This window comes from Seohaeicola sp. 4SK31 (assembly GCF_028802875.1).
In the GTDB taxonomy this organism is placed as follows: Bacteria; Pseudomonadota; Alphaproteobacteria; order Rhodobacterales; family Rhodobacteraceae; genus Seohaeicola.
The window spans coordinates 1-55,120 of record NZ_JARAMP010000014.1; the positions used below are offsets into that span (position 1 = coordinate 1).

General features: G+C 65.3%; 51 protein-coding genes and 2 tRNA genes (1 of these 53 cut by a window edge). 31 read left to right on the forward strand and 22 right to left on the reverse strand.

Annotated elements, in window-relative coordinates; translation table 11 throughout:
- Positions 1-3 precede the first annotated feature (3 nt).
- Complete coding sequence (locus PVW27_RS12730; protein ID WP_274558264.1) at positions 4-960, reverse strand: hypothetical protein; 957 nt, start codon at positions 958-960, stop codon at positions 4-6.
- Between the two features lie 179 nt (positions 961-1,139).
- Between PVW27_RS12730 and PVW27_RS12735 the strand changes: the two genes are divergently transcribed.
- Positions 1,140-2,111: a glycosyltransferase gene (locus PVW27_RS12735; RefSeq protein ID WP_274558266.1), complete on the forward strand. Its 972-nt coding sequence runs from the start codon at positions 1,140-1,142 to the stop codon at positions 2,109-2,111.
- 6 nt (positions 2,112-2,117) lie between these two features.
- Here the strand turns inward: PVW27_RS12735 and PVW27_RS12740 are convergent, their stop codons facing one another.
- Positions 2,118-2,771: an ABC transporter ATP-binding protein gene (locus PVW27_RS12740; protein WP_274558268.1), complete on the reverse strand. Its 654-nt coding sequence runs from the start codon at positions 2,769-2,771 to the stop codon at positions 2,118-2,120.
- 21 nt (positions 2,772-2,792) lie between these two features.
- Positions 2,793-3,977: a sugar transporter gene (locus PVW27_RS12745; RefSeq protein ID WP_274558269.1), complete on the reverse strand. Its 1,185-nt coding sequence runs from the start codon at positions 3,975-3,977 to the stop codon at positions 2,793-2,795.
- Positions 3,978-4,093: 116 nt separating this feature from the next.
- Between PVW27_RS12745 and PVW27_RS12750 the strand changes: the two genes are divergently transcribed.
- The 3 genes from PVW27_RS12750 to PVW27_RS12760 all read left to right on the forward strand — a co-directional run bounded on the left by PVW27_RS12750 (position 4,094) and on the right by PVW27_RS12760 (position 6,878).
- Positions 4,094-4,912 (forward strand): ABC transporter permease, encoded by an 819-nt coding sequence (locus PVW27_RS12750; protein ID WP_274558271.1) that lies wholly within the window; start codon positions 4,094-4,096, stop codon positions 4,910-4,912.
- 18 nt (positions 4,913-4,930) lie between these two features.
- Positions 4,931-5,773, forward strand: coding sequence for an NAD-dependent epimerase/dehydratase family protein (locus tag PVW27_RS12755; protein ID WP_274558273.1), 843 nt, complete (start codon positions 4,931-4,933; stop codon positions 5,771-5,773).
- A gap of 61 nt (positions 5,774-5,834) precedes the next feature.
- Positions 5,835-6,878, forward strand: coding sequence for a pyridoxal-phosphate dependent enzyme (locus tag PVW27_RS12760; RefSeq protein WP_274558274.1), 1,044 nt, complete (start codon positions 5,835-5,837; stop codon positions 6,876-6,878).
- A gap of 7 nt (positions 6,879-6,885) precedes the next feature.
- Here PVW27_RS12760 and PVW27_RS12765 read toward each other — a convergent pair whose 3' ends face one another.
- The 3 genes from PVW27_RS12765 to PVW27_RS12775 form a co-directional block, all read right to left on the reverse strand.
- Positions 6,886-7,623: an MgtC/SapB family protein gene (locus tag PVW27_RS12765; RefSeq protein WP_274558276.1), complete on the reverse strand. Its 738-nt coding sequence runs from the start codon at positions 7,621-7,623 to the stop codon at positions 6,886-6,888.
- Positions 7,624-7,688: 65 nt separating this feature from the next.
- On the reverse strand, positions 7,689-8,594 hold the full coding sequence (locus tag PVW27_RS12770) for an AEC family transporter (protein WP_274558278.1): 906 nt from the start codon (positions 8,592-8,594) through the stop codon (positions 7,689-7,691).
- Positions 8,595-8,714: 120 nt separating this feature from the next.
- Complete coding sequence (locus PVW27_RS12775; protein ID WP_274558280.1) at positions 8,715-9,122, reverse strand: Rrf2 family transcriptional regulator; 408 nt, start codon at positions 9,120-9,122, stop codon at positions 8,715-8,717.
- A gap of 118 nt (positions 9,123-9,240) precedes the next feature.
- Here PVW27_RS12775 and PVW27_RS12780 point away from each other — a divergent pair, with 118 nt between their 5' ends.
- The 5 genes from PVW27_RS12780 to PVW27_RS12800 all read left to right on the forward strand — a co-directional run bounded on the left by PVW27_RS12780 (position 9,241) and on the right by PVW27_RS12800 (position 12,864).
- Positions 9,241-10,440: an NnrS family protein gene (locus PVW27_RS12780; protein WP_274558281.1), complete on the forward strand. Its 1,200-nt coding sequence runs from the start codon at positions 9,241-9,243 to the stop codon at positions 10,438-10,440.
- Positions 10,441-10,443: 3 nt separating this feature from the next.
- On the forward strand, positions 10,444-11,097 hold the full coding sequence (locus tag PVW27_RS12785; RefSeq protein WP_274558283.1) for an NnrU family protein: 654 nt from the start codon (positions 10,444-10,446) through the stop codon (positions 11,095-11,097).
- Between the two features lie 74 nt (positions 11,098-11,171).
- The gene (locus PVW27_RS12790) at positions 11,172-11,513 is read left to right on the forward strand and encodes an ArsR/SmtB family transcription factor (protein ID WP_274558285.1); all 342 of its coding nucleotides are present in this window, start codon (positions 11,172-11,174) and stop codon (positions 11,511-11,513) included.
- Positions 11,514-11,521: 8 nt separating this feature from the next.
- A complete protein-coding gene (locus PVW27_RS12795; protein ID WP_432762080.1) occupies positions 11,522-11,992 on the forward strand; it encodes an SRPBCC family protein in 471 nt (156 codons plus the stop codon).
- Positions 11,989-12,864 (forward strand): SRPBCC domain-containing protein, encoded by an 876-nt coding sequence (locus PVW27_RS12800; RefSeq protein WP_274558288.1) that lies wholly within the window; start codon positions 11,989-11,991, stop codon positions 12,862-12,864. Before PVW27_RS12795 ends, PVW27_RS12800 begins: the two co-directional genes overlap by 4 nt.
- 29 nt (positions 12,865-12,893) lie before the next feature.
- Here the strand turns inward: PVW27_RS12800 and PVW27_RS12805 are convergent, their stop codons facing one another.
- Together PVW27_RS12805 and PVW27_RS12810 are read right to left on the reverse strand one after the other, a co-directional pair.
- Positions 12,894-14,705 (reverse strand): ATP-binding protein, encoded by a 1,812-nt coding sequence (locus PVW27_RS12805; RefSeq protein ID WP_274558290.1) that lies wholly within the window; start codon positions 14,703-14,705, stop codon positions 12,894-12,896.
- A gap of 265 nt (positions 14,706-14,970) precedes the next feature.
- Positions 14,971-15,044, reverse strand: a tRNA-Cys gene (locus tag PVW27_RS12810).
- A gap of 169 nt (positions 15,045-15,213) precedes the next feature.
- On the opposite strand from PVW27_RS12810, the gene PVW27_RS12815 reads away from it, so the two are divergent.
- The 3 genes from PVW27_RS12815 to PVW27_RS12825 all read left to right on the forward strand — a co-directional run bounded on the left by PVW27_RS12815 (position 15,214) and on the right by PVW27_RS12825 (position 18,353).
- The gene (locus PVW27_RS12815; protein WP_274558292.1) at positions 15,214-15,867 is read left to right on the forward strand and encodes a protein-L-isoaspartate O-methyltransferase family protein; all 654 of its coding nucleotides are present in this window, start codon (positions 15,214-15,216) and stop codon (positions 15,865-15,867) included.
- Positions 15,868-15,931: 64 nt separating this feature from the next.
- A complete protein-coding gene (locus tag PVW27_RS12820) occupies positions 15,932-17,386 on the forward strand; it encodes a TolC family outer membrane protein (RefSeq protein WP_274558294.1) in 1,455 nt (484 codons plus the stop codon).
- A 73-nt stretch (positions 17,387-17,459) separates the two neighbouring features.
- Complete coding sequence (locus PVW27_RS12825) at positions 17,460-18,353, forward strand: hypothetical protein (RefSeq protein ID WP_274558296.1); 894 nt, start codon at positions 17,460-17,462, stop codon at positions 18,351-18,353.
- 121 nt (positions 18,354-18,474) lie between these two features.
- Here the strand turns inward: PVW27_RS12825 and PVW27_RS12830 are convergent, their stop codons facing one another.
- On the reverse strand, positions 18,475-18,795 hold the full coding sequence (locus tag PVW27_RS12830; RefSeq protein ID WP_274558297.1) for a DUF6280 family protein: 321 nt from the start codon (positions 18,793-18,795) through the stop codon (positions 18,475-18,477).
- Positions 18,796-19,006: 211 nt separating this feature from the next.
- Here PVW27_RS12830 and efp point away from each other — a divergent pair, with 211 nt between their 5' ends.
- On the forward strand, positions 19,007-19,570 hold the full coding sequence (efp, locus tag PVW27_RS12835; RefSeq protein WP_274558300.1) for an elongation factor P: 564 nt from the start codon (positions 19,007-19,009) through the stop codon (positions 19,568-19,570).
- Between the two features lie 124 nt (positions 19,571-19,694).
- Here the strand turns inward: efp and ygfZ are convergent, their stop codons facing one another.
- Together ygfZ and PVW27_RS12845 are read right to left on the reverse strand one after the other, a co-directional pair.
- Entirely contained in the window at positions 19,695-20,429 is a 735-nt protein-coding gene (ygfZ, locus tag PVW27_RS12840; protein ID WP_274558302.1) for a CAF17-like 4Fe-4S cluster assembly/insertion protein YgfZ, read from the reverse strand.
- A gap of 81 nt (positions 20,430-20,510) precedes the next feature.
- Complete coding sequence (locus PVW27_RS12845; protein ID WP_274558303.1) at positions 20,511-21,185, reverse strand: fused DSP-PTPase phosphatase/NAD kinase-like protein; 675 nt, start codon at positions 21,183-21,185, stop codon at positions 20,511-20,513.
- A gap of 141 nt (positions 21,186-21,326) precedes the next feature.
- On the opposite strand from PVW27_RS12845, the gene PVW27_RS12850 reads away from it, so the two are divergent.
- The gene (locus tag PVW27_RS12850; RefSeq protein ID WP_274558304.1) at positions 21,327-22,523 is read left to right on the forward strand and encodes a pyridoxal-phosphate-dependent aminotransferase family protein; all 1,197 of its coding nucleotides are present in this window, start codon (positions 21,327-21,329) and stop codon (positions 22,521-22,523) included.
- A 25-nt stretch (positions 22,524-22,548) separates the two neighbouring features.
- Here PVW27_RS12850 and PVW27_RS12855 read toward each other — a convergent pair whose 3' ends face one another.
- Positions 22,549-23,658, reverse strand: coding sequence for a pyridoxal phosphate-dependent aminotransferase (locus PVW27_RS12855; RefSeq protein WP_274558305.1), 1,110 nt, complete (start codon positions 23,656-23,658; stop codon positions 22,549-22,551).
- A gap of 147 nt (positions 23,659-23,805) precedes the next feature.
- On the opposite strand from PVW27_RS12855, the gene PVW27_RS12860 reads away from it, so the two are divergent.
- Entirely contained in the window at positions 23,806-24,591 is a 786-nt protein-coding gene (locus PVW27_RS12860; RefSeq protein WP_274558306.1) for a crotonase/enoyl-CoA hydratase family protein, read from the forward strand.
- 84 nt (positions 24,592-24,675) lie between these two features.
- On the opposite strand, the gene PVW27_RS12865 is transcribed toward PVW27_RS12860, so the two are convergent.
- Positions 24,676-27,627, reverse strand: a complete 2,952-nt coding sequence (locus tag PVW27_RS12865) for a valine--tRNA ligase (RefSeq protein WP_274558308.1) — start codon at positions 27,625-27,627, stop codon at positions 24,676-24,678.
- A gap of 88 nt (positions 27,628-27,715) precedes the next feature.
- The gene (locus PVW27_RS12870; RefSeq protein ID WP_274558458.1) at positions 27,716-28,147 is read right to left on the reverse strand and encodes an Lrp/AsnC family transcriptional regulator; all 432 of its coding nucleotides are present in this window, start codon (positions 28,145-28,147) and stop codon (positions 27,716-27,718) included.
- Between the two features lie 111 nt (positions 28,148-28,258).
- On the opposite strand from PVW27_RS12870, the gene PVW27_RS12875 reads away from it, so the two are divergent.
- Together PVW27_RS12875 and PVW27_RS12880 are read left to right on the forward strand one after the other, a co-directional pair.
- The gene (locus tag PVW27_RS12875; protein ID WP_274558310.1) at positions 28,259-29,386 is read left to right on the forward strand and encodes a type III PLP-dependent enzyme; all 1,128 of its coding nucleotides are present in this window, start codon (positions 28,259-28,261) and stop codon (positions 29,384-29,386) included.
- Positions 29,387-29,546: 160 nt separating this feature from the next.
- Entirely contained in the window at positions 29,547-31,859 is a 2,313-nt protein-coding gene (locus tag PVW27_RS12880) for a xanthine dehydrogenase family protein molybdopterin-binding subunit (RefSeq protein WP_274558312.1), read from the forward strand.
- Positions 31,860-31,877: 18 nt separating this feature from the next.
- Here the strand turns inward: PVW27_RS12880 and PVW27_RS12885 are convergent, their stop codons facing one another.
- Complete coding sequence (locus PVW27_RS12885; protein ID WP_274558313.1) at positions 31,878-32,672, reverse strand: inositol monophosphatase family protein; 795 nt, start codon at positions 32,670-32,672, stop codon at positions 31,878-31,880.
- Positions 32,673-32,876: 204 nt separating this feature from the next.
- Between PVW27_RS12885 and PVW27_RS12890 the strand changes: the two genes are divergently transcribed.
- Positions 32,877-33,470 (forward strand): NAD(P)H-dependent oxidoreductase, encoded by a 594-nt coding sequence (locus PVW27_RS12890; RefSeq protein ID WP_274558315.1) that lies wholly within the window; start codon positions 32,877-32,879, stop codon positions 33,468-33,470.
- A gap of 96 nt (positions 33,471-33,566) precedes the next feature.
- Here the strand turns inward: PVW27_RS12890 and PVW27_RS12895 are convergent, their stop codons facing one another.
- On the reverse strand, positions 33,567-34,472 hold the full coding sequence (locus PVW27_RS12895) for a LysR family transcriptional regulator (protein WP_274558317.1): 906 nt from the start codon (positions 34,470-34,472) through the stop codon (positions 33,567-33,569).
- A 95-nt stretch (positions 34,473-34,567) separates the two neighbouring features.
- Here PVW27_RS12895 and metF point away from each other — a divergent pair, with 95 nt between their 5' ends.
- Both metF and PVW27_RS12905 read left to right on the forward strand, forming a co-directional pair.
- Positions 34,568-35,434 carry a methylenetetrahydrofolate reductase [NAD(P)H] gene (metF, locus tag PVW27_RS12900; protein WP_274558319.1) on the forward strand — a complete coding sequence of 289 codons (867 nt, stop codon included), beginning with the start codon at positions 34,568-34,570 and terminating at the stop codon, positions 35,432-35,434.
- Positions 35,435-35,494: 60 nt separating this feature from the next.
- Positions 35,495-35,989 carry a PaaI family thioesterase gene (locus tag PVW27_RS12905; RefSeq protein WP_274558321.1) on the forward strand — a complete coding sequence of 165 codons (495 nt, stop codon included), beginning with the start codon at positions 35,495-35,497 and terminating at the stop codon, positions 35,987-35,989.
- Here the strand turns inward: PVW27_RS12905 and PVW27_RS12910 are convergent.
- Together PVW27_RS12910 and PVW27_RS12915 are read right to left on the reverse strand one after the other, a co-directional pair.
- Positions 35,986-36,363, reverse strand: a complete 378-nt coding sequence (locus PVW27_RS12910; protein ID WP_274558323.1) for a GFA family protein — start codon at positions 36,361-36,363, stop codon at positions 35,986-35,988. The two genes, PVW27_RS12905 and PVW27_RS12910, sit on opposite strands and share 4 nt — an antisense overlap.
- Positions 36,360-37,160: a rhomboid family intramembrane serine protease gene (locus PVW27_RS12915; RefSeq protein ID WP_274558325.1), complete on the reverse strand. Its 801-nt coding sequence runs from the start codon at positions 37,158-37,160 to the stop codon at positions 36,360-36,362. The genes PVW27_RS12910 and PVW27_RS12915 overlap by 4 nt, the downstream gene beginning before the upstream one ends.
- A 142-nt stretch (positions 37,161-37,302) precedes the next feature.
- On the opposite strand from PVW27_RS12915, the gene PVW27_RS12920 reads away from it, so the two are divergent.
- Positions 37,303-37,388, forward strand: a tRNA-Leu gene (locus PVW27_RS12920).
- 13 nt (positions 37,389-37,401) lie between these two features.
- Here PVW27_RS12920 and PVW27_RS12925 read toward each other — a convergent pair.
- Positions 37,402-38,184, reverse strand: a complete 783-nt coding sequence (locus PVW27_RS12925; RefSeq protein ID WP_274558326.1) for a ZIP family metal transporter — start codon at positions 38,182-38,184, stop codon at positions 37,402-37,404.
- A 220-nt stretch (positions 38,185-38,404) separates the two neighbouring features.
- On the opposite strand from PVW27_RS12925, the gene PVW27_RS12930 reads away from it, so the two are divergent.
- The 7 genes from PVW27_RS12930 (at position 38,405) to PVW27_RS12960 (ending at position 48,539) form a co-directional block, all read left to right on the forward strand.
- Entirely contained in the window at positions 38,405-39,199 is a 795-nt protein-coding gene (locus tag PVW27_RS12930; RefSeq protein WP_274558328.1) for a UDP-2,3-diacylglucosamine diphosphatase, read from the forward strand.
- A complete protein-coding gene (locus PVW27_RS12935; protein WP_274558330.1) occupies positions 39,196-40,332 on the forward strand; it encodes a ceramide glucosyltransferase in 1,137 nt (378 codons plus the stop codon). The genes PVW27_RS12930 and PVW27_RS12935 overlap by 4 nt, the downstream gene beginning before the upstream one ends.
- 4 nt (positions 40,333-40,336) lie before the next feature.
- Positions 40,337-40,909: a DedA family protein gene (locus PVW27_RS12940; protein WP_274558331.1), complete on the forward strand. Its 573-nt coding sequence runs from the start codon at positions 40,337-40,339 to the stop codon at positions 40,907-40,909.
- A complete protein-coding gene (locus PVW27_RS12945; protein WP_274558332.1) occupies positions 40,906-41,583 on the forward strand; it encodes a glycosyltransferase family 2 protein in 678 nt (225 codons plus the stop codon). Before PVW27_RS12940 ends, PVW27_RS12945 begins: the two co-directional genes overlap by 4 nt.
- Positions 41,584-41,724: 141 nt before the next feature.
- The gene (locus PVW27_RS12950; RefSeq protein WP_274558333.1) at positions 41,725-44,199 is read left to right on the forward strand and encodes a Lon protease family protein; all 2,475 of its coding nucleotides are present in this window, start codon (positions 41,725-41,727) and stop codon (positions 44,197-44,199) included.
- A gap of 183 nt (positions 44,200-44,382) precedes the next feature.
- Positions 44,383-45,348, forward strand: a complete 966-nt coding sequence (locus PVW27_RS12955) for an efflux RND transporter periplasmic adaptor subunit (protein ID WP_274558335.1) — start codon at positions 44,383-44,385, stop codon at positions 45,346-45,348.
- Positions 45,345-48,539, forward strand: coding sequence for an efflux RND transporter permease subunit (locus PVW27_RS12960; RefSeq protein WP_274558337.1), 3,195 nt, complete (start codon positions 45,345-45,347; stop codon positions 48,537-48,539). The genes PVW27_RS12955 and PVW27_RS12960 overlap by 4 nt, the downstream gene beginning before the upstream one ends.
- 86 nt (positions 48,540-48,625) lie before the next feature.
- On the opposite strand, the gene metG is transcribed toward PVW27_RS12960, so the two are convergent.
- From metG to PVW27_RS12975, 3 genes are all read right to left on the reverse strand, one after another.
- Positions 48,626-50,347 (reverse strand): methionine--tRNA ligase, encoded by a 1,722-nt coding sequence (gene metG, locus PVW27_RS12965; protein WP_274558339.1) that lies wholly within the window; start codon positions 50,345-50,347, stop codon positions 48,626-48,628.
- Between the two features lie 72 nt (positions 50,348-50,419).
- The gene (locus tag PVW27_RS12970) at positions 50,420-51,643 is read right to left on the reverse strand and encodes an MFS transporter (RefSeq protein WP_274558341.1); all 1,224 of its coding nucleotides are present in this window, start codon (positions 51,641-51,643) and stop codon (positions 50,420-50,422) included.
- A 128-nt stretch (positions 51,644-51,771) separates the two neighbouring features.
- On the reverse strand, positions 51,772-52,404 hold the full coding sequence (locus PVW27_RS12975; RefSeq protein WP_274558343.1) for an ImuA family protein: 633 nt from the start codon (positions 52,402-52,404) through the stop codon (positions 51,772-51,774).
- A 109-nt stretch (positions 52,405-52,513) separates the two neighbouring features.
- Here PVW27_RS12975 and PVW27_RS12980 point away from each other — a divergent pair, with 109 nt between their 5' ends.
- The 3 genes in view from PVW27_RS12980 to PVW27_RS12990 are tightly spaced (at most 51 nt apart) and all read left to right on the forward strand, a layout consistent with a single transcriptional unit that may run on beyond the window.
- Complete coding sequence (locus PVW27_RS12980; RefSeq protein WP_274558345.1) at positions 52,514-53,560, forward strand: aldo/keto reductase; 1,047 nt, start codon at positions 52,514-52,516, stop codon at positions 53,558-53,560.
- 51 nt (positions 53,561-53,611) lie between these two features.
- Complete coding sequence (locus PVW27_RS12985) at positions 53,612-54,466, forward strand: metalloregulator ArsR/SmtB family transcription factor (RefSeq protein ID WP_274558347.1); 855 nt, start codon at positions 53,612-53,614, stop codon at positions 54,464-54,466.
- Positions 54,463-55,120, forward strand: partial view of an ArsJ-associated glyceraldehyde-3-phosphate dehydrogenase gene (locus PVW27_RS12990; RefSeq protein ID WP_274558349.1) — the 5' portion only. Its footprint extends 353 nt past the window's final position; only the first 658 of its 1,011 coding nucleotides appear in the window; its start codon is at positions 54,463-54,465; its stop codon lies beyond the right edge, outside the window. The genes PVW27_RS12985 and PVW27_RS12990 overlap by 4 nt, the downstream gene beginning before the upstream one ends.

Below are 55,120 nucleotides of genomic sequence, written 5' to 3' on the forward strand. Positions count from 1 at the left end.
GCTTCATTGTAGGCTGGCCAGTTCCTGGTCTTGTAGGTCGGGGGTATGTGTCTGCTCATGCATCCCAGCTACCACGCTGGATTCACGAGATGAATCCCTCACAGGATTTGTGCAACAGAGCCCTATGAAGCGGCCGACCAACAGCTTGCTTACGGATTCCGCGCCAAATCGGGGGGCGGGTGTGTTGGCACCTGTGCGGGCATCCTTGATCATCACATCTTGCAGGTCCGGGCTGTCCTTGATCGCGTTCAGGAAGCGGTCGGAGCTGTAGAGGGCGCGGAATTCGGCAGAGCGTGAGACGCAGCGTTTGAGGGTTTTGGACAGTCTCATCTCGCCGCGCCGGATGACGGTCGGGCGCACATCGGTGAGGCGGTAGCGGCGCCAGTACTTGCGGAAGCGGGGGGCTTGCAGCACGGAGCCGGCCATGGCGATGGTGAAGGAGCCGAGGTGATACTCGATCTCGAAATTCTCGGTCGCGCCCAGCACCTCGGTCTCGGAGGTGATGAGGTCGGTGAGGAACTGGTCCAGCCCGCGCGTGGCATAGAACACGCTGTCGTTCAGCATCAGGAGGCGGGGGCAGGTCGCCTCCCACCGCCGGGCGAAGAGGTGCAGGAAGCCGGTCTTGTAGCTGCCGAAGTCGCGGCCGAAATTGGGGCGTTCGATATAGCAGTCGATCAGCCCTTCGACAGCGCCGGGGTCCTTGAGCTTGAGGGTGTTGACCGCCAGCACATAGAGGCCCTGCGCCTTGGCCGCTTGCAGCAGGCGGATCAGATCGGGGCGCAGCTGGCCCTTCTGATAGAGCGCGAGCAGCAGGATCGGCTGTCCGGCATAGGGGGATTCGCAATGGATTTTCGGCGTCTTGCCGAGGGATCTGAAGCGCTGATATTCGGATTGTGCCCCGACGATCACGCGCGCCATCGGATAGAGCAGCACGTTGTAGATCTGGGAAATCAGCTTCATGTCTTTTGCCACCGAGTCTTGTGGCGAAGAACATGCCACTCATTAACCAACGCCTTGGGTTTAGCAGCCGTCGCGGCATCGCGCCAGAGCGTGATTTGCGCTTTGCCCCCTGTTTGACGTCGATGTGATGCGCTAGAGGTCGGGGAGTTTTGGGTGACAAGTGATGGTGTTGCAGTGACATGCGGGACGCGGGCGATCTTGCAGGCGTGATGGTCGGGGCTCCATCCGGGCCCGGTCCGACGGTGCTGCTGGCGACGCTGAACGGGGCTGGCAGCTTGCAGGCGCAGTTGGACAGCTATCTGGTGCAGACGGTGCCGATTAGGCGGCTGATGGTGAGCGATGACGGCTCGTCCGATGGCACGCTGGAGATTCTGGCGCGGTTCGCGGCGGCGCATCCGGCGATTGCGGTGCAGGTGATGACCGGGCCGGGCCGGGGGGCGGCGCAGAACTTCCTGCATCTGTTGCGCGCCTTGCCCGAGGATGCGGGGCCGGTGCTGTTTTCGGATCAGGATGACGTCTGGCTGCCCGGGAAGGTGGCGCATGGGCTGCGCGCATTGGCGGCGCATCCGGGGGATGTGCCGGTTCTGGTGGGCGCGCGCAGTTACGTGTGCGACAGCGATCTGGGGCGGCGGCGGTTGTCGGCGCGTCCCACGCGGCCCCCGTCGTTCCGGCATGCGCTGGTGCAGAGTTTTGCCGGGGGCAACACGATGATCTGCAACGCGGCGGCGGCGGGTTTGCTGCGCGCGGCGGCGCAAGAGGCGGGGCGCGTGGTCATGCATGACTGGTGGGCCTATCAGATCGTGTCGGGCGTGGGCGGTGTGGTGGTGTTCGATCCGGTGCCGCAGGTTCTGTATCGGCAGCATGCGGGCAACCGGATCGGGGCGAATCTGGGTTGGGCTGCGGGCTGGCGGCGGTTGGGATGGCTGATGCGGGGCCGGTTCCGGCGGTGGAATGCGATCAATCTGAGGGCGTTGCGGGCCTCGGCCCACAGGCTGACGCCGGAAAACCGCGAGGTCCTGGCCGGGTTCGAGAATTTGCGGCGGTCCGGGTTGATCGGCCGGGTGATCCTGTTGCGCCGGCTTGGGTTGGTCCGGCGGGGGATGCTGGGGAGGCTGTCGCTGTGGGTGGCGGTGATCCTTGGGCGGGTCTGAGGGCGTTCAGCGCATCAGGGCTTCGTGCCGTTTGATCGCATCCTCGACATCATCGAAAACCTCGATCCCGCCATCGTGCAGGACAAGGCCCGCATCGCAGAAGTTGCGGATATCGGCCATGGAATGGCTGACCATGATGGCGCTGGACTGGGCCATGCGGGTGCGGAACACCTCGCTGCTTTTGCGGCGGAAGCGGGCGTCGCCGGTCGCGGTCGCCTCGTCGATCAGATAGGTGTCGAACTTGATCCCCATCGAGATGCCGAAGGCGAGGCGGGATTTCATGCCGGCGGAATAGGTGCGCACGGGCATGTTGAAATGTTCGCCGATCTCGGCAAAATCCTCGACAAAGGCGGTGAGTTCGTCGGTGTCCACGCCATAGACGCGGGCGACGAAGCGGGTGTTCTGCGCGCCGGTCATGTCGCCGTGGAAGCTGCCCGCGAAGCCCACGGTGAAGCTGATCGAGCCATCGCTGATGATCTGGCCGGTGTCGGGGCGCATGGTGCCCGCGACGATGCTGAGCAAGGTGGACTTGCCCGCGCCGTTGCGCCCCAGCAGGGCCAGCGATTTGCCCGAAGGCAGGGTCAGGTTCAGGTTGCGGATCACCGGGCGGTAATCGCCCCTGATCCAGAAACCTTTCGAGATATTGTCGAACCTGATCATCCGCGGCGTCCGTTGTCCCGGTCAGCCCCGGTCGCGCAGGCTGTAGTAGACCAGCGCCAGCACGGACCAGAACAGGATCAGGAAGAAGGCGGTGATCCCGATGAGGATGAAACGTTCGGGATAGGCCGCGCGCTGGGCGAGGGTGGGCTGGATGAAGCTGGCCAGATAGAGGCTTTGGCGCGAGGCGTTGGAGCGTGCGGCGTCCAGCGCCATCAAGGCGGCCTGATAGGTCGTCTCGGCGAAGCCCTGATCGACGAGCAACCCTTCATATTGGGCGATCAGGCGGGGATAGTCGGTCTGGTCCACGGTGACGTTCTGTTCCGCGAAGATGCGGCGCTCTTCGTCGATGCGGTTGCGGACCACGTCGATCAGGCGCTGGGCCTGACGCACGCGCGGGTCTTGCGCATCTGAGGTTTGCAGCAGCAGGTCGTTGTCGATCAGCGCCTCGGCCAATTGCTGTTGCAGGGTATTGAGCACCCCCATGCGGCCCTGAATGTCGGCCTGCGGATCGACGATCCGGGTGCGGACACGGAATTCGGCCACGGCCTCGCGCGCGGCGCGCAGGCGGGTGAGGGCGGCCTGAAGATCGGCCTCGGCGTTGCGGGTGGTGTCGCGCCGGGCGGTTTCGTTCAGGCGGTTGATCATCTCTTCGCTCTCGGCCACGATCAGCCGCGCGATCTCCTGCGCGCTTTCGGGGTCGCGGGCGCGCACTTCGACCAGCATCAGGCCGGAGGATTTGTCATAGGTCAGCTTGACCATGCGGCCCCAGAACCAGACCAGATCCTCGATCGTGGCACCGGGCCAGAGCGTGTAGAGCGGATCGGCGGGCCAGTCCGCGGCATAATGGGCCAGCAGGCCGAAGCGCGCCTCGATCCGTTCGACGATCTCCTGACTCTGGACATATTCGAAGAGAAGATCGGCATGGCCCGGCGCGCTGCCGGCGAAGACCTGCGCCAGACCGCCCATGAGGTCGCTGGCAGAGCCGGTTTCTTCCTGACGGATCGTGAAGCCGGTCACCGAGGCATATTGATCGCGGGCCAGACCGAACAGATAAAGGGCGGTCAGCAGCAGGGGCAGCAGGATCAGGATGATAATGCTGAGGATGAGGCCACGGTGCCTGTGGCGCAACCGCGCCGGACCTGCGACGGGCGTCGAGACAAGGGCCGCTGTGGCGGTGTCCGCTGGCGCCGGGGTGGTCTGGTTCATGGCGATCCCTGAAACTGGGGCAAACTGGCAAACTCTACTGCGTTGGATGTATCAACTAATGCCGCTAAGCCCAAGACCTCATTGCGCCGTGACCGGAGTTGGGCAATAGAGAAGGGATGTCCGTTACGAGTGACCCTGTGCCCGTGCCCCCTGAACCGCGTTCCGCCCCGCCACGGGGAGAGGCGTTCCGCGTTGTCGTGGCGTTGATGCTGCGTGAGATGTCCACCCGCTACGGGCGCACGCCGGGGGGCTATGTCTGGGCGGTGGCCGAGCCTTTGGGGATGATCATCGTCCTTGGCATGGCTTTCGAGCTTCTGGCGAATGCGCCGTCGCTTGGCACCTCGTTCCTGTTGTTCAAGGCGACGGGGTTCATGATCCTTCAGGTCTTTACCGTGCTGGGCGGGCAGGTGGGCAATGCGCTGACCTTTTCCGCGCCGCTGTTGCGCTATCCGCGCGTCACATGGGTCGATGCCATCGCGGCTCGTTTCCTGCTGAACTATCTGGTGGTGGTCGTGGTGACGGTGCTGATCCTGTGGGGGATCGTGATCTACGACTCGCTCAGGCTGGTGCCTGACTGGGGGGCGATCCTTCTGGCGATGGGGCTTGCGGCGGGGCTTGGGCTGGGGGTCGGGTGCCTGAACTGCTATCTTTTCATGCGATTTCCCGTGTGGAACCAGTTGTGGCGTATTCTGACGCAGCCCTTGTTCCTGATCTCGGGGGTGATTTTCCTGTATGAGGATATGCCCGCCTTTGCGCAGGATATCATCTGGTACAATCCGCTGATGCATCTGACCGGGCTGATGCGGGAGGGGTTCTATCCGCTGTATCGGCCCACCTATATCTCGCTGGGATATGTCGCGCTGTGCGTGATGGCACCGATGGTGCTGGGTCTGTTGCTGTTGCGGCGGTTTCACCGCGTGCTGCTGAACCGATAGGCCGGGTGGGCGGCGTTCATGGCAGAGCAAAGCGGTCCCGTGCGGGTGTTGGTGCTGGGGGCCAGCGGGCGGCTGGGCAGGATGCTGCGGCGGCACTGGGGCGCGGGGCTTGCGCCGGTCTGGCAGGTGCGTCGTCCCGTGGCCGGTCCTGATGAGATGCGGTTCGATCCTGTGACCGAGCGGGCTGCTTTGGGGCGGGTTGATGTGGTTTTGTCTGTGGCCGGAGCGGTTGCGGGAGATGCGGCGGCACTTCGGGCTCATACGGATCTGGCACTGGCGGCGCTGCGTCTGGGGGCGGATCACGGCGCGCGGCGGGTGTTTCTGTCATCGAGTGCGGCGGTTTACGGGCTGGGCGGAGCCGGTCTGGCCGAGGATGATCCGCTTTGGCCGGTGACGCCCTATGCCATGGCCAAGTACGCGATGGAGGAGGCGGCGCTGGATCGGTCGCGCGTTTCCGACGTGCCGGTGACGGTGTTGCGGATCGGCAATGTCGCAGGGGCGGATGCGCTGTTGGGCCGGTCGGAGGCCGGGCCTGTTGTGCTGGATCGGTTCGCCGATGGGCAGGGGCCGCGACGGTCCTATATCGGGCCGCGCGCCTTTGCGGATGTGATGGCGGGGCTGGTGCGGGCGGCGGCTGCGGGGCTGGATGTGCCCGAATGTCTGAACATCGCTTTGCCGGGGGCTGTCGCGATGGCGGATCTGTTGCAGGCGGCGGGGGTGGGCTTTGCCTGGCGGCCCGCGCCGGACAGCGCGCTGCCGCTGGTGGAGCTGGATGTGACGCGGCTGATGCGGATGATGCCGCTTGATCCGGCGCGGGCCGAGGGGATCGTGGCGGATTGGCGGCGGTCTGTGGCTGTTTAACCCTCTCGAATTCCGGGTGATCCGCGCCTAGGCTGCGCGTGACATGAGGAAAGGACAGCCGATGGTGCAGATCTTGGACAACCCCTGGCGGGGGCGGGGTTTGGGGGCCGATCTGGAGATGCCCTGTGACGATGCGGCCGCTGTGACGGCGCTGCTGGCGCAATGCCCGGCGCATCAGGCCACACCGCTGCGCGATCTGCCGGATCTGGCGGCGCGGGCTGGCGTGGCGCGGCTTTGGGTCAAGGATGAGCGCGGCCGGATGGGTCTGGGCAGCTTCAAGGCGCTGGGCGCGGCCCATGCCATCGCGCGCGAGGCGGCGGCGGTGCAGCAGGGGGATTGGGCGGCGGCGTTGTCGGGCCGGGTCTATGTCACGGCCAGTGCGGGCAATCATGGGCTGTCCGTCGCGGCGGGGGCGCGGTTGTTCGGGGCGCGGGCGGTGATCTATCTGGCGCGGACCGTGCCGGACAGTTTTGCGGCGCGGCTGGCGGCCAAGGGGGCCGAGGTGCGGCGCGAGGGCGACACCTATGAGGCCAGCATGGTGGCGGCCGACGCCGCTGCGCGTGCGGAGGGTTGGACGCTGCTGTCGGACAGCACATGGCCGGGTTACACCGCGTTGCCGCTGTTGGTGATGGAGGGGTATCTGCAACTGGCGGCGGAAGCTGCGGATCAGATCGACGCCGCCCCAAGTCACATCCTGTTGCAGGCGGGGGTCGGCGGATTGGCGGCGGCGGTGGCCGCCCATGCGCGGCGCGTCTGGGGGGATGATCCCTGCATCATCGTGGTCGAGCCTGCGGCGGCGCCTGCCTTGATCGAGAGTATCCGCGCGGGGCGGGTGGTGGAGACGGCCGGGCCTGCGTCCTGCATGGGGCGGCTGGATTGCAAGACGCCGTCGATGATCGCCCTGCACGGGCTGGCGCGGGATGCGGATCGGTTCGTGACGATCACCGAGGCCGAGTCTCTGGGCGGCGTGGCGGCGCTGGCCGAGCATGGTCTGGACAGCACCCCGTCCGGTGCGGCGGGACTGGCGGCGCTGTTGGCGGGGCTTGATCTGCCGCGGGAGGCGCGGGTTCTGGCCATCCTGAGTGAAGGGCCGGAGGTGGGCTAGCCGGGGGTCAGCCGCCGCCCAGAGCCTCGTTCTCGAGCGGGGTGATTGCGAAGGCGGCGATCTGGGGATCGGTCTGCAAGGCTCTGGCCAGTGCGGCGCCGTCGAGGGTGGCGCGCAGGGAGGAGGCTTTGAGCATGAAGTGTCGCAGCCCGGTGGTGCGGTCCTGCCGCTGCGAGATCGGCCCGGCCTTCAGGTTCAGCGCCGCCAGAGCGGATTCAAGGCCAGCCGCGTCATAGCTGCTGTCGGCGGGTACGGTCACTTCGAGGCGCACGGCCGGGTGGCGCAGGGAGATGCGTTGCAGGATCCGCAGGAGGATCAGCACGATCAGGGCCGCCGCCGTGCCTATGGTGCCCAGTTCCAGCAGGCCGGTGCCGAAGACGATCCCGAGGGCTGCGGTCAGCCAGAGCGAGGCCGCCGTGGTCAGGCCGTGGACCGAGGCCCCCTCGCGGAAGATGACGCCGGCGCCCAGAAAGCCGATGCCGGTCAGGATGGCATGGGGCATCCGGGCCAGATCCGAGATCACCTGCGTGTCGGCGGACAGGGCCGAGGTCCATTCCGCCATGCGCAGGCCCAGCAGGGTCATCAGGGCCGCTGCAAAGCAGAGCAGCGTATGGGTGCGCAGCCCGGCGGGCTTGCCCTGAAACTCGCGCTCGACGCCGATCAGGGCGCCCGCGATCAGGCTGCACAGGAGGGGCAGCATCATGTCGGTGTCGCGCAGCGCATCCATCAGGCTGTCAGGGGTCATCGGGGTCCATCCTTTTCGGGGCGGTTACCAACACGCGGGCGGTCGTTTCGGTTCCGCCGCGCCGGTCAGGTGCCGAAGATCCACAGGACCAGCGGAATGGTGGCGATGGCGGCAAGGGTCTGCGAGGTGACGATTCCGGCCATCAGGGTGCCGTCGCCGTTCAACTGGCGGGTCAGCACATAGGAGGTGGGGGCGGTGGGAATGGCTGAGAAAACTATGAGGACCAGCGCCTCGGTCCCGGTCAGGCCGAAGGCACGGGCGATGAGCGCGGCGAGCAGGGGCATGAGCAGCAGGCGCAGGCCTGCGGTCGTGGCAAGGGTCAGGCCGTCGCGGCGCAGGGCGGCGGGTTGCAGCGCGGCGCCCACGCAGAGCAGGCCGAGCGGCAGGCTGGCTTGGGCCACAAGGTCAAGGAAGCGCCCTGTGCCGAAGGGCAGGCCCCATCCGGTGAGCGCCATTGCGATGCCGCCCAGACAGGCGAGGATCAGCGGGTTGCGCGCCATGGTGCGCAGCATTGAAAGGGGGGTGCGGGCCTGTCCTGCCTCGGTCAGGGCCATGATCGACAGGACGTTGACCAAGGGCACGGCGATGGCCAGGTAAAGTGCGGCCCGTTCGATGCCGGCGGGGCCTGACAGTGTCGCGAGGATGGCCAGCCCCAGATAGGTGTTGAAGCGCACGGTGCCTTGGAGCACCGGGCCGAAGCGGGCGGCGGGGGCGGGACGGGCGCGTCTTGTCAAGGAAAGGGCCAGTGCCGCGATCAGGATGATGACGACGGCCGCCCCACCCAGGCGCAACACCTGCGGGTCGCGGACGGGCGCATCGGCCAGACTGCCGAGCAGGAGGGCGGGGAAGAGCAGGAAATAGTTGATCCGTTCGGCGGCGGGCCAGAAGCCCGGATCGGGAAAGCCGCGCCGGACAAGGACATAGCCCAGGCAGATCAGGGCAAAGAGGGGCCAGATGGTGAAGAATAGCACTGTGCTGCCCCCTTGGCCCGTTCCCGCGCGGCCTGTTGAGTCGCGCGCCTGTCGCTGTGCCGCCCGTTAAAGACCGAAGGGCGGGCCGGGGCAAGGCGCTGTGCGGCAACCCTGCGGGGATCACGCAGGGTGATAGGCGCAATCGGCCAGGGTGCTGGTGTTGAGGTCCGCGATGAAGGCGGCCTCGGCGCGGGAGAGGCGGGATTTGAGGCGGCAGTGTGGGGTCAGGGTGCAGGCGCCGCCGCTTGCCGCGAAACATTCGACAAGCGCCTGATCGGCTTCGAGGAGGGCCACCACATCGCCAAGGCGGATGGTATCGGCCGGGCGGGCCAGCATCGCGCCGCCACCGCCGCCGCGCCTTGTGATCAGGAGACCGGCGGCCGCCAGGGTGGACATGACCTTGGCCAGATGGTTGCGCGAGACGCCGAATTCCCTCGCCAGATCCGCCGTCGAGAAGGCGCGATCCGGCGCGCTGGCCATCCGCATCAAGGCGCGCAGACCGAAATCGGTGAAGGAGGTGAGGCGCATGGTCGCTCCGCTGATTTGGTAATTGCAATGCGTATTAGCCGGGTTTATTGCGTAAATCAAATACCAATTCACCAAGGCCGGGTGCAGGACGCGCCCTTTGACAGAAAGGCCCGATCCCATGACGACCACAGCGGCACAGATGCGCGCCTGGCAGGGGCCTGCCCTGCTGACCTATGGGTTCCGGCCCTTTTTCTTTGGAGCCGGGCTTTGGGCGGTGCTGGCGATGGGGCTGTGGATTCCGATGCTGAGCGGGCATCTGGCCCTGCCCACGGCATTTGATCCGGTGAGCTGGCATGCGCATGCCTTTCTATTCGGCTATCTGGGGGCGGTCATTGCCGGGTTTCTTTTGACGGCGGTGCCCAACTGGACAGGGCGTCTGCCCATCGTGGGCTGGCCGCTGGGCGGGCTGGCGGTGTTGTGGCTGCTGGGGCGGCTGGCTGTCAGTGTCTCGGAGGGGGTGTCGCCGCTGCTGGTGGCGCTGGCCGATCTGGCCTTTCCGGTGGCGCTGGCTCTGGTGCTGGCGCGCGAGATCATCGCGGGGCGGAACTGGCGCAATCTGATCGTGCTGGCGATGCTGACGGTGTTCACGCTGGGCAATGCGGTGTTTCACTGGGAGGCGGCGCAGGGCGGGATGCCGGCGCAGGGTATGGGTCTGCGGATTGCGCTGGGGGCGGCGATCATGATGATCGGGGTGATCGGCGGGCGGGTGGTGCCGTCCTTTACGCGCAACTGGCTGGTCAAGCGCGGGGCGGGGCGTCTGCCTGCGCCGCCGATGCAGCGGTTCGACAAGCTGGCCCTGCTGGTGCTGTTGGGGGCGCTGATCCTGTGGGTGCTTTGGCCTGCGGCGCGGATCACCGGTGTGGCGCTGAGCGTCGCGGGGCTGGTGCATCTGCTGCGGATGGCGCGCTGGGCGGGGGACAGGACCGGGGCCGAGCCTTTGGTCTGGGTGCTGCATGCGGGGTATGCTTTCGTGCCGCTGGGGGCGCTGGGGCTGGGCGCGGCGCTGCTGTGGCCGGGTGTGGTGGGGCTGGCAGCGGCGCAGCATCTGTGGATGGCGGGGGCGGTCGGGGTGATGACGCTGGCGGTTATGACGCGGGCCACGCTGGGCCATTCCGGGCAGGTGCTGACGGCAGGGCGCGGGACGCAGGCGATCTATGCCTTGATGATCCTGTCCGTTCTGGCGCGGCTGGCGGCGGGGCTGGTGCCGGGGCAGGCGGGTGCCTTGCACATGCTGGCCGGGGCCGGGTGGCTGGGCGCGTTCGGCCTGTTCGCGGTGATCTATGGCGGGCTGCATCTGCGGCCTCTGGCGCGGGGTTGAGCGATGGGCTGGGGCGAGTATGGCGCGGCCTTTGCCGTCTTTCTGCTGTCGCATGCCGTGCCGGTGCGCCCGCCGGTGAAGCCGTGGCTGGTGGCGCGGTTGGGGCCGCAGGGATTCACGCTGGCCTATTCGGTGCTGTCTCTGGCGGTGCTGGTCTGGCTGATCGGGGCGGCGGGGCGGGCGCCCCATGTGCCGCTGTGGGGCTGGGCGCCGTGGCAGGCCTATGTGCCGCTGGTGGCGATGCTGCCGGTCTGCCTGATCATTGCCTTGGCCATCAGGCGACCCAACCCGTTTTCCTTTGGCGGGGCGGAGAACGGGCGGTTCGATCCGGCGCGGGCCGGGATTGTCGGCTGGATGCGGCATCCGCTGCTGGTGGCGCTGGCGATCTGGGCGGGGGCGCATCTGGTGCCGAATGGGGATCTGGCGCATGTGATCCTGTTCGGGGTCTTTGCGGGCTTTGCCCTGTTGGGGCAGCGGTTGATCGACCGGCGTCGTCAGCGCGAGATGGGCGGGCAATGGGCGGCGTTGCGGGCGGGGCTGCGGCCCGGGCCGGTGTGGGAGCGGTCTGTGATCTGGCGCGGCGCGGCGGGGATTGCCCTTTATCTTGTAGCTCTGGCATTGCACCCGGTGGTGATCGGGGTGTCGCCCTTGCCGTGAGGGGCGGTGGCAAAACTTAGCCGATTGACAAAGTATCTGTTGCGCGCGGCGCGGATTGCGTCATAGTTAGTCACATGGCTAAGCATGATCCTGACCTCTCACTCTTGTTCCACGCGCTGGCGGACCCGACACGCCGGGCGATCCTGACGCGTCTGGCGGAGGGGCCTGCGCCGGTTTCGGCCTTGGCGGAACCCACCGGGCTGCGGTTGCCGACCGTGATGCGGCATCTGGCCGTTCTGGAGGAGGCGGGGCTGATCGCCACGGCCAAGGACGGGCGCGTGCGGACCTGCGCTATCGTGCCCGAGGCTTTGGTGCCGATGCGCACATGGCTGGACGCGCAGCGTGCCATCTGGGAGGCGCGGCTGGACCGGCTGGACGCCTATGTGATGCAACTTGTGAAGGAGGGCGAGACATGACGCCGGAGCTGACACTGGACCCCGAGACCGACCTGAGTTTTACCCGGACGCTGGCGGCCCCGCGCCATCTGATCTGGGCGTGCTGGACCATGCCCGCGCATATCCCGCATTTCTTCATTCCTGCGCCGCACAAGGTGACGGCAGTGGATATCGACCTGCGCGTCGGTGGGCGGTTCAACACGACATTCGATGTGGACGGCCATGTGATGGACAACCGCGGCGTCTATCTGGAGGTGGTGCCGCAGGAAAAGCTGGTCTTTACCGATGCCTATACCGAAGGCTGGAAGCCCGCGCCCGATCCGTTCATGACCGCGATCCTGCTGCTGGCGGATGCGCCGGGTGGTGGCACACTTTACACAGCGATTGCGCGGCATCGCCATCCCGACAGCCGCAAATCCCACGAGGATATGGGCTTTTTCGATGGCTGGGGCACGGTCGCCACGCAGTTGGACGCCTATGCCAAAGGGCTGATGGCATGAGCGGGCGCTTTGCGACGCTGACCTTTGCGCGCGAGGTGGCAGTGCCTGCGGCGACGCTTTGGCAGGCATGGAGCGCGCCTGCGGCCCGCGCGATCTGGGCGGCCCCGGCGCCCTCGGTCCGCGTGGAATTCCTTGAGGCCGACACGCGGGTGGGCGGGCGCGAGGTGTCGCTGTGCAAGGTGGCTGGGCAGCCCGACATCCGCTGTGAGATTGGCTGGCTGGAAGTCGCCGCGCCGCATCTGAGCGTGAATTCGGAAGTGATCCTGTGCGAGGGCGTGACGCAATCGGCGGCGCTGGTGACGGCCGAGATCAGCGCGGCGGGAGAGGGCAGCCGGATCAACGTGACCGTGCAGCTTGCGTCCCTGGCAGAGGATATGGCCGACGGCTACCGGCAGGGTTTCGATGCCGGGCTGGACAATCTGGCCGGGGTGGCCGCGCGGACGATGCTGCTGCGCCGCGTGATCAAGGCACCGCGCAAGCTGGTCTGGGGGGCGTGGATGAACCCCGAGACGCTGCCGCTGTGGTGGGGGCCGGAGGGGTTTTCCTGTCGGACCAAACGGATCGACCTGCGCGCGGGCGGGGCTTGGGTCTTTGACATGATAGGCCCGGATGGGACGGTTTATCCGAACCATCACATCTATGGCGCGGTGCGTCCCGAAGAGTGGATCAGCTATGCGCTGCATTGGGGCGAGGACGGGCCGAAACATGCGGATGCCTGGGCGCGGTTCACCGAGCGCGACGGGGAAACCGAGGTGCTTCTGGCCATGGTGTTCAGCACGCAGGCGGAGTTCAAGCAGGCCAAGGGGTTCGGCGCGGTCGAACTGGGTTTGCAGACGCTGGGCAAGCTGGCGCGGTTCGTGGGAGCGGACTGACGGGCGGTCTTGCCGCTTGATCGCGGTCGCTATGCGGCGGGTTGCAGGATCGTGAGCAGGATCTTTTCCAGATCGTGACGCAGGATGGGTTTGGACAGGTAGCCGTCGAACCCCAGCGTGGCATAGGAACGGACGTCCTGTTCCATCACATTGGCCGTGGTCGCGATGGCGAGCGGGCGGGGGTGCGCGTCGGCGCGCTCGGTCTGGCGCAGACCCCGGAGTGTTTCGATCCCGTCCATGCCGGGCATCGAGATATCGACCAGATAGGCATCGAATGGCTGGGTGCCTGCGATGCGGATCGCCTCGGGCCCGTCCTCGGCCAGGACGGGTTGCACGCCGAAGGATTTGAGCAGGGCTTCCAGCACCATGCGATTGATCGGATCGTCATCCACACAGAGGATTGCCAAACGTGCGTCACGGCCGGGCAGATCGACAGGCGCGGCGGGCAGATCCTTGTCCTGTTCCAGCCGTGTCTCGGGGAGGGGGAGGATCAGGGTGATGGCGGTACCCTGACCCGGCTGGCTGCTGACGCGGATCTCGCCCTGCATCGCATCGACCAGCATCCGCACGATGCTCATCCCCAGACCCGTGCCGCCGTAATGGCGCGTCGTCTCGACCGAGGCTTGCTGGAACGGCACGAAGAGCGAGGCGACCTGTTCGTCGGTCATGCCGATTCCGCTGTCGCTGATCGTGATCTCGACCCCTTCTTGCGGCAGATGGGTCAAACTGACCTCGATCTTGCCGGAATGGGTGAATTTCAGCGCATTGCTGAGCAGGTTGTGGAAGATCTGGTTCAGCCGGGTGGGATCACCGATGACGGCCGGAAAGGGATCGGGCGAGATATGCAGGTCCAGCCCGACATCCTTGCTGCGGGCGATGCGGCGATATTGCGTGGTGGCCGCGCGCAGCACGTCGCTGATGTCGAGGGGCATTGCCTCAAGCTGGACATGGCCGGCCTCGGCCTTGGAGAAATCGAGCACCTCGTTGACGATCGAAAGCAGCAGGTTGCCCGAGCTTTGCAATTCTTTCAGCAGTTCTGCCCCCTCGCCCTTGGGCAGGTGCGGCTTGAGCAGTTCGGACAGGCCCAGAATTCCGTTCAGCGGGGTGCGGATCTCGTGGTTGATCTGCGCGAATGCGCGGGTGCGTTGCTGCGACAGGGTTTCCGTCATGCGCCGGGCCTGTTTGAGTTGCCCGATCAGCCATGCGTCGCGATCGAGGATCAGGACAAAGCCCCAGTGCATCGAGGAGACGCCCAGCATGAAGGCGATCACGGCCGTGCTCATCATCGCCAGCGCGCCATCCTGCACGATCGTCACGAGTACCAGTCGCAGCAGGTAGCACAGCCCGATCAGCACGAAGGGCAGGGAGGCCAGAAAGGCCAGCAGACGCAGCCTTGCATGGGCCAGCCGCATGAGATCCCAGACGGCAAAGATGCAGAAGGCGATGTTCACCAGCGAAGAGCTGATCATCAGCAGGGCGATGTCATGGGTGGCGAGGGCCAGCACGGTCTGCGCCAGACAGAGCCCCGCGGAAATCAGCACGAGAATCCGCCAGTCCAGCGCCTTGCGCGCATCCTGCCGGAAGGCCAGATAGGCCGAGAGAATCCCGAAATGCGCCCCGCCCACGATCAGCGTGGCGCTGAGCACGAATGTATCGGTGCCGCTGAGCAGCACGCCCAGAACCGCCGCCAGCAGGCATAGCGTGCTGGTGCCGTAAAGCAGCGTCCGGCGCCGGAATTGTGCGGGTGTCGTGCGCCACAGATAGATCAGCAGGATAAGCGAGATCAGCGTCAAGGCCGCCGCGACCCCGACAAGCAGGCTGATATCCACAGTTGTGCCCATGCGCGCGAATATTCCCTCGAGTCTGTATGAGTAGCGCCACTCCGAGGGCCAGCTCAACCAATATAGGCCAAACGAACAAGTCGAAAAAATGTTTAGGCGGGATCACGCGCGCCTTTTTCGATATGTGGCAGGATTGTTGCGGCCCTGCTGCGTTGCCACAGTTTCGGCAAGACATCATGGCCCGTCCCGTGCGCAGACCTGTGGCCTTGTGCCAGATGCGCGAGGGGGCTTGCGGCCCGAACATCATGGGGAAAAGGGATGTTTCTGGAGGCGGGTACCGGAATCGAACCGGTCTACACGGATTTGCAATCCGCTGCGTAACCTCTCCGCCAACCCGCCGCCGAGATGCGCCTGCTCGTAACGGATAACGCGGTGCGCTGCAAGACCTCTGGTTGGGTGAAGATGCAACGGGGCTGCGGCAGATCGGACAGGCTGCCGCATTCCCGTTGCCCAGCCTACGCTGATGTGACAAAAGACTGGCAAGAGACTGAACAGAAGAGTTTAGCTGATGACCGACTATGCCGCGCGCCGCACCACGATGGTGGATACGCAGATCCGCCCCTCGGATGTGACGAAATTTCCGATCATCGAGGCAATGCTGTCGATCCCGCGTGAGGAATTCGTGCCTGCCAGCCTGCGTGAGGCGGCTTATGTGGGCGAGAACCTTGACCTGGGACGGGGCCGGCTGATGCTGGAGCCACGCACGCTGGCCAAGATGCTGGATGCGCTGGACGTGCAGCGCAACGAGCTGGTTCTGGATATCGGTTGCGGGCTTGGCTATTCGGCGGCGGTGATCGCGCGTCTGGCCGAGGCGGTGGTCGGTGTCGAGAGCGACGCTGATCTGGCGGATGAGGCGCAGGCGATCCTGTCCCGCGAGGGGGCCGACAATGTGATCCTGCATCAGGGCCCGTTGCATGAGGGCGCGCCCCAGCACGGACCCTATGACGCGATCATGATTCAGGGTGCCGTGGCGGATCTGCCGACCGGGTTGCTGGAACAATTGAAAGAGGGCGGGCGGATCGCCTGTCTGTTCATGGAGGGTGCGCTGGGTGTGGTCCGCATCGGCTATAAGCTGGATGGCGGGATCAGCTGGCGCTTTGCCTTCAATGCCAGCGCCCCCGTGCTGGCCGGTTTTGAAAGACGGATGGCGTTCAGTCTGTGACGGAATGAGCGCGCTGGGACGTAGAGAATAGCAATTCGAATTGCAGACAAAGCGGGACAGAGCGATGAGCAGGATCAAGAGCACAGGCAAGACGGCGGGCGGGACCCCCAAACAGGCGCGGGGTTCGCGCTTTGTGGCGGGCATGATTGCCGGTCTGCTGGTCCTGGGTGCCCCTGCGGCGGCGCTGGCAGATACGCTGGCCGATGCGCTGGCGGGGGCCTACAACAATTCAGGTCTGCTGGAACAGAACCGGGCCTTGCTGCGGGCGGCGGATGAGGATGTGGGCGTTGCCCTGTCGGCGCTGCGCCCGATCATCGGCTGGTCGGCGGATGTGACCTATAGCGATAGCGATGCGCGGTCGTCGCTGACAGGGATTCGCAGCACCGACGATACCAGCGGGTCGCTGGGGCTGTCGGCGGACATCCTGCTGTTCGATGGTGGCCGGTCGCGCATGGGCGTGGACATTGCCAAGGAGTCCGTGCTGGCGACGCGACAGGCCCTGATCGGGGTGGAGCAGAACATCCTGTTGCAGGCCGTGCAGGCCTTCATGGATGTGCGCTCGAATACCGAGATCGTGGCGCTGCGGCGCAACAACGTGCGCGTGATCACGCAGGAATTGCGTGCGGCGCAGGACCGTTTCGAGGTGGGCGAGGTCACGCGCACCGATGTGGCGCTGGCCGAGGCGCGTCTGGCCGGGGCCAATGCGCTTCTGGCGCAGGCAGAAGGCGATCTGGCCGAGGCGCGGGCCTTCTATCGTTTTGCCGTGGGCCGTGATGCCAATGCGCTGGCCGTGCCACCGGCGCTGCCGGCGCGTCCGGCATCGCTTGCGGCGGCGCAGGCGGCTGCGATGCGCAGTCACCCGGATATTCTGCGCGCCCAGCACGAGGTGACCGTTTCGGACCTGCGGGTTCTGATCGCGAAGTCTGCGGCGATTCCACAGGTGCGGCTGCAGTCGCGCTATGGCCTGACCGAAAGCCTGGACAGCAGCGATTACAACCGCGGCGGCAGTGTCGGCATCGGTGTGACCGGCCCGATCTATCAGGGTGGCCGGAACTCGGCGCTGGAGCGGCAGGCGATCAACCGTGGCACCGCCGCGCGCTCGGCGCTGTTCGAGACAACGCAGCGGATTGCCCAGAATGTCAGCACGGCTTTTGCCCGTGTCGATGTGGCACGCGCGGCGATCGAAGCCAGCGACCGCCAGATTCGCGCCGCCCGCACCGCCTTTGAAGGGGTGCGCGAGGAAGCCACGCTGGGCGCGCGGACCACGCTGGATGTGCTGAACGCCGAGCAGGAATTGCTGGATGCGCAGGCTAACCGGATCACGGCGGCCTCGAACCAGTATGTCGCCTCTTATGCGCTGCTGGCGTCGATGGGGCAGTTGACGGCACAGAACCTGCGGTTGCAGGTGCAGATCTATGACCCAAGCTCGTATTACAATCAGGTGCAGTCCGCCCCCAGTTCGATCAGTCGGCAGGGGCGTCAGCTGGATCAGGTATTGAAGTCATTGGGAAGAGAGTAAAATACACTCTATCTGTTGTGTGGATGCCTGTCAGAGGATACACTTCCTTTCGAGGCGAGAGTGGTAAATCGACATGAACGATCCTGTGACCAATGTGGCAATCGAGGACGTCCTGTCCTCTATCCGGCGTCTTGTATCTGAAGATGCACGGGTGCAGCCTTTGGCATGGCGTCCCGATCAGCGCGAGAATGACGAGGCCGAGGAGGCGGAATCCGCTGCTGAACCCATGGCGGGGCGACTGGTCCTGACGCCTGCGCTGCGTGTGACCGGCGCTGAGGAGGTGGCTGCGGAGCCGTCTGTGGCAGAGGCCGATCCCCTGACGCTGGACAATCCGCAAGACCCGGTAGACGAAGGCGCGCAAGACAGTGCCGTCAGCGATGAGGCGGCACAGGCCGCGGCATGGGTGGAAGAGATCCGGGATGCCGTGGCAGATGCGGCGATGTCAGACTCCGCGCCGGAGATCCCCGCTACAGAGGATACGGAAGATCTGGGTGGTGCGCCCTATGTCTTGGGCGACACCGTGACCGAGGCATTGCCTTGGGAGGACCATCATGATGACGTGCCGCAGGGGACTGATGCCATCGACAGTGACGCTCTGACAGATGCGGATGATGTGCATCTCGCGGATGATGTGCAGGCGGTCGCCATGCCGGAGGTGGACGCGCCGCAGGATGAGGCGCGGGACAGCGGCTTTGTCTTTGCCTCGACCCGTGACGGGATGATGCGCGGTGACGCGGCCGGGGCTGCCGATCCGGGGCAGGCCGCCGCGGTGGACGATCTGGACGACCGAGACCTGTTCCTGCGCGAAGACGAGGCCCTGCTGGACGAGCACATGTTGCGCGAACTGGTGGCCGAGATCGTGCGTCAGGAGTTGCAGGGTGCATTGGGCGAGCGGATTACCCGCAACGTCCGCAAACTGGTGCGCCGCGAAATCCACCGCGCCTTGACCAGCCACGAGCTGGAGTGAGGCGTCGCGGTCATTCCGCGTCGTTGCCTGGCAGACACTCTGACATGACCTGAAACGAAAAATGCGCCCGCTTGGGGCGCATTTGTCGTTTTGGCACCCGCCCGATGGCGGGGCCGAAAGATCAGGCGGCTTCGGCCTGCTGTGCGGCGTTGCGACGCTCGCTTTCCTCGCGCGACAGCGCGACTGAGGTGCGCACACCCTTGGCCACGAATTCCATCAGGCCGCTGACGACACGCTCGTTCGGGTCGATGCCGGCGCAGGACAGAACCTCGCGCCCATCGCGGGAGCGTGCCCACCGTGCAATCTGCTCGGGGCCGTTGCCGTATTTCTTGTCATCTGCAATCGCGTCATCCAGTGCGGCCAGTACAACGGCTGCAAACAGTTTACGTGCACGATTGCCCTGCTCATTATTGAAGGCTGTGCCGTCAACGAAATCCTTCATGATTCGTCCTTTGTTATTGCTCTTGCGTTTTTGGCGTGGCGCTCCTTATGACGGATCGGATCCGATTCGGATAGGCCGTTAAAACATGGCTGTCATGCGTTGGCTGCATGCCTTGTGTGCGAGGGGCCACTATTTCGTCTGCTTGCCACGCGGGTGTCGGCCATATATAGGTGCCGCCAACTTATCATCAACCTTTTGATCAGGTTTACTCATGCCCAAAATCAACGGAAACGAAATCCGCCCCGGCAATGTGCTGGAGCATAACGGCGGTCTCTGGGCTGCTGTGAAGGTCGATCATGTGAAGCCCGGCAAGGGCGGTGCCTTCGCGCAGGTCGAGATGCGCAACCTGCGTAACGGATCGAAGCTGAACGAGCGCTTCCGCAGTGCCGACAAGGTCGAGCGGGTGCGTCTGGACCAAAAGGACCAGCAGTTCCTGTATGAGCAGGACGGTATGCTTGTGTTCATGGATTCAGAGACTTACGAGCAGATCGAACTGCCCGTGGACATTCTGGGAGAGCGCCGCCCCTTCCTGCAGGACGGGATGATGGTGCATATCGAATATTATGACCAGGAGGCGCTGAACGCGACGCTGCCGCAGAAAGTCACCTGCAAGGTTGTCGAGACAGAGCCGGTCGTGAAGGGCCAGACGGCGGCCAACAGCTTCAAGCCCGCGATCCTGGACAATGGCGTGCGTATCCTTGTGCCGCCCTTCGTGGGGCCGGATGAAAGCGTCATCGTGAACACAGAACTGATGGAATATGTCGAACGCGCCTGAGGCGTGATCGGTTGATCGGAATGACAAACCGCCCCAAGCCGGGGCGGTTTTCTTTTGGGCGGTCGTCAGGTGAATGACGTGGCGTCATGCATTTGTTGCAAAGCTGTGCCTGTCTGGACGGGGCTTAGCCGTCGGCCAGCGTCACTTGGGCCGCGCCCGCCTGCATCGGGCCTGTGGCGCGGTCCAGCCGCAGATAGGCGATGGCGAAGCCGCCCGACCGGGTATGGAGCGTCCCGGCCGCTTTGCCACCGGCCGTGATCTCGGCTCCCGGCGCGGCGTCCCCTGTTATGGCCACCCGCACGAGCCCCTTGCGCAGTTCGGTCTTGTGCTTCATCCGGGCGGTCACTTCCTGCCCGACATAGCAGCCCTTGCGGAAATCGACGCCGTGCAGGCGCTCGAAACCGGCCTCGAGGATATAGGTGTCCGGTGTCAGTTCGATCCCGGTTTCAGGGATGCAATGCGCCACGCGGATGGCGTCCCAATCGGTGCCGTCATCGCCGCCCTGATCGTCATAGAGCCGCCAGCCAAGATCGGGATGGCGCGGATCGGGCAGGGCGCCTGTCGGTGCCGGGCCGGTGCCGCGCGCGAGCTTGAGGTCGGTCTCGGTGATCTGCACATTGGAGCGGAGTTTATACATCGTCAGGCGCTGCACCAGCGCAGGGCCGATGCTGTCATCCACATCCAGCAGGATGGCATCGCCCTGCGCCGTCAGGAAGAAATCCGCGATGTATTTGCCCTGCGGTGTCAGCATGGCGGTGTAGACCAGTCCGCGGTCGATGCCCGAGATGTCATTCGTCGTCAGCCCTTGCAGGAAGTGGCGGGCGTCAGGGCCGGTCAGACGGTAGATGCGTCGTGTCATGGAAGATGGTCCAGTCTGTTGGGGCAGGGCCCGGCATTCACCTTCAGGATATGGGCTGCGCCGGGCGGCTGCAACAGGGGGTCAGGCGCGGCTGGCGTCGAAGGCCGCTTGCAGGGCCGCTGCATCATATTCGCGGTCGATCCAGTCCTCGAATCCGATGGGGCTTGCGGCGTTGCGCGCGGCGTAGTGGTCCAGCATCAGGTCCAGCACGCCGGTCTTGGTAAAGCGCAGGTGGATATAGCGCAGCGACAGCATCTTGCGCGCGGCGTGCAGATCCTTGCCCTCGATCACCATGAGATAGATGGCGCTGGCCAGCCCGGCGCGGTCGGCCCCCGATTTGCAATGCATCAGGAAGGGTTTGTCGATGCTGCGGAAGGCCGCGATCAGGGTCTGCACGGCTTCGCGCGTGGGGGCGCTGCGCGAATGCAGCGGGGCGCTGATCATGGTCATGCCGAGGGCATCAAGGCTTTCACGTTCGAAATGGAAGGCCCATTTCTCGGATGAGGCGCGCAGGTAGAGGACCGTCTTGATACCCATGGCGCGATAGCGTTTCAGCCGCCAGTGGCCCGGCTGGTTCGAGCGGTACACGCCCGGCGCGATCTGGTCAAAGTTGCTCCAGACATGGCGCAGGATGGCGTGGTCCATGAATTGATAGGCCCAGAATGCCCGCCGCCGCTGGCCGGGATCGGACAGATCACCCTCCGAGGGAAGCCGCGCGGGGCGGTCCCTCTGCAACAATCGGGAAAGCGGGTTCATCTGCGTCCTGTGGTCACTTGCGCTGCATCCTCATGTAAAGGCTTGACCCCGCGCTGGCAAGTTTGCCGCCGGGGCATGCGGGTGATTGACGCCGCACGGCAAGGGGATAGTGTCGCGCGGTCACGTCATCGGAGAAGTCATATGAGCCTTGCCCACGGTCGCCCCTATCTGGCCATCCCCGGTCCCTCGGTCATGCCCGAGGAGGTGCTGCGCGCGATGCACCGTTCCGCGCCGAACATCTATGAGGGCGATCTGGTGGCGCTGACGGACAGCCTGATCCCCGATCTGCGCCGTGTGGCGCGCACCGAACATGCGGCTACCTTCTATATCGGCAATGGCCATGCGGCCTGGGAGGCGGCTTTGGCCAATGTGGTGGCCCCCGGCGACCGGGTGCTGGTGCCCGCCACGGGGCGGTTCGGGCATGGCTGGGGCGATATGGCGGCCGGTCTGGGCTGCGATGTGCAGGTGATCGACTTCGGAAAACGCGCGCCCTTTGATCTGGACCGGGTCGAGGCGGCGCTGCGCGCGGACCGGGAGCACCGGATCAAGGCGGTTCTGGCCAGTCATGTGGACACGTCGAGTTCGGTGTTGAACGACATTGCAGGGCTGCGCGCGGCGCTGGATGCGGCAGGGCATCCGGCGCTGCTGATGGCGGATTGCATCGCGTCTTTGGGGTGCGACCGGTTCGAGATGGATGCCTGGGGCGTCGATGTGATGGTGGCGGCCAGCCAGAAGGGGCTGATGGTGCCGCCGGGACTGGGGTTCGTGTTCTTCGGCCCGCGCGCAGCAGAGGCGCGGAGCCGGATGGAGCGGGTCAGCCGCTATTGGGATTGGGTGCCGCGCGCGAATCCTGAGTATTTCTTTCAATATTCGGGCGGCACCGCGCCGACACATCATCTTTATGGTCTGCGTGCGGCGCTTGATATGATCCACGCGGAAGGGATCGAGGCAATTTGGGCGCGGCATGATGTGCTGGCCCGCGCGATCTGGGCCGCCTGCGAGGTCTGGGGGCAGGGTGGTCCGCTGGAGTTGAACATCGCCGATGCCGCGCATCGCAGCCGGGCTGTGACGGCGCTGCGGATCGGAGCGCCCTATGGCACGGACCTGCGCAAATGGACCGAGCATCAGGCGGGGGTGACGCTGGGCATTGGTCTGGGCATGGCGGAACCCGGTGATCCCGAGTGGCACGGGTTTTTCCGAATCGGCCATATGGGGCATGTGAATGCCCATATGGTGATGGGCGCGCTGGGAGCGATGCAGGCCGGGTTCATGGCGCTGGATATCCCGCATGGGTCCGGCGCGCTGGAGGCGGCGGCGGGCGTGATGGCGCGGGGGTAAGGGCCCCCCTCGCGTCCGGCGCGGTTCAGGCGGCGCGGGCGGCCTGCAGGGCGTCAGGCAGGGCGGCGGCCAGCAGGTCCAGATCGGCCGGTGTGCCGCAGCTGATGCGGATGCAGCGGTTCTGTGGGGCCACGAAGGGCATGCGCACGAAGATGCCGCGCGCGACCAGCGCGTCGCGGACGCGGGCGGCCAGCGCACCATCGCCGCCGCAATCGACGGTCACGAAATTGGTGGCGGATGGCAGCGGCGTCAGGCCGTTGTCGCGGGCGATGGCGGCGATGCGGTCGCGGGCGGTGGCCACCTCGGCGCGGACATGGGTCATCCAGTCCTGATCGCTGAGGGCGGCCAGCGCGCCTGCGAGGGCTGCGCGGTTCATGCCGAAATGGTTGCGCACCTTGTTGAACGCGTCGATCAACGGCGCGGCCCCGATGGCATAGCCCACGCGGGCACCGGCCATGCCATAGCCCTTGGAAAAGGTGCGCATCCGGATCACGCGGGGATCATCGGCGGCGATGGGGGCGGCTGTGTCTGTGGGGGCGAGGTCGATATACGCCTCGTCCAGCACCAGCAGCGTGCCGGCGGGCAGCGCGTCGAGGGCTTTGGCGATGGCGTCACCCGTGTGATGGCTGCCCATCGGGTTGTCGGGATTGGCGAGGTAGACGAGTTTGGCGTTGACCTCGGCCGCCTTGGCCATCAGGGCGGCGGGGTCCTCATGGTCACCCTTGTAGGGCACCTTGTGCAGCGTGCCGCCGAAGCCCGCGACGTGGTAGTTGAAGGTGGGATAGGCCCCGTCCGAGGTGACCACCGCATCGCCCGGTGCCACCAACAGGCGCACGAGATAGCCCAGCATCCCGTCGATCCCTTCGCCGATCATGATATTGGCGGGGGCGCAGCCGTGATGGGCGGCAAGGGCGTGGCGCAGGTCATGGGCCTCGGGGTCGCCATACATCCAGATCTCGCCGGCTGCGGCCTGCATCGCGGCAATGGCGCTGGGCGAGGGGCCGAAGACGCTTTCGTTCGCGCCCAGACGGGCGGCGAAGGGGCGGTTCATCGAGCGCTCCTGCGCTTCGGGCCCGACGAAGGGCACGGTGGCGGGAAGGCTGGCGGCAAGCGGTGTCAATCTGGGTCCGATCATGGCGCCAGATAACCCAAGGGCCGGGGTTTCGGCAAGTGTGCGTGATCTGTCCTCGCACCCCGGCAGGGGATACTCTGCCCCAACGTCGTGCTGGATCGGGGCGCGGTTTGTGGCAAGACTGGCGGGGACATCCAAGGAGGAGCCCGCATGAGCCGCGTATCTGTCGAGATCAAGGACCATATCGCCCATGTCACCCTGACGCGGGGCGACAAGATGAATGCCGTGGACCCGGCCATGGCCGAGGCTGTGGTCGAGGCGGGCACGGGGCTGATCGACAATGCCGATATCCGCGCCGTGGTGCTGTCGGGTGAGGGGCGGGCGTTCTGTGCGGGCCTCGACGTGGCGAGTTTCGCAGCCTTTGCCGCGCAGGACCCGGAGGCGCGGATCATGCCGCGCTCGCATGGCGATGCGAACCTGATGCAGCAGGTGGCGCTGGTCTGGCGCGCGGTGCCGGTGCCGGTGATCGCGGCGCTGCACGGGGTGGCCTTTGGCGCGGGGTTTCAGATGGCGCTGGGGGCGGATGTGCGGATCGCGGCCCCTGATACCAAGGTTGCCATCATGGAGATGAAATGGGGGCTGGTACCGGATATGGGCGGGATGGTCCTCTTGCCGCAACTGACGCGGACGGACGTGATCCGGCGCATGACCTATACCGCCGAACCCATTGATGCGGCGCAGGCTTTGGGCTGGGGGCTGGTGACGGAACTGGCCGATGATCCGCTTGCGGCGGCGCGGGCCATGGCGGCTGTGATCGCGGGCAAAAGCCCCAGTGCGATGCGCGCGGCCAAGCGGTTGATCGGGCTGGCGGAACAGGCGGATGCGAAAACCGTGCTCTGGCATGAGAGCCGCGAGCAGGTGGACCTGATCGGCAAGCCGCATCAGATGGAAGTGATTGCAGCAAACATGCAGGGCCGCGCGCCGAAATTCGGCTGAGGCCTTGCGCGGCTGCGGCGCGCTTTGAGTATTTAAGGCAAGATGAAATGAAAGGGGGGCGCTTGGCCCCCCTTTGCTATTGTGTCAGTCGAGTTCGGCCAGTTGGGACAGCGCCGTTTTCAGGGTCGCTTCTTCCTCAAGACGCAGGGCGAGGTTGTCGCGGGTCTCCGCTACCACCTCTTCGGGTGCGGAGGTGGCGAAGTTGGGGTTGTTGAGGCGCCCTTTCAGCCCGCCGATTTCCTTGGCGAGTTTTTCAAGGGTCTTTTCGAGGCGTGATTTTTCTTCCGCCACGTCGATGATATCGGCAAGAGGCAGGCCGAAAATCCCGCCCTCAACGGGAATCGTGACGGTGCCTTTGGGGAAGGAGGGCACTTCGGTCAGGCTGTCGATGCGGGCGAGTTTGCGGATGAGCGCCTCGTTGCGCGCCCATGCCTCGCGGCCCGGCGCGTCCAGTTCGCGCAGCACCATCGGCACTTGCAGACCTGCGGGCACGCGCATCTGGGCGCGGGCTGAGCGGACGGCGTCGATCAGGCCAATGACCCATGTCATTTCGCGGTCTGCGGCGGGATCGGCGAGGTCCGTGGCGCTGTAAGCGGGCCAGTCTGCATGCACCAGCATCTTGGCGCGGGTGCCGGTCTGGGACCAGAGTTCTTCGGTGATGAAGGGCATGATCGGATGCAGCATGATCAGGCATTGATCCAGCACCCATGCCATGACTTTCTGCGTTTCCGCGCGGGTTTCGGCGTCGCCATCCATCAAGAGGGGCTTGGAGAATTCCACATACCAGTCGCAGACCTTGCCCCAGACGAAGGCATAAAGAGCGTTGGCGGCGTCGTTGAAGCGGTAGGCGTCAAGGGCGGCGTCCACCTCGGCGCGGACGCGGGCGGTCTCGCCGATGATCCAGCGGTTGACGGTGGCTGTGGCTGCGGGCGGCGTGGCCTGGGTCGCGTGCCCCTCCCAGACGCCGTTCATTTCGGCGAAGCGGCAGGCGTTCCAGATCTTCGTGCCGAAGTTGCGATAGCCCTTGATCCGCTCGGTCGAGAGTTTCAGCACGCCCCCCAGCGCGGCCATCTGCACCATGGTGAAGCGCAGCGCATCGGCGCCGAATTCATCGACGATCTGCAAGGGATCAATGACATTGCCGCGCGTCTTGGACATTTTCTGTCCCTTCTCGTCGCGGACAAGTTGGTGCAGGTAGACGGTGTGGAAGGGCACTTCGTCCACGACGGCCAGTTGCATCATCATCATGCGGGCGACCCAGAAGAACAGGATATCCTGCCCGGTGATCAGCACATCGGTCGGGAAATAGCGCGCCATCTCCTGGGTTTGCTCGGGCCAGCCCAGCGTGCCGATGGGCCAGAGGCCCGACGAGAACCATGTGTCCAGAACATCGGGGTCGCGAGTGAGGGTCTTGCCCGGGGCCATGGCCTGCGCCTCAGCCTCGGATGCGGCGCAGTATTCGCGGCCCTCATCGTCAAACCACACCGGGATCTGGTGACCCCACCAGAGTTGGCGCGAGATGCACCATGGCTCGATATTCTCGAGCCAGTGGTAATAGACCTTTTCGCCACTTTCGGGGATGATCTTCGTGCGGCCTGTGCGGACGGCATCCAGCGCGGGGCCAACCACCTTGGCGGCGTCCACGAACCATTGGTCGGTCAGCATCGGCTCGATCACCACGCCGGAGCGGTCGCCGAAGGGCTGCATGATTTTCTTGGATTCCACCAACGGGACAAGCTGTGCGGCCTCGGTGCGCATTTCGCCGCCCTCGGAGGGTTCCAGCGGAGCCTTGAGCGCCGCCTTGCCCAGACGGGGATCGGTGGCTTCGGTCATGACGGCCAGACCTTCGGCGGTGATCTCGGCCACCACGCGTTTGCGCGCCTCGAACCGGTCGAGCCCGCGCAGGTGGTCGGGGACGAGGTTGAGGGTGTCCACCTCGGCCTCGGTAAAGGCCGCGCCATTCGCGATGGCCTGGGCACGGGCTGCGGCATCGCTGTAGGGGGCGCCATCGGCGCGCATCTGGCCGCGCGTGTCCATCAGGCGATACATGGGGATGCCGCCGCGCTTGGCCACCTGATAGTCGTTGAAGTCATGCGCGCCTGTGATCTTGACCGCGCCCGAGCCGAAATTGCGGTCGGGATATTCGTCGGTGATGATCGGGATCAGGCGGCGATGTTCCTTGGGACCCACGGGGATTTCGCAGAGTTTTCCGACGATTGGCGCGTAACGCTCATCTTCCGGATGAACCGCCACGGCCCCGTCGCCCAGCATGGTTTCGGGGCGGGTGGTGGCGATGGAGATGTAGTCGCGATCTTCGGTGAACAGGACGTTGCCGTCCTCGTCACGCTCGACATAGGTGTAGGTTTCGCCGCCCGCCAGCGGGTATTTGAAGTGCCACATATGGCCGTCTGTCTCGAGGTTCTCGACCTCCAGATCGGAGATGGCGGTTTCAAAATGCGGGTCCCAGTTGACCAGTCGCTTGCCGCGATAGATCAGCCCCTTTTTATACATGTCCACGAAGACCTTGATCACGGCGTCGTGGAAGTTCGGCCCATCGGTGCCGCCCGAAGGGTCACCCGGCGCGCCGGTCATGGTGAAGGCCAGCCGGTCCCAATCCATCGAGGTGCCGAGGCGCTTGTCCTGCATCACGATGGTGCCGCCGTATTGGGCTTTCCACTCCCAGACTTTCTCGAGGAATTTCTCGCGCCCCAGTTCGCGCCGGCCCGGTTGTTTGGTCTGGGCCAGCAGTTTTTCCACCTGCAACTGCGTGGCGATGCCGGCGTGATCCAGACCCGGCTGCCAGAGGGTATCGACGCCCTGCATGCGTTTCCAGCGGATCAGCACATCCATCAGCGTGTGGTTGAAGGCATGGCCGACATGCAGCGATCCGGTGACATTGGGGGGCGGCAGCATGATGCAGAAGGTATCCGCGCCGGGCTTGGCGTTGGCGCCTGCGCGGAAGCATCCTGCCGCCTCCCATGCTGCGGAAAGCCGTGCTTCGGCGGTGGCTGCGTCGAAGGTTTTGTCCATGGCCATGATGCGTGATCCTGCTTGATCGTCTGAAAATCCGGGGTTCCAGACCCTCTAGCGAATTGATGCGCCAAGGGGAAGGGCTGCGGTAGCCTTAGCCGCGGTCCAGCTTGGTGGACAGGTGGATCAGGCTTTCCGAAGAGCGTACGCCCTTGGCCTCGATGATGCGGTCGAGCGTGTCGTCCAGTTCCTCGGTCGTGCGGGCGGTGACCTCGACGATGAGGTCGAAACGGCCCGAGGTGGTGTTCACGCGGGTGACCTGCGGCAGTGATTTGAGGCGGCCGAGCACCGTGGGGGCAGAGCGCGGTTCGATCTGCAGCAGGGCGGTGGCGCGCAGGGGGGCGCGGACGGATTGGCCAAGGCGCAGGGCATAGCCCGCGATGACGCCCGATTGTTCCAGCCTGTCGAGGCGCGCCTGAGCCGTGCTGCGGGCAAGGTTGAGACGGCGGGCGAGGGTGGCCACGGGCAGGCGCGCGTTTTCGGCCAGAAGGGCCAGCAGGGCGCGGTCTGTATCGTCTAATTGTATGCTCATGCTGGCAATATGACGAAAAAGTAATGCGAATTGCAAGATGTGACGGAGTGAATCGACGGGATGCGGGCGCAGACTTGGGCAAAAGACGAGCAGCGAGGCACAGTCATGAAATCCGATTCTATCTGGTCCACCCCGGACGAGCATGTGCGCAAGGTCTTGCCCGATGCGGCGCAGTTGTATGTCTGCCCGGCGGAAGTGCAGCGCATGGCGCGGCGGTTTCAGGCGGGATTTCCGGGCCTTGTGACCTATGCGGTCAAGGCGAACCCTGCGCCTGTGGTGCTGGAGAATCTGGTGGCGGCGGGGCTGCGGGCGTTCGACGTGGCCTCGATCCCCGAGATGCAGGCGGTGCGGGCTGTCTGCCCGGAGGCTGTCTTGCATTACAACAACCCCGTGCGGTCGCGGGCCGAAGTGGCGCAGGCGGTGCAGATGGGTATCGCCTCGGCCTCGGTCGATTGCGTGGGGGAGTTGGACAAGCTGGCCGTATTGCCGCGCGGGACGGAAGTGGCGGTGCGGCTGGCGCTGCCGATCAAGGGCGCGGCCTATGATTTCGGGGCCAAGTTCGGGGCGGGACCGGATGCGGCGGTGGCTTTGCTGCGGCAGGTGGCGACGATGGGCTTTGTGCCCGCGATGACGTTCCATCCGGGCACGCAATGCGGCGATGCGGGCATATGGGCCGCCTATATCCGCGCCTGTGCCGAAGTGGCGGGGCGTGCGGGTGTCACACTGGGGCGGCTGAACGTGGGCGGGGGCTTTGCCGCACATCGCGGCGTGGCGCCGGATCTGGAGGGCGTTTTCGCGCGGGTCGGGGCCGAGGTGCGCACGGCCTTTGGCGCGGATGCGCCCGCGCTGGTCTGCGAGCCGGGGCGCGCCATGGTGGCCGAGGCGTGCCAGTTGGCGACGCGGGTCAAGAGCCTGCGCGGAGAGGCGGTCTATCTGAACGATGGGGTCTATGGGGCCTTGGCGGAATGGCGCGATATCGCCGCTCATGACCGGATCCGTGTAGTGACAGCGGATGGCGCGCCGCGCGCGGGGGCAATGTCGCCGCGGGTCGTCTATGGTCCCACCTGCGACAGCATCGACCGGCTGCCCGATCCCGTGCTGCTGCCCGTCGATCTGGCGGAAGAGGATTATATGATCTTCGCCGGAATGGGCGCCTATTCCAATGCCATCGCCACGCGGTTCAACGGCTATGGTCCCGAGGCGATGATCACGGTCGCCGGGTTTTCTGGCTGATGGTCTTTTGAGTATTTGATGCAAGATGAAGCGGGGGGCGGGCCGTCCCTTTCATCTTGCTGAAAATACTCAACTGCGCAGCACCTGCCAGGGGCGCGTCCTCTGGACACTGGCGCGGGGTCCGCTAGGTTCGTGCACAGCCAATGCAGGGACAGAGCCAATGGAAAAGTTCGGAAAAAGCCAGCCGGTGAAACGGGTTGAGGATGTGCGGTTTCTGACGGGGGAGGGGCGGTATATCGACGATATCGCGCCTGAGGATGCGTTGCAGGCGTTCGTGTTCCGCTCTCCGGTGGCGCATGCGGTGATCACGCGGCTGGATCTTGAGGCGGCGCGGGCGGCGGATGGCGTGCATCTGGTGCTGACGTCGGATGATCTGCTGGCGGCGGGGATCACCAAGGGGTTGGTCGCGACGGTGCTGACCAATCGGGACGGGACAAAGGCGGCGGCGCCCAAGCGGCCCATTCTGGCCGAGGGGCGGTTGCGCTTTGTTGGTGAGCCGATCGCGCTGATCGTGGCGGAGACGGCGGCGCAGGCGCGGGACGCGGCGGAGCTGATCGCGTTGGATTATGACGAGTTGCCTGCAAAGCTGGATCTGAGGCCGGGTGGCGAGGCGCTGCATGATGACGCCCCCGACAACCGTGCCTTTGACTGGTCCAAGGGCGACGAGGCGGCCTGTGAGGCGGCCTTTGCCAAGGCGGATCGCGTGGTGCGGCTGGAGGTCGAGGATAACCGGATCATCGTCAACGCGATGGAGCCGCGAGGCTGTTTCGCGGAGTGGCAGGACGGGCGGCTGCATCTGGCCGTCAACGGGCAGGGCGTTTGGGTGATCAAGCGGCATCTGTCGGAAATCCTTGGGCTTTCCCCGGACCAAGTGCGGGTGACCAACCCCGATGTGGGCGGCGGGTTCGGAATGAAATCCATGAGCTACCCTGAGTCCTTTGCCGTGGCCCATGCGGCGCGGGTGCTGGATCGTCCGGTGCGCTGGATGTCGGAGCGGACGGAAGCCATGCTGACCGATAACGCGGGGCGCGATCTGGTGCATGAGGTGGCCTTGGCCTTTGATGCGGACCAGCGGATACTGGCTTACCGCGTCGAGACACGCTGCAACCTTGGGGCCTATAACAGCCAGTTCGGGCAGCCGATCCAGACAGATCTGTTTTCCAAGGTGCTGATGGGGGTCTATGATGTGCAGACCACTTATCTGCATGTGGAGGGCTATTACACCAATACCACGCAGGTCGACGCCTATCGCGGTGCCGGACGGCCCGAGGCGATCTATGTGCTGGAGCGGGCCATGGATATGGCGGCACGGGAATTGGGTGTGGATGGCTGGGAGTTGCGGCGGCGCAATTTCATTGCACCCGACAAGTTCCCCTATGTCAGTGCCACGGGCGAAACCTATGACGTGGGCGATTTCCCCCGCGTGCTGGCCCATGCCGCGCGGACGGCCGACCGGGCAGGCTTTGCCGCGCGCAAGGCTGAGAGTTCCAGGCAGGGCAAGCTGCGCGGGATGGGGTTGTGCTATTACATCGAAAGTATCCTTGGCGATCCGTCCGAGGGGGCGAAGGTCGCGTTCGCGCCCGACGATCAGGGGCGGATGACGGCCACGATCTATGTCGGCACCCAAAGCAACGGGCAGGGGCATGAGACGGTTTACGCGCAGTTCCTGTCGGATCAGACGGGCATTCCTGCCGACCTGATCCGCGTGGTACAGGGCGATAGCGACCTGATCGCGCAGGGGGGCGGGACGGGCGGGTCCCGGTCCGTCACCACGCAGGCCAATGCGACGCTGGCGATGGTGGATGTGATGATGGCGGCGCTGCGGCCCTATCTGGCCGAGAAGATGGGCGTTGAGCCTGATGTGATCGGTTTTGACGACGAACGCTTCCGTGCGCCGGGGTCGAACCTGACGCCGACTGTGCTGGAGGTGGCCGAGATGGCCGCTGCGGATGGCCGCACGGATCTTCTGGTGCATGAGGCGCGGGCGACCTTGCCGGGGCGGTCCTATCCCAATGGCGCGCATGTGGCCGAGGTCGAGGTGGACCCGGAGACCGGCGTGGTGACGGTGGATCGCTATTCCGTGGTCGATGATTTCGGCAATCTGATCAACCCGGTGCTGGCCGAGGGGCAGGTGCATGGCGGCGTGGCCCAAGGGATCGGGCAGGCGCTGTGCGAGCATGTGGTCTATGATGCGGACGGGCAGTTGCTGACGGCCACCTTCATGGATTACGCGATGCCGCGCGCGACGGACCTGCCGATGTTCGTGTTCGAGACAGAGCCTGTGCCATCCACCGCCAACCCGATGGGGATGAAGGGCTGCGGCGAGGCGGGCACGGTGGGCGCGATGGCGGCCACGGCGAATGCGGTGCTGGATGCGCTGTGGGATGCGGGCGTGCGGCGGGCGGATATGCCCTTCACGCCGCATCGCGTGTGGATGATGCTGAATGAGCAGGGCCGCATGGCGGCGGAGTGATCCGCCGCTTCAGAGATTTTAGCTGCGGGCGCGGATGATGCCTGCGAAATGGTCGAAGAGCGATCCGTTGGCGGCGACGATGTCGCCATGGCTCAGCGGCTCGTGGCCGTCGCGGATGGGACCGACCAGCGCGCCGGCCTCGGTCGCGATCAGCATGCCTGCGGCCAGATCCCAGACCTGCAGCTCACGTTCCCAGAAGCCGTCATAGCGGCCTGCGGCGACATAGGCGAGGTCGAGCGAGGCTGCGCCCCAGCGCCGGACGCCCGCGCATTCGGGCATGAGGCGGGCCAGATCCTGCAATGTGGCGGGCAGGGTGCGTTTCCCGGCAAAGGGGATGCCGGTGGCGAAGACCGCCTCGATCATCTTGGAGCGCCCCGAGACGCGCAGGCGCTTGGAATCGTTCATCCATGCGCCGCTGCCTTTTTCGGCATAGAACATCTCGTCCTTGGCGGCGTCGAAGACGACGGCCGAGACGATCTGGCCTTTGTGTTCCAGCGCGATGGAAATCGCCCAATGCGGCAGGCCGTGGAGGAAGTTGGTGGTGCCGTCGAGCGGATCGACGATCCAGCGGCGGGTCGGGTCCTGGCCTGCAATCTCGCCACCTTCTTCGGCGATCCAGCCATAGGTGGGACGCGCGCCCAGCAGTTCTTCTTTCAGGATCTTTTCGGCGGCCAGATCGGCGCGGGTGACGAAATCGCCCGCCCCTTTCATCGAGACCTGGAGGTTCTCGACCTCGCGGAAATCCTTGACCAGCGACCGGCCCGCCTTGCGTGCGGCCTTGATCATGATGTTGAGATTTGCGCTGCCTTGCATGGTCCGGCTCCTGTTTGTCAGGGCGCGCGTATACGCGCTGGGGGGCTGCTTGCCAAGGGCAGAACGCGCGCGCGATCCGGCTTGCGGAATTGCGCACAGGGCCTGCGTTGCCGCGCACAGGACGTTTGCCATGGGGCTGTCTATATCAGCGGTCGAGCGCCGATCCCTGTGGCGCGCATCATCAACCCTCAAGGAGAGGCCCCCATGACCCAAGCTCGTATCGCCATCGTTTTCTATTCCACCTATGGCACCAACCATCAGGTTGCCCTTGCCGCTGCCGAAGCGGCCAAAGCGGCGGGCGCTGATGTGCGGCTGCGCCGGATCGCCGAGACGGCCCCCGCCGATGTGGTGGCAGGCCAAGAGGCGTGGAAGGCACAACTGGACAAGGTGCAGGACATTCCCGAGGTCAGCCATGACGATATGGAATGGGCGAACGGCTATTTCTTCATCTCGCCGACCCGTTATGGCGCTGTTGCCAGCCAGATGCGCGCTTTCATCGACACGCTGGGCGGGCTTTGGTTTGCGGGCAAGCTGGCCAACAAGACCTTTACGGCGGCGACATCCGCGCAGAACACCCATGGCGGGCAGGAAAGCACCATTCTGGGGCTGTACACGACCGCGATGCATTGGGGGGCGGTGATCGTGGCTCCCGGTTTCACCGATGCGGCTGTGTCCGAGGCGGGCGGCAACCCCTATGGTTTCTCGACCAATGCGGGGGCTTTGGACGACAAGGGCCGCGCGGCCGTCGCGCATCAGGCCAAGCGTCTGGTGGAGATGACCGCCAAGCTGGCGGCGTGATCCGGTTTGCATGATCGGGGCGGGGCTGGCGCGATGCGCTGGCCCCGTTTTGTTTGGGTTTAAGAATTTGCTCTTCCGCGCGACGGCGTGCCGGGCTTAAGCCGCCTGCAAGCGCCGCGCTTCCTCGCCTGCCAGTTTGATGAGGCCGGTCATATAGGGTTTCTCCAGATCCTCGGTCCGAACGGCAGCGTAGAGCCGGCGGGTGATGCCCTGTTCGGTCAGGGGGCGGGTGATGTAATCCGAGGAATACTTGACCTCACGCACCACCCAGTCAGGCAGAACGGCTACGCCGCGGTTCGACGCGACCAGAAGCAGGATCACAGCGGTCAGTTCGGCCTGCCGGATCTGGGCGGGTTCGACCTTGGCGGGGGTCAGAAGCTGGCTGAAGATGTCCAGCCGCGACCGTTCCACCGGATAGGTGATGAGGGTCTGGCCGCGAAAATCCTCGGCCTCGATCCACGGTTTCTGGGCCAAAGGATGCTGGCTGGAGGCCACGAAAACGGGGGCGTAGTCGAATAGCGGCTCGAAGGAGATGCCGGGCAGATCCTCGGGGTCCGACGAGACGACCAGATCGACCTCTTCCTTCATCAGGGCGGGCAGGGCGTCGAAGGCGAGGCCGGGGCGGATATCCACATCCACATCGCCCCATGTCTTGCGGAAGGCTTCCAGCACCGGGAAAAGCCATTCGAAACAGGCGTGGCATTCGATGGCGATATGCAACCGACCCGACTTGCCTTCGCGCAGACCGCTGAATTCCGCTTCCAAAGCAGACACTTCGGGCAGGATGCGCTCGGCCGCGCGCAGCAGGCGCATGCCTGCGGCGGAGAGCTTCAACGGCTTGGAGCGGCGCACGAAGAGTTCGACCCCCGCCTGATCCTCAAGCCCCTTGATCTGATGGCTGAGGGCGGATTGGGTCATGTTCAGAAGGTCGGCGGCGCGGCCCAGACCGCCCGCTTCATGGATGGCCTTGATCGTGCGCAAATGACGGAACTCGATGTGCATTATGCGGTCTTCCTCATGATGACCTTGAGAATTATGAAGTTGTCTCACATAGTGGCGTTTGCGACAAGAGGACAACCTAGAACAGGAATCGTCATATGAAAACGCCCGCTGTCTCGTTTGAATTCTTCCCGCCGCAGAATCTGGAGGCGTCGTTCCGCCTGTGGGATACGGTGCAGGTTCTGGCGCCGCTGGCCCCGCGTTTCGTGTCGGTGACCTATGGGGCCGGTGGCACGACGCGCGACCTGACGCGCGATGCCGTGGCGACCTTGCACAAGGCAAGCGGGCTGAACGTGGCGGCGCATTTGACCTGCGTGAACGCGAGCCGCGAAGAAACGCTGGCGATTGCCGACAGTTTCGCTGCCGCCGGTGTGAAAGAGATCGTGGCGCTGCGCGGCGATGCGCCCAAGGGCAGCGACGGCTTTCGCGCGCATCCCGAAGGGTTTGCGTCGAGCGTCGAGTTGATCGCGGCGCTGGCCGAGACCGGCAAGTTCACCATCCGTGTGGGGGCCTATCCCGAAAAGCACCCCGAGGCGCGCGACACCGCCGCTGATGTCGATTTCCTCAAGCGCAAGCTGGATGCGGGGGCAAGCGAGGCGTTGACGCAGTTCTTCTTCGAGGCGGAGACATTCTTCCGTTTCCGCGATGCCTGCGCCAAGGCAGGGATCACGGCCCCGATCATTCCGGGTATCCTTCCCATCGAAAACTGGGTCGGTGCGCGCAAGTTTGCCCTGCGCTGCGGCACATCGGTGCCCGCATGGCTGGATGAGGCCTTTGACAAGGCGATCCGTGACGGGCGGCAGGACCTGCTGGCCACGGCGCTGTGCACCGAGCTGTGCAGCGAGTTGATCGAAGGTGGCGTGGATGCGCTGCATTTCTATACGCTGAACCGCCCCGAGCTGACCCGCGATGTCTGCCATGCGCTGGGCGTGACCCCGAAGGTGCAGCTGGAAAACGTTGCGTAACAGGGTCTTGCCGGTTCCGCCCTTGCGCGCCAATCTGGTCGCGCAACTGGGAGAGCCGTCATGATCAATCGTCGCATCGCCACCCGTCCGGAAGAGCTGGCCAGCCCCGAGGAGATGCTCTCGCGTTCGGGGCTGGAGTTCATGCAGGACATGCTTGCCGGGCAATTGGCAGGACCGCCCATCGGGGCCACGCTGAACTATTGGCCCGACAGCGTGGCGGATGGCGAGGTCGTCTTTGTCGGCGCGCCGCTGTTTGAACATACCAACCCGATGGGCACGGTGCATGGTGGCTGGTATGGCACGGTGCTGGACAGTTGCATGGCCTGCGCCGTGATGACCAAGGTGCCCAAGGGCTCGGTCTATACCACGCTGGAATACAAGGTGAGCATCCTGCGCTCGATCCCCATCGGGATGCAGGTGCGTGCCACGGGACGGGTGCAGCATGCGGGCCGCTCCACCGGGGTGGCCGAGGGCGAGATCCGGGGGATCGAGGATGGCAAGCTCTATGCCACCGGCACCACGACCTGCATCATCATGAAGATGACCCCGTCTTAAGCTGGTTTGCGGTCGGAGGGGTGATTGACCCCGTCCACCCATGGCACAGGGTCCAGATCACGCGGGTTCACGCCCTCAAGACAGGCGGCGTTCACGCCGAATTGGTTGGGGTTCGACCGGCGCTGGTGATGGGTATAGATGCCGCAGGTCTTGCAGAACCAGTGTTTCGCCGCCCCCGTGCCCCATCGATAGAGCGTCAGGTTGTCCGCCCCTTTCAGAATCGTGATTCCGTCCAGCGGCGCAGAGACCGCGATGGCCCCGCGTCTGCGGCAGAAGGAACAGTCGCAGCGCCGCGCCGTGGCAAGGCCGTCGGACAGGTGGACGGAGAGTTCCACCGCGCCGCAATGGCAGGTCAGGCGGTGTGGCGCGCTCATCGCCGCCGCCCGCTGCGGGGGATGTCGGTGATCCGGGGCGGGGGCGTGCCGTTGACGCGCCGCCCGGCTGTCGGGATGGAGCTGCGCACCATGCGATACTGCGCCTCGGGGTGGGGCGGATGGCCTTGGGTGCGGTTCCAGTAGGCCGGGCCGCCGCGCGCGAGCCACAGGGGCGCGATCAGCGCGAGCCCGACCAGAAAGCCGCCCGCATGGGCCCAGTAGGCCACGCCGCCCGCCTGCGGATCGACGCCCACGCCATTGAAGAGTTGCAGGCCGAACCAGATGCCCAGCATGATCCAGGCCGGCACGGGGAAGATCTTGAAGAACACGATGAAGATGAACAGCACATCCACCCGCGCCTTTGGGAACATCAGCAGATAGGCCCCCATCACGCCCGCGATGGCCCCGGATGCGCCGACCGTCGGGACCATCGATCCGGGGGCAGATATCACATGCGCCGCCCCCGCCAGCAGGCCGCAGAGCAGGTAGAATCCCAGGAAGCGTGTATGGCCCAGCTCTTCTTCCAGATTGTCGCCGAAGATATACAGAAACAGCATGTTGCCACCCAGATGCATCAGCCCGCCATGCAGGAACATCGAGGTGACGAGCGTCAGCCAGTCCGATCCGGCGGATACGCGGGCTGGGATCATGGCATAGGTGCCGAAGAAGGCATTGATCGCGCGCGCGTCCGACATGAGCGGCCAGTAGCTGACAAAGACCAGCACGTTCACCACGATCAGCGCGTAGGTGACATATGGCGTCTTTTGCGAAGGGTTGTGATCACGGATGGGAAACATGCCGCCACGATTGAAGGTTTTGCCGGCTGCGTCAAGCGCGCTTCAGTCAGGGCCGGGCAGGGGCGGCGGCGAGGCGTGATCCGTCACGCCTGCGCTTTACACCGCCCGGTCATTGGCTATTGTCCGCCCACCTGTCCCGCGCGCCCGCGTGGTGGAATGGTAGACACAGGAGACTTAAAATCTTCAGGCCGCAAGGCCGTGCCGGTTCGAATCCGGCCGCGGGCACCAGTGGGACAGGATTTCAACCCAGCCAGACGTCCAGAAACAGCATCAGCACAAGACCGATGGCGAGGCCGAGTGTGGCGCGGTTCTGGTGGCCTGCGCGGTGGGTTTCGGGGATGATCTCGTGGCTGATGACATAGAGCATCGCGCCTGCGGCAAAGGCCAGACCCCAAGGCAACAGCGGTTCCGACAGCCGCACGACACTGGCGCCCAGCAACCCTCCGACGGGTTCGACCAGGCCGGTCAGGGCGGCGATCCCCCAGGCGCGCTGCCTGCTGTAGCCCTCGCCCAGCAGGGCGACGGCGACGGCCAGCCCCTCGGGGGCGTTCTGCAGGCCGATGCCGATGGCCAGTGGCAGACCGCCCTCCATCCCGCCCGCGCCGAAGCCCACGCCCACGGCCAGGCCTTCGGGGACATTGTGGATGGTGATGGCGAAGATGAACAGCCAGACACGGCGCAGGGATGCGGCCTCCGGCCCTTCGCGGCCGCTGCGGAAATGCTCGTGCGGCAGGCGTTCATTCAGAAGCGCGACGGCCCCCATGCCCAGAAGGATGGACAGGCAGACGATGGCGGCGGGCAGGGCGTCGTTGTCATGCCGCGCCTCTGCTGCGGCGAGGGCCGGAATGATCAGCGAAAAGAACGAGGCCGCCAGCATGACACCGGCGGCAAATCCCAGCAGCAGATCCCGGTTGGCCCGTGACGGGACCCGCCCGAACAGCACCGGGATGGCACCGGCTGCCGTCATCAGACCTGCTGCAAGGCTGCCCAGAAAGCCAAGCGCCACAGGTGACAGGGTGTCCAAGATGGGTCCTTTCCGCGATCCTCAGGGGGTGATCCTGCGGACCGGCCCCTGTGCGTTGCCATGCAGGTAGCGCATTTTCCGGTCAAGGTCCATGAGATCGGCCCCTTGCGCGTTGCCTCGGCTGGCAGGCTGCGGGATGTCGTTGCCTTGTCGCAGAACTGTCACCCGACTGTTGCGATGGCGGGTGATGCTGCGCGCAAAACGACGAGGAGCAGCAGGCATGCGCGATCCGGTGCGGTTGCATAGAACCCTTTTCCTGTCAGACCTGCATCTGGGGGCCTTGGGCAGCCGGGCCGATCTGATCCTGTCCTTTCTGCAGGCCAACAGGGCCGAGACCTATGTTCTGGTGGGGGATATCCTGGATCTGTGGCAGCCGCTTCTGCCGCATTGGACGGATGAGGCGCAGCAGGTGCTGCACCATCTGCGCGCGCGGCAGCAAGGCGGGGCGGTGATCCACTATCTGCGCGGCAATCATGATCCTGAGCCGGACGATGCCCCCGCCGACAAGCGGTTGGGTGTGGCGGCGGTCGATGCGCTGATCCATCACGGCAAGGATCAGCGCCGCTATCTGGTCCTGCATGGCGATGTGGTGGATGCGCGGATCGTGCGCTCGCATGGGATGACGCGGCTGGGCAGCCGGATCGACCATCTGTTGCGGCGGCTGGACCGGGGGCTGTCGCGCCTGCGGCGCGGCACGCCGCCCGAGGCGCGCAGCACGATCGAGGCGCTGCTGGCCGGGGTGAATGCCATGCTCTATCGCGGGCGGCGGCATGAGCGGCGGCTGATCGCCATGGCGCGCGCGCATGGGGCGGATGGGGTGATCTGCGGTCATTTCCACATTGCGGATCTGCACGACCGGCATGGCATGATCTATGCCAATTGCGGCGACTGGCTGGATAGTATGACGGCCTTGGCGGAGGGGCATGACGGGTCGCTCCAGCTTGTATCGGCGCGTGCGGTCGCGGGCGATGTGGGAAGCGCCGCGCCTGCGCTGGATGTGGAGCGTCTGGCATGAGCGCGGCGGGACTTGTGGCGCTTGGGGCGGTGGTTCTGATGGTGGCGCATCTGCTGGTGCTGGGGGTGTATTGGCGGCGGCTGGCGCGGTCGGTCGCGCCGGGGGAGGGCGTGATCGGTCAGCCTTTCGTCACCTTGTTGCGGCCCGTCTGCGGGCTGGACCCGTTCGAGACCGAGACGCTGCGGTCATCCTTCCGGCAGGATTACCCGCGTTATGAGGTGATTTTCTGTGCGCAATCCCGCGATGATCCGGTGATCGGTCTGGTCCGTCGCCTGATGGCGGAACATCCGCATGTGCCCGCGCGGCTGCTGGTGGGGGATGACCGTGTGACGGGCAATCCCAAGCTCAACAATGTCTGGAAGGGCTGGCAGGCGGCGGGGGCTGACTGGATCTGCATGACGGACAGCAACCTGTTGTTGCCGCGCGATTATCTGTCAAGGGTCGTGGCCGCGTGGGGGCCAGAGACAGGGCTGGTGTCGGCACCGCCCGTGGGCCTTCGCGCCAAGGGGCTTGGCGGGTCTTTGGAATGCGCCTTTCTGAATGGCAATCAGGCGGTGCTGCAATATGCGGCGGACAGTCTGGGCATGGGGTTCGCGCAGGGTAAGACGCTGTTTTTCAACAAGCCCTTGCTGGAGGCGGCGGGCGGGTTGCGCCTGCTGGGGCGGCGGCTGGCCGAGGATGCGGCCGCGACACAGGTCATTCGTGGACTGGGGCGGCGCGTGACGCTGGTGCCGCTGCCCTTTGCGCAGCCCATCGGCACGCGGTCCTTGGCGCAGGTCTGGGCGCGGCAGTTGCGCTGGGGGCGGGTGCGGCGCGATGCCTTTCCGGCGTTGTTCCTGTGCGAGATCTTCAATGGCGGCGTGGTGCCCATTGCCATGGCCGTTGCATCTGTGGTGCTGTCTGGCGGGCCTGCGGCGCTTGGCCTTGGCTATGCGGCCCTGTGGTATCTGGCCGAGGCATGGCTGGTGCGGCGGGCCGGCTGGCCGCTGGGCTGGCGGGGCGTGGTGGCGATGCTGTTGCGTGATCTGATGATGCCCGCCCTGTGGGGAGCGACCTATGCCCGGCGGGGGTTCGACTGGCGCGGCACGCGGCTTGCGCCGCAGGCGGTCACTGGCCCGGTGGCGGCGGCATGACCGCATGACCGAGGCCGAGATCGGCATCCTGATCCGCGACTACGGGCTGTTCATCATCGCCCCGCTGGCCGTGCTGGAGGGGCCTGTGGTGTCGGTCGTGGCAGGCTATCTGGTCAAGCTGGGGTTGCTTGGGGCACCGCTGAGCTTTGTCGTGCTGGTGCTGAGTGATCTGTTGGGGGATGTGATGCTCTACTCCTTGGGGCGACAGGGGCGCGCACGGGTGGCCTTGCCCTGGTTGTCGGCCCTTGGCGTGACGCGGCGGCGGCTGGCGCGCCTGTTGCGGGCCTTTCGGGTCAGGGGGGGGCGCATCCTGATCCTTGGCAAGCTGACCCATGCGGCAGGCTTTGCCGTGCTGCTGGCCGCTGGCATGGCGCGGATGCCCTTCGCCCGGTTTCTGGGGTTGAGCCTGCTCGCGACGCTGCTCAAGGTCGCGGTTCTGATGGCGCTGGGCTGGTTCTATGGCCGTGTCGCGAACCGCGTGGGCAACTGGGTGCTGGCGGGCAGTCTGTTGCTGGTCCTGTGTCTGCTGGGGCTGTGCGCAGGCTATCTGATCCGTCGCAGACGGAGCGTTGCATGACAGCGGGCCTCACCTGCCTGATCCCTGCCCATAACGAGGCGCCGCGCATCGCAGGGGTGCTGGACGTCGTGATGGACCATCCGATGATTGCGCGGGTGATCGTGGTCGATGACGGATCGACGGATGAGACAGCCGCCGTGGCGGAGAAAGCCGGGGCCTTTGTTCTGCGCCTGTCGCCCAATCGCGGGAAATCCGCAGCGATTGCGGTGGGTCTGGCCGAAGTGATGACCAGCCATGTCCTGCTGCTGGATGCGGATCTGACCGGGTTGCGCGCCGGGCATCTGTCCGGCCTGATCGCCCCTGTGCAGGCGGGGCGGGCCGATGTCACGCTGTCGCTGCGGGCCAATGCGCCGCGCCTGTGGCAATGGCTGGGCGTGGATTACATCACAGGCGAGCGGGTCTTGCCGATGGCGATGCTGACACCCTGTCTGGAGCAGATCGCGGCGCTGCCGCGCTTTGGGCTTGAGGTGTTTGTGAACACGCGGATCAAGGCGGCCGGGCTGCGCGTGGCCATCGTGGCCTGGCCCGGTGTGGCCAGTCCCGCCAAGGGGATCAAGCGGGGATGGTGGACGGGTCTTGTGGCGGATGCTGCGATGATCCGTGACATTCTGCGCACGGTCTCGGCCGCGACCGTTCTGCGGCAGATCCTTTATCTGCGTTCAAGCAGAGGTTGATATTGCCCGCGCTTTCGGATGGGATGGCAGGGTAACATCTGTGGTTTCGCGTTTCGGTCGCTTTGATGGCGCAGCCGTGATCCTTGACAGTCTGGCCCCGCAGTCGCGCGTCCGACATGCTCTGCCTGAGGGAGAGGGCTGATGCAGGGGGATGAACCATTGCCGCGCGGACTTGCGCCGGATCGCCTGCGCCGCCGCATCGACCCGGCCACGCTGGGGTTCGAGACGACCGAGTCGCTGGAGGTGTTGCACAGCCTCATCGGGCAGGACCGTGCGATGCAGGCGATCCGGCTGGCCGCCGGGATCGGGCATCGCAGCTTCAACCTGTTCGTGGTCGGCCCTTCGGGCACCGGGCGGCACAGTGCGGTGCAAAGCGTGCTGGCGCAGGAGGCGGCGGCGCGGCCCGTGCCCTGCGACTGGGCCTATGTCAACAATTTCGAGGATGAGCAGAAACCCCGCGCGCTGAAACTGCCCACCGGGCAGGCGCAGCGGTTGCGCGCCGAGATGGAGGATCTGGTCGATGATCTGGGCGCGGAAATCCCCGCTCTGTTCGAGGGCGAGGACTATCAGGCGCGGCGCAAGGCGCTGGAGAATGACTTCGCCGAGGCCGGGTCGGTCCGGATGCAGGAGTTTGCCGCAAGGGCCAAGGCCGAGGATGTGGGGCTGGTGAGCACGCCCACCGGCTTTATGGTCACGGCGATCCGCGAGGGCGAGGTGATCGACAAGGAGGCGTTCGACAAGCTGCCCGCCGAGGAACAGGCGCGGATCGAGGAAAAGATCGCCCGTTTCCAGAAGGAGCTGACCTCCATTCTGGAGGACGCGCCCGCCTTGGTGCGGGCGCATCGACAGCGTGTCATCGCCCTGCATGCCAGCATGGCCGAACAGGCAGTGCAGCAGCGCATCCACGAGGCGCGCGCGCAGTTTGCGGGTATCGACAGCGTGCAGCATTACCTGACCGAAGTGGCGCAGGACATGATCCGCAACGCCGAGTTGTTCCTTGAGGCGCATGCTCAGGGGCGGGATGGGCCGTTCCCCGCCGGGATCCGCAAGGTGCATCGCGAGCCGCAGTTCAGCCGCTATGTCATCAATGTCATGGTGTCCCATTCGGGCGAGGATGGCACAGGCGCGCCGCTGGAGACCGAGGAGCTTCCCACCCTGAACCGTCTTGTGGGGCGGATCGAGAATATCGCGCAGATGGGGGCCTTGATGACGAATTTCACCCTGATCCGCCCCGGCGCTCTGCACCGGGCCAATGGCGGGTTTCTGGTGCTGGACGCGCGGCGTATCCTGTCGGAGCCTTTCGCGTGGGAGGCGTTGAAGCGCAGCCTGCAACATCGGACCATCGCCATCACGTCGATGGCGGAGCGATTGAGCCTTGTGCAGACATTGTCGCTGGAGCCGGATCCGATCCCGCTGGATGTGCGCGTGGTGCTGGTGGGCGAGCGGATGCTCTACGCGCTTCTGGTGATGCTGGACCCGGACTTTTCGGAACTCTTCAAGTTGCAGGCCGATTTCGAGGAGGATTTCGCGCTGACGCCGGAGAATGCGGTGCTTTTCTCGCGGCTTCTGGCCTCGTTCATCCGGCGTGAAGGGTTGCGGCCGTTGAATGCTGCCGCCGTGGCCCGGTTGCTGGAGGAAGCCTTGCGCCGCGCCGAGGACAGCGAGAAGCTGTCTCTGCATCTGGGCGCGCTGGCCGATATCCTGCGCGAGGCGGAACATTACGCCTGTGCGAGGCTGGATTGCGAGGGCGAGGCCGCCCCGGTTGCGGTCGAGGATATCGAAAAGGCGTTGGTCGCGGCCGAGCATCGCAACGCGCGCATCCGTGACCGGATGCAGGAGGCGGTGACGCGCGGCACGATCCTGATCGACACGGATGGCGCGGTGGTGGGCCAGATCAACGGGCTTTCCGTGGCGCAGATCGGGACGTTCCGGTTTGGGCGTCCGTCGCGGATCACGGCGCGGATGCGGATGGGCGCGGGCAAACTGGTGGATATCGAGCGCGAAGTGGAGTTGGGCGGGCCGGTGCATTCCAAAGGTGTGCTGATCCTGTCGGGCTATCTGGCGGCCACCTATGCGCAGGATGTGCCGTTCTCGCTGCATGCCAGCCTTGTGTTCGAGCAAAGCTATGGCGGGGTGGATGGCGACAGCGCCTCATCGGCGGAACTATATGCGTTGCTGTCGGCCTTGTCGGACCTGCCGATCCGGCAGGGTTTGGCCGTGACCGGGTCGGTCAATCAGGCCGGGCAGGTGCAGGCGATTGGCGGGGTGAATGAGAAGATCGAAGGGTTTTTCGACATCTGTGCCGCCCGGGGGCTGACAGGCGATCAGGGCGTGCTGATCCCTGCCGCCAATGTGCCGCATCTGATGCTGCGCCCCGATGTGGTGCAGGCTGTGGCGGAGGGCCGGTTTCGTGTTCTGCCCGTGGCCCGCATCGACGAGGGGATCACGCTTTTGACCGGGGTTCCGGCGGGGGCGCGTGGAGCGGATGGAACATGGCCCGAGGGCAGCGTCAATGCGCGGGTCGAGGCGCGGCTGTCCGCCTTTGCCTTGGCACGCCAGCGCTTTGGTCGCGACAAGGGCGGCGATGGCGGCGATGGCGGAACGCCCGCGCCTTGATCTGGGTCAGGGCGCGGGGTCGATCCGCAATCTAGCATCGGACCGGTGTGAAAGCGGCTTCGGCAAGTTGCGTTCCAGATGCAGGTTTTGATCTGGTCAGCCATTGTGCCGGAATCTAATATTCACTATATGGAATATGAAGGCGATCCCCGGCGGGTTCGCGTGGTTTTCATGGAGGCGCAAATGAAAGCGCAAGTCTTTGCTCTGGTTGGCTTTCTGGCCTTCTCACCGGCGGCATTCGCCGAATCCCTGACCGTGACCGCTCAGCCCGTCACCGATTGGAAAGCCGTCTATGGCCAGATCGAGGCGCAGACCCGATTGCCCGCCCGGGCGCGGCTGGGGGGCACGCTGGTGTCTCTGAACGCGGTGGAAGGCGACCGGGTCGAGGCGGGGCAGGTGCTGGCCCGCGTGGTCGATGACAAGCTGGACCTGCGCCTGCGCGCCGTCGACGCGCAATTGCAATCGCTGCAATCGCAGTTGGAGAACGCGCAGAGCGAACTGGAGCGTGGCGAGGCGTTGTTGCAGCGGGGCGTCACGACGGTGCAACGGCTGGATGCGCTGCGCACGCAGGTGGATGTGCTGACCGGGCAGATCGAGGCGACCCGCGCCGAACGCTCGGTCGTCGAGCAGCAGGCGACCGAGGGCGATGTGCTGGCCCCGATTGCGGGCCTGGTGCTGACAGTCCCCGCCGCAGCGGGTGCTGTCGTCATGCCGGGCGAGGCGGTGGCGACCATCGGGGGCGGCGGGTTCTTTCTGCGTCTGGCCATTCCCGAACGCCATGCCCGTGCGCTGAATGAGGGCGATGCGATCGAGATCGACGGCGCAGGCGACGGGGCGACGGGGCGTCTGGCGCGTGTCTATCCGCAGATCGAGAATGGCCGCGTGATTGCCGATGTGGCGGTCGAGGGGCTGGATGAGGCTTTTGTCGATGCCCGCGTTCTGGTGCGGCTGGCCGTGGGGCAGCGTGAGGCGCTGTTGGTGCCGGAAAGCGCCGTGACCACCCGTGCCGGTCTGGATTTCGTGACGGTCGAGGGTGTGCATCAGGGCGAACGGGCCGTCATGTTGGGCCAACGGCATGAACAGGACGGCACCGTCATGCGCGAGGTTCTGTCGGGTCTGACGGAAGGTGAAACGGTGGTGGTGAAATGAGCGACAAACCCCAGTCTCTGGGCATCGCGGGGAACCTGACCAAGGGTTTCATCCGCTCGCCCCTGACCCCGCTGATCATGCTGGCGGCGCTGGCCATGGGTCTGATCGCGCTGATGGTTGTCCCGCGCGAGGAAGAGCCGCAGATTTCGGTGCCGATGGTGAATATCCTGATGCAGGCACCGGGGCTGAAGGCCGAGGATGCGGTGCGGCTGGTGTCCGAACCGATGGAGACCATCGTCAAGGCGATCAACGACGTCGAGCATGTCTATTCGCAGACCATGGATGACGGCGCGATGATCACTGCACGGTTCAACGTGGGCACCTCCTCGGACGCGGCGATCCTGCGCGTGCATGAAAAGGTGCGGGCCAATATGGACCGCATCCCCGTTGGTATTCCCGAGCCGCTGATCATCGGGCGGGGCATCGATGATGTGGCGATCGTGACGCTGACCCTGACGGCCGCTGAAGGGGCCGAGGTCAGCGCCAATGACCTGACGCGGTTGGCGCGCGAATTGCGGGCCGATCTGTCGAAGGTCGAGGATGTGGGCCTGTCTTATATCGTGGGCGAGGCGAACGAGGCGATCCGCATCGCGCCCGATCCCGAACGCATGGCGCTGTATGGCGTGACGCTGCAACAACTGGCGGGCAAGGTGCAATCGGCCAACCGCACGATGAATGCAGGGCGCATCCGTGACGGGGGCGACCAGATCGGGCTGGTGGCGGGGCAAAGCCTGACGGCACCCGCAGAAATCGCGGGGCTGCTTCTGACCACGCGGGACGGGCGGCCCGTCTATGTGGGCGATGTGGCGGCGATCGAATTTGTGCCCGACATGTCCGACCGGATCGTTGCCCATGTGACCCGTGCCGAAGATGGCACAATCACGCGCAGCCCTGCCGTGACGCTGGCTTTTGCCAAGCGGGCCGGGTCCAATGCCGTGGTGGTGGCCGAGGAGATACTGGGGCGCACCGCCGCGCTGCAAGAGACGCTGATCCCGGACTCCGTGGCGGTCGAGATCACGCGCAACTATGGTGAAACGGCCAAGGAGAAAGCAGATACGCTGCTGCTCAAGCTGTTTCTGGCGACCTTGTCGATCATCGTGCTGACGCTGGTGGCGATCGGCTGGCGCGAAAGCATCGTGGTGGCGGTGGTCATTCCGGTGACGATCCTGCTCACGCTCTTTGGCGCGTGGATCATGGGCTATACGCTGAACCGGGTGTCTCTGTTCGCGCTGATCTTCTCGATCGGGATTCTGGTGGATGACGCCATCGTGGTGATCGAGAATATCGCCCGCCATTGGGGGATGAAGGACGACCGCGACCGCGTGACCCGCGCGATTGACGCGGTGGCCGAGGTGGGCAATCCCACGATTGTGGCCACGCTGACGGTGGTGGCCGCACTTCTGCCGATGCTCTTCGTGTCGGGGCTTATGGGCCCCTATATGAGCCCCATTCCGGCGGTGGCCTCGGCCGCGATGATCATTTCGTTCTTCATTGCGGTGATGGTGACGCCCTGGCTGATGGTCAAGATCGCGGGCAAGGCCCCGATGCATGGGCATGGTGGCGAGGATGGCGGCTTTCTGGGGCGTTTGTTCACCCGCGTCGCGCGGCCCGTGCTGGCGACCAAGGGGCGCAGCCTGACCTTTCTGCTGGTTACCGCGGCGCTGTCCTTTGGCTCGCTTGGTTTGCTGTATACGCAGCATGTGACGGTCAAGCTGCTGCCATTCGATAACAAGAAGGAACTGGCCGTGGTGATCGACATGCCCGAGGGCACGTCGGTCGAGGCGACGGATGGCGTGGCGCAATCGGTGGCGCGTGTTGCGATGGGCCTGCACGAGGTCGTCAGCGTGCAGACCTATGCCGGGACATCCGCGCCGTTCAATTTCAACGGCCTGGTGCGGCATTACTTCCTGCGGGCCGAGCCGCATATGGGCGATGTGCAGATCAACCTGTCCGAGGTGGGCCATGGTGCGCGGTCGAGTCACGAGATTGCGCTGGAGCTGCGCGAGGCGCTGAAGGCGCTGGACCTGCCGGAAGGGGCAAGTCTCAAGACGGTCGAACCACCGCCCGGCCCGCCCGTGATGGCGACGCTGTTGGCCGAGGTTTACGGGCCCACGCCCGAGGCGCGGCGCGAGACGGCGCGCAAGTTGCGCGACGCCTTTGAAAGCGTGGATTTCATCGTCGATGTGGATGACAGCTTCGGCAATCCGCCGCGCCGCTTGCGGGCCGTGATCTCGCCCGACGATCTGGAATTCTTTTCGGTACAGGAACAGGATGTGTTCGACACGATCGGCATCCTGAACGGCGAGACGACGGTGGGCTATTCGCATCGCGAGGATGGCCGCCGCCCGATCCCGATCACGGTGGCGCGCGATCTGTCGGACCGGGTGATGGATGAGCGGTTCCTGTCCACGCCCATCCCCGCCAACGTCCTGCCCGGTGCGCGCGGTGTGGTGGAACTGGGCGATGTCCTGCGGATCGAAGAGGAGGTGATGTCCTATCCGATCTTCCGCCGCAACGGCCGCCCCGCCGAGATGGTGATGGCCGAACTGGCCGGGCGGTTCGAGGCGCCTTTGTATGGCATCGTCGAGGTGGGCCGCGCGCTGGACGCGATGGACTGGGCCGAGGGGGAAAAACCCTTGGTCCTGCTGAACGGCCAGCCGATTGACGACAGCCGTCCCACGATCCTGTGGGATGGGGAATGGGAGGTGACATGGGTCACCTTCCGCGACATGGGCGCGGCCTTTGGCGTGGCGCTGCTGGGCATCTATGTGCTGGTGGTGGCGCAGTTCGGATCGTTCCGGGTGCCCTTGGTGGTGCTGACGCCGGTGCCGCTGACGTTTTTGGGCATCATGATCGGGCATTGGCTGTGGGGCGCGCCATTTTCGGCCACGTCGATGATCGGGTTCATCGCGCTGGCGGGGATCATCGTGCGCAACTCGATCCTCTTGGTGGATTTCATCCGCCATACGGACCCGGCAGGCAAGTCGCCGGTGGATATCCTGCTGGAGGCAGGGGCGATCCGGTTCAAGCCGATCCTGCTGACCGCACTGGCTGCGATGTTCGGGGCGACGGTCATTCTGGCTGACCCGATCTTTCAGGGTCTGGCGCTGTCGCTGCTGTTCGGCCTGTTCAGTTCGACCCTGCTGACGGTGCTGGTGATCCCGGCAATCTACCGGGTGTTCAAGACGTGAGGTTGCGCCGGGGGCATGCTGCCCCCGGACCCCCGGCGAGTATTTATGGCAAGATGAATGGGGGCGGGCTTTTCAGCCTGCCTTTTTCAGGTTCGGATGCCGGCGAAGCGGGTCTGCCATTCCTCGCGCTGCTCATCGGTGATCTTGGTGAAAAGCACCTCGGGCACGGTGAAGGCATGGCCTGCGGGCAGGGCGGTCAGCCATGCGCCCAGATCGCCTTCGGGCCATGTGGCGTCTTGCGCCTGCATCGCGCCAAGCATCGCGGCACTTGCATCGGGGATGAAGGGGGCTGACAGCACGGCGTAAAGCCGGATCAGGTTCAGGCCGAGGCGCGTCTGCATGGCGGCGCGGTCGGCATCTTCCTTGATCGTGACCCAAGGCGCGGCGGATTGCAGGTATTCATTGCCCAGCACCCAGATCGCGCGGAGTTCCTGCGCGGATTTGCGCACCTCCATCTCGTCCATGAAAGTTTCATAGGCGCGCAGGCGGGTGGTCAGGGCGTCGATCAGGGCGGTTTCCTGCGGGCCGATCTCGCCGCCTGCGGGGACGGTCTCGCCGAATTTCGACCGGCAGAATTTGGTGATGCGGCTGACGAAATTGCCCAGAACGTCGGCCAGGTCCTTGTTCACGGAAGCCTGGAAATTCTCCCATGTGAACTCGGCATCCGAGGACTCGGGGGCATGGGACAGAAGCCACCAGCGCCAGTAATCGGCCGGCAGGATGGCGAGGGCCTGATCCATGAAGACGCCGCGCCCGCGTGAGGTGCTGAACTGGCCGCCGTCGTAATTGAGGTAGTTGAAGGATTTGATGTAGTCGACCAGCTTCCACGGCTCGCCCGAACCAAGGATGGTGGCGGGGAAAGACAGGGTATGGAAGGGGACGTTGTCCTTGCCCATGAACTGGGTATAGGTGACGTCTTCGGCGCCCTTGTCCGTGCGCCACCAGCGTTCCCATGCGCTGTCGTCCAGCCCTTGGGCGCGCGCCCATTCGGCGCCGCAGGCGATGTATTCGATGGGCGCATCGAACCAGACATAGAAGACCTTGCCCTCCATCCCCGGCCAGTCCTGATCGCCCTTTTTCACCGGGATTCCCCAGTCCAGATCGCGCGTGATGCCACGGTCCTGCAAGCCGTCACCATCGTTGAGCCATTTCTTGGCGATCGAGGTGGTCAGGATCGGCCAGTCGGTCTTGCTGTCGATCCAGTCCTGAAGCTGCTGGCGCATCTCGCTTTGACGAAGATAGAGGTGCTTGGTCGCGCGCTGTTCCAGATCGGTGGAGCCGGAGATGGTCGAGCGCGGGTTGATCAGGTCCACCGGGTCAAGCTGCTTGGTGCAGTTGTCGCATTGATCGCCGCGCGCGCTCTCGAAGCCGCAATTGGGACAGGTGCCCTCGATATAGCGGTCGGGCAGGAAGCGGCCATCGGCCTTTGAATAGATCTGCGTCTCGGACACTTCGCGGATCAGCCCGGCCTCGGCCAGACGGCCTGCGAAATGCTGGGTCAGCTTGTGGTTCTGCGGGCTGGAGGAGCGGCCGAAGTGATCGAAGCTGAGGCGAAAGCCGCGCGCGATTTCAGCCTGGACGGTGTGCATTTCGGCGCAGTAATCGGCAACGGGCTTGCCCGCCTTGGCGGCGGCCAGTTCGGCGGGGGTGCCGTGTTCGTCGGTGGCGCAGAGGAACAACACCTCGTTGCCGCGCCCGCGCTGATAGCGGGCATAAAGATCGGCGGGCAACTGGCTGCCCACGAGGTTGCCCAGATGCTTGATCCCGTTGATGTAAGGGATCGCCGAGGTGATCAGATGCCGTGCCATGTCATCAAGCCTTTGTGCGGTTCGGCCCTTCCTTAGCGCAAGGTGGGCCGGGGTTCCAGCGGGGCGTGCGTGTCAGTCCTCGTCGCGGGCGCGCCCGGTCAGCCGCCCGATCAGGAAAGAGGTGCGCGGGGCCCAGACATAGCGGGTGCGGGTGCGCGCGCTGGGGCGCATGCGCATGCGGATCAGGCCGAAGATCACCAGCACGCCATGGCCTGCGCCGATCATGACGAACATGGCGGAGGGGCCGTAAACCTCGATCAGGGTCGAGGCCATGAGGGGGGCGGCAATTGCGCCGAGCGCGAAGAAGAACATGAGGGCGGCGGAAAGCTCGACCCGTTCCGAGGCATCGGCGAAATCATGGGCATGGGCGGCGGCGACGGAATAGATCGGGAAGGTCGTGGCCCCGAACAGCGTCGCGGTCAAAAGCACGCCTGCGGTGCCCAGATCCCCCGTGAGCGCCGTCAGCGCAGAGCTGGCGATGGAGGCGATGGAGAGCCAGATCAGGACCCAGCGGCGGTCGTATTTATCGGCCAGCCAGCCCACGGGATATTGCGCCAGCGCCCCGCCCGCGACGAAGGCCGACAGGAACCAGGCGATCTGATCGACGGCGAGGCCGACCTCCTGGCCGTAGACGGGACCGACCATGCGGAAGGAGGCGCTGGACAGCGCCGCCACCACCACCCCCGCGGCGGCCAGCGGCGAGCGGGTCACGGCCAGCATCGGGCGCAGGCGCAGGGCGTCGGGGGTTTCAGGCTCGGCGGTGCGGGTCAGGGTGATGGGCAGCAGGGCGGCGCAGCACAGGAGGGCGAGCAGGTTGTAGGAGACGTAAGAGGCCGGCTCCAGCACCGAGATCAGCATCTGTGCCACCAGTGACGCGCCCATATCGACCACGCGGTAGGTGCCCATGGCGCGGCCGCGTGTCTCGTTGGTCAGCTTGGCCTGCAACCAGGCCTCGATCACCGTGTAGCACCCCGCCACGCAGAGGCCGGAGGCCACCCGCATCAGCGCCCAGGCATAGGCGTCGATCACCAGCATATGGGCAAGCAGGCCGATGGCCCCCGCCGCGGTGAAGGCGGCGAAGGCGCGCGAATGGCCGATGGTCCCCATCAGGCGCGGGGCCCACCAGCAGCCGATGAAGAAGCCGAAGAAATGCGCCGAGCCCAGCAGGCCGATCTGCGCGTTGGTGAAATCCAGCGTGATGCCCGACAACGCATCCAGCGGCCCCACGCCCCCGGTCGAGAGCTGGAGCAGGATCACAGACAGAAACAGGGCCGCAAAGGAGATCATCAGGCGCATGGGGCCAGTCCTGCCCATCCGGCCGGGGATGGCAAGAGGGCTTGGCATGTTTTGCGGGCTGTTGCCTGAGTATTTGGGGAAGGATGAAGGGGCGGGGCGTGCGCCCTTCATCGTTCTTCAAATACTCTTCATGCAACTGCGGCCCGGATCGGTCCGGTTGCGGCATGAGTGGGGCCGTGCAATTGCCAGTCGCGGGGCGGGTCTTGCCGTGCGCGCAGGCGGCGCAGGGTCCAGCCTTGCCGGTCGGGCCGGTGGGCGGGGGCCATGTGCCAGCGGGACTCCACCCCCTGCGCGCCGCCATCCTCGGGCGTCAGGATCAGGCCAAGGGGGGCGAAGGCCCCTTCAGCGGCCCCTGTTTCGGCGGCCAGATGCAGGCGACGCACAGGTGTCAGGCCGGGGGGCGCGGGCAGGTCGGCCACGACAAGAGGGGCGGCACCGCTGCGCAAGCATTCCTCCATGCACCAGAGCAGGTCTTCGGGGCGTTTGGGGGACAGATGCAGAAAGCCTTCGGGCCGGGCCAGCCCCACCATCCCATCCGGGTTGGGCCGGTCGGGCAGGTGGCGCGGGGCGATCCAGATCACCGGGCCGGGGCCTTGGCGCTGCACCGCGCCCGCCAGCCAGATGGCAAAGCTGCGCCGGGCGGGGCCGCAGGCTTCGTGCAGGCGGGCCAGCGTCAGGCGGATGTCGCCGGTCAGCATCAGGGCCGGGCGGTCACGCTGCGGGGCGCGGGTCAGAAGGGTGGGGTTGAGGGGAATCGTCATGGTGTCAGTCTAGCATGTTCCTGATTTGTTCCAAATCCCTTTTCGGGGGTGACGCAGCCTGAAAACAGGTTAGGTTCCGCCGCGATCACGTATGAAGGAGACCGATCCGATGAAGATGAATCCGCTGGGCCGCACTGGCCTGATGGTGAGCGAGCTGTGCCTTGGCACGATGACCTATGGCACCCAGACACCCGAGGCCGAGGCCCATCGCCAGATCGAGACGGCGCTGGCGGCGGGGATCAACTTCATCGACACCGCCGAGATGTATCCGGTGAACCCGGTGGCCAAGGAAACCATCGGTCTGACCGAAGAGGTCATCGGCAACTGGCAGGCGGCCAACCGGGGGCGGCGGGGCGAGTATATCCTGGCCACCAAGCACACGGGCGAGGGGATGGCCCATGTGCGCGACGGCGCGCCCATCACATCGGCCACGATTCCGGGGGCGGTGGAAGGATCATTGAAGCGGTTGAAAACCGATGTGATCGACCTTTACCAGTTTCACTGGCCCAATCGCGGATCGTATATGTTCCGGCGCAACTGGGGCTATGATCCTTCATCCCAGAACCGGGCCGAGACCATCGCCCATATGGAAGACACGCTGGAGGCGCTTCAGCGTGAGGTCGAGAAGGGCAATATCCGTCATTTCGGCCTGTCGAATGAAAGCGCATGGGGCACGACCCAATGGGCGCGGATCGCGGATGCGCGGGGCTGGCCGCGTGTCGCCTCGATCCAGAACGAATATTCGCTGATGTGCCGGATGTTCGACACCGATCTGGCCGAGGTGGCGGCGAATGAGGATGTGGGGCTTTTGGCGTTCTCGCCATTGGCGGCGGGGCTGCTGACGGGCAAGTATCAGGGGGGTGTGGTGCCTGACGGGTCACGCCGGTCGCGCACGCCGGATCTGGGCGGGCGGATCACGGATCGCGCCTTTGTCGCGGTGCAAGCCTATCTGGATCTGGCGACAGAGTTCGGGATCGACCCGGTTCATATGGCGCTGGCCTGGGCGGCGGGGCGGCCTTTCATGACGTCTGTGATCTTCGGGGCCAGCACGCAGGATCAGTTGGATCATGTGTTGGCGGGTGCGGGGATGACCCTGCCCGAAGGGCTGGCGGCGCGGATCGACGCGCTGCACCGGGCGCATCCTTTGCCGTATTGATTTCGCCACGACTCGGCTTGACTGTATCCATATTTCCGGTATTCAGGAAATATGGATACAAACCTCGCCATTTCCGCTTTTGCGACCCTCGGCCATGCCGGGCGGTTGTCTGTGTTCCGCCTTCTGATGCGGCACATGCCGCAGGGCGTGCGTCCGACCGAGATCGCGGACGCGCTTGATCTCAAACAGAATACCCTCTCGCACCATCTGGCTGATCTGGAACGGGCGGGGCTGATCCGCGCGACCCGTCAGGGGCGGTCGATTTTCTACAGCGTCGATCTGGAGCGCGCCGGGCAACTTGTTACATTTCTGGTCGATGATTGCTGCCGGGGGCGGCCCGAGATCTGCGCCCATCTTCCGGGGGCCGAGATGTTATCACACACAGGACAGGAGACGAGGATGTTCAACGTATTGTTCATCTGCACCAGCAATTCCGCGCGCTCGATCTTTGCCGAGGCGCTGTTGAACGAGCTGGGGCAGGGGCGTTTCCGCGCCTTTTCCGCTGGCACCATCCCGCGCGGGGTGCCGCATCCACGTGCGATTGCCCTGCTGGACCGGGCCGGGTTCGCCACCGACGCGCTGCGGTCCAAGGACCTGTCGGAATTCGAGGGCGAGGGCGCGCCGGTGATGGATTTCGTCTTTACGGTCTGCGACCGCGCGGCATCGGAGGAGTGCCCGCCCTGGCCCGGCCATCCGCTGAGCGCGCATTGGGGCATCCCCGACCCGGTCAAGGAGACCGGGACCGAGGCGGAGCAGGCGCTGGCCTTTGCCACAGCATTTGACGCCATGCGCCGCCGTATCGCGGCCTTTGTCGCCTTGCCCATGGCCGAGCTGGATCGGATCAGCCTGCAAAAACGCATTGATGACATTGGCCAGGATGCCAATCACAAGGGAATATCCGCATGACCCGTATTGCGCTGAACGGCTTTGGCCGCATCGGAAAATTGCTGCTGCGGGCGCTGGCGGATGACCCCGCGCAGGGGCAGATTGTCCTGCTGAACGATCCGGCGGGACGCCCCGATCAGCATGCGCTGCTGATGGAGTTCGATTCCGTGCATGGCCGCTGGCGCGGGGATATCGCTTTTGACACCGATAGCCTGACCCTGAACGGGCAGCGGATGCAGGTGACAGCTCACAAGCGGATCGAGGATCTGCCGCTGGCGGCGCTGGGCGTCGATCTGGTGCTGGATTGCACGGGCGTGTTCAAGACCGCCGAGAAGGTGGCGCCTTACTATGCGGCGGGGGTCAAGAAGGTGATCGTCTCTTCGCCCGTCAAGGATGGCGGGGCGTTGAACCTTGTCTACGGCGTGAACCATCACCTCTATGATCCGGGGCAGCATCACCTGATCACGGCGGCCAGTTGCACGACGAATTGCCTGGCTCCGGTTGTGAAGGTGCTGCGTGAGGCGCTGGGTATAAAGCACGGATCAATCACGACAATTCACGATGTGACAAATACGCAGACCATCGTGGACAGGCCCGCCAAGGACATGCGCCGCGCGCGGTCGGCCTTGATGAACCTGATCCCCACGACGACCGGAAGTGCCACGGCGATCACGC

Excerpts from the sequence above, each read along its gene's own strand:
- PVW27_RS12865 (WP_274558308.1), bottom strand. The coding sequence starts at position 27,627 with ATGGCCATGGACAAAACCTTCGACGCAGCCACCGCCGAAGCACGGCTT.
- PVW27_RS12930 (WP_274558328.1), top strand. The coding sequence starts at position 38,405 with ATGCGCGATCCGGTGCGGTTGCATAGAACCCTTTTCCTGTCAGACCTG.
- PVW27_RS12980 (WP_274558345.1), top strand. The coding sequence starts at position 52,514 with ATGAAGATGAATCCGCTGGGCCGCACTGGCCTGATGGTGAGCGAGCTG.
- PVW27_RS12765 (WP_274558276.1), bottom strand. The coding sequence starts at position 7,623 with ATGACCCCTGACAGCCTGATGGATGCGCTGCGCGACACCGACATGATG.
- metG (WP_274558339.1), bottom strand. The coding sequence starts at position 50,347 with ATGGCACGGCATCTGATCACCTCGGCGATCCCTTACATCAACGGGATC.
- PVW27_RS12905 (WP_274558321.1), top strand. The coding sequence starts at position 35,495 with ATGATCAATCGTCGCATCGCCACCCGTCCGGAAGAGCTGGCCAGCCCC.
- PVW27_RS12750 (WP_274558271.1), top strand. The coding sequence starts at position 4,094 with ATGTCCGTTACGAGTGACCCTGTGCCCGTGCCCCCTGAACCGCGTTCC.
- PVW27_RS12890 (WP_274558315.1), top strand. The coding sequence starts at position 32,877 with ATGACCCAAGCTCGTATCGCCATCGTTTTCTATTCCACCTATGGCACC.
- PVW27_RS12895 (WP_274558317.1), bottom strand. The coding sequence starts at position 34,472 with ATGCACATCGAGTTCCGTCATTTGCGCACGATCAAGGCCATCCATGAA.
- PVW27_RS12950 (WP_274558333.1), top strand. The coding sequence starts at position 41,725 with ATGCAGGGGGATGAACCATTGCCGCGCGGACTTGCGCCGGATCGCCTG.
- PVW27_RS12945 (WP_274558332.1), top strand. The coding sequence starts at position 40,906 with ATGACAGCGGGCCTCACCTGCCTGATCCCTGCCCATAACGAGGCGCCG.
- PVW27_RS12970 (WP_274558341.1), bottom strand. The coding sequence starts at position 51,643 with ATGCGCCTGATGATCTCCTTTGCGGCCCTGTTTCTGTCTGTGATCCTG.
- PVW27_RS12855 (WP_274558305.1), bottom strand. The coding sequence starts at position 23,658 with ATGATCGGACCCAGATTGACACCGCTTGCCGCCAGCCTTCCCGCCACC.
- PVW27_RS12825 (WP_274558296.1), top strand. The coding sequence starts at position 17,460 with ATGAACGATCCTGTGACCAATGTGGCAATCGAGGACGTCCTGTCCTCT.
- PVW27_RS12960 (WP_274558337.1), top strand. The coding sequence starts at position 45,345 with ATGAGCGACAAACCCCAGTCTCTGGGCATCGCGGGGAACCTGACCAAG.
- PVW27_RS12745 (WP_274558269.1), bottom strand. The coding sequence starts at position 3,977 with ATGAACCAGACCACCCCGGCGCCAGCGGACACCGCCACAGCGGCCCTT.
- PVW27_RS12785 (WP_274558283.1), top strand. The coding sequence starts at position 10,444 with ATGGGCTGGGGCGAGTATGGCGCGGCCTTTGCCGTCTTTCTGCTGTCG.
- PVW27_RS12985 (WP_274558347.1), top strand. The coding sequence starts at position 53,612 with ATGGATACAAACCTCGCCATTTCCGCTTTTGCGACCCTCGGCCATGCC.
- PVW27_RS12800 (WP_274558288.1), top strand. The coding sequence starts at position 11,989 with ATGAGCGGGCGCTTTGCGACGCTGACCTTTGCGCGCGAGGTGGCAGTG.
- PVW27_RS12885 (WP_274558313.1), bottom strand. The coding sequence starts at position 32,672 with ATGCAAGGCAGCGCAAATCTCAACATCATGATCAAGGCCGCACGCAAG.
- PVW27_RS12975 (WP_274558343.1), bottom strand. The coding sequence starts at position 52,404 with ATGACGATTCCCCTCAACCCCACCCTTCTGACCCGCGCCCCGCAGCGT.
- PVW27_RS12805 (WP_274558290.1), bottom strand. The coding sequence starts at position 14,705 with ATGGGCACAACTGTGGATATCAGCCTGCTTGTCGGGGTCGCGGCGGCC.
- PVW27_RS12875 (WP_274558310.1), top strand. The coding sequence starts at position 28,259 with ATGAAATCCGATTCTATCTGGTCCACCCCGGACGAGCATGTGCGCAAG.
- PVW27_RS12940 (WP_274558331.1), top strand. The coding sequence starts at position 40,337 with ATGACCGAGGCCGAGATCGGCATCCTGATCCGCGACTACGGGCTGTTC.
- PVW27_RS12845 (WP_274558303.1), bottom strand. The coding sequence starts at position 21,185 with ATGAACCCGCTTTCCCGATTGTTGCAGAGGGACCGCCCCGCGCGGCTT.
- PVW27_RS12815 (WP_274558292.1), top strand. The coding sequence starts at position 15,214 with ATGACCGACTATGCCGCGCGCCGCACCACGATGGTGGATACGCAGATC.
- PVW27_RS12740 (WP_274558268.1), bottom strand. The coding sequence starts at position 2,771 with ATGATCAGGTTCGACAATATCTCGAAAGGTTTCTGGATCAGGGGCGAT.
- PVW27_RS12850 (WP_274558304.1), top strand. The coding sequence starts at position 21,327 with ATGAGCCTTGCCCACGGTCGCCCCTATCTGGCCATCCCCGGTCCCTCG.
- PVW27_RS12830 (WP_274558297.1), bottom strand. The coding sequence starts at position 18,795 with ATGAAGGATTTCGTTGACGGCACAGCCTTCAATAATGAGCAGGGCAAT.
- PVW27_RS12730 (WP_274558264.1), bottom strand. The coding sequence starts at position 960 with ATGAAGCTGATTTCCCAGATCTACAACGTGCTGCTCTATCCGATGGCG.
- PVW27_RS12935 (WP_274558330.1), top strand. The coding sequence starts at position 39,196 with ATGAGCGCGGCGGGACTTGTGGCGCTTGGGGCGGTGGTTCTGATGGTG.
- efp (WP_274558300.1), top strand. The coding sequence starts at position 19,007 with ATGCCCAAAATCAACGGAAACGAAATCCGCCCCGGCAATGTGCTGGAG.
- PVW27_RS12860 (WP_274558306.1), top strand. The coding sequence starts at position 23,806 with ATGAGCCGCGTATCTGTCGAGATCAAGGACCATATCGCCCATGTCACC.
- PVW27_RS12910 (WP_274558323.1), bottom strand. The coding sequence starts at position 36,363 with ATGAGCGCGCCACACCGCCTGACCTGCCATTGCGGCGCGGTGGAACTC.
- PVW27_RS12820 (WP_274558294.1), top strand. The coding sequence starts at position 15,932 with ATGAGCAGGATCAAGAGCACAGGCAAGACGGCGGGCGGGACCCCCAAA.
- PVW27_RS12775 (WP_274558280.1), bottom strand. The coding sequence starts at position 9,122 with ATGCGCCTCACCTCCTTCACCGATTTCGGTCTGCGCGCCTTGATGCGG.
- metF (WP_274558319.1), top strand. The coding sequence starts at position 34,568 with ATGAAAACGCCCGCTGTCTCGTTTGAATTCTTCCCGCCGCAGAATCTG.
- PVW27_RS12790 (WP_274558285.1), top strand. The coding sequence starts at position 11,172 with ATGGCTAAGCATGATCCTGACCTCTCACTCTTGTTCCACGCGCTGGCG.
- PVW27_RS12955 (WP_274558335.1), top strand. The coding sequence starts at position 44,383 with ATGAAAGCGCAAGTCTTTGCTCTGGTTGGCTTTCTGGCCTTCTCACCG.
- PVW27_RS12735 (WP_274558266.1), top strand. The coding sequence starts at position 1,140 with ATGCGGGACGCGGGCGATCTTGCAGGCGTGATGGTCGGGGCTCCATCC.
- PVW27_RS12915 (WP_274558325.1), bottom strand. The coding sequence starts at position 37,160 with ATGTTTCCCATCCGTGATCACAACCCTTCGCAAAAGACGCCATATGTC.
- PVW27_RS12760 (WP_274558274.1), top strand. The coding sequence starts at position 5,835 with ATGGTGCAGATCTTGGACAACCCCTGGCGGGGGCGGGGTTTGGGGGCC.
- PVW27_RS12755 (WP_274558273.1), top strand. The coding sequence starts at position 4,931 with ATGGCAGAGCAAAGCGGTCCCGTGCGGGTGTTGGTGCTGGGGGCCAGC.
- PVW27_RS12880 (WP_274558312.1), top strand. The coding sequence starts at position 29,547 with ATGGAAAAGTTCGGAAAAAGCCAGCCGGTGAAACGGGTTGAGGATGTG.
- PVW27_RS12780 (WP_274558281.1), top strand. The coding sequence starts at position 9,241 with ATGACGACCACAGCGGCACAGATGCGCGCCTGGCAGGGGCCTGCCCTG.
- ygfZ (WP_274558302.1), bottom strand. The coding sequence starts at position 20,429 with ATGACACGACGCATCTACCGTCTGACCGGCCCTGACGCCCGCCACTTC.